Raw genomic sequence first — 52,563 nt, 5'->3', positions numbered from 1 at the left:
CGCGCGGGCCACCGCGAGTTCGGCCGAGGCGGCGCGCACGGCGTCCAGGAGCGGCCCGGAGCGGGCCCGGTGGACGGCCAGCCGCCGCGACCGGCGCGCGTGGGTGCGGCACTGGTCGCCCATGACGGCGCGGTTGCCGCAGCCGGCCGGCCAGGCGCACAGGTAGGGCACCCCGGCCGCGACGACCAGGACGGGCCGCCGGGCCAGCGCGGCGGCCAGTTCCTTGGACTTCCAGCCGGCCTCGTCGGCGGCGACCAGGCAGAGCGGCCCGTTGGCGTCGTCGAGCAGCAGTCCGGCGAAGGAGACGAGCGTGGTCGCGCGCATCCGCCCCCGATAGCGGGCCTGCGGATACCAGGCGAACCGGGTCTCCCCGGCACGGTCGAGCGCCACCAGGAGGCTGAGGTCGCCCCCGAGCCGCGCCTCGGCGACGAACCGGACGGCCGCGCCGGCGCCCGCGTGGGCGAGGTAGAGGGGCAGCGTCTCGTGCTCCCACGGGCCGGGCTCGACCGACGGGAACTCCTCGGGCCACAGTCCCTCGTCGCGCAGCACGGCGACGGCCCGGTCGGCGTCCACGGGCCGGCCGTAGGCGCGGCTCAGCAGGGCGGTGAGCGTCCGCGTGGTCAGCAGGGCGGGCGGGCCCGCCAGGACGAGCTCGCGCAAGCGGCCTCCCGCCGACAGGGGCTGCCGCCGGGCGTGTTCGCGGGCGGCGGCGATCCGGACCTGGCGGTCGGCCGTGCCGACGGGACCGCGCGGCGGGTGTTCCATCTCCAGCGAGGCTGTTCCGGCGGGCGCGGGTCCGCGTCCCTGGTGGAAGTGGCGGCGGCACAACGCCTGGACGGGGTCGCGTTCGGGGATGCGCCAGACGCGTTCGCCGCAACCGTCGGCCCACGTGCAGAAGAAGGCGTCGCCGACCGTCGTGGCGGTGGCGTCGAGATCGCGGGAGCGCCAGCCGGAGTCGTCGGTGACGACCAGGCATAGCGGTTCGGCGAGGTCCTGGCGGAGCCGCCGGGTGAAGTCGGCCAGCGTCGTGGCGCGCATGCGGCCCTGGTAGCGGGCCTCCTCGTACCAGGCGAAGCGGCGTTCCTGGTCGGGGGAGACGGCCAGCAGGAGCGTGCGCCCGCCCGGCAGCGGGACCTCCTGGACGAACCGTACCGCCGCGCCGGGCCCCGCTTCGGCCTGGAACAGCGGCAGCACGTCGTGGCACCAGCGGCCGACGGCGGGCGAGCCCGGCGGGAGCACGGGCGGCAGCGGTCCCTCGGGCCAGAGGTTCTGCGCGGAGAGCAGCACTTCGGCCTCGCCGGTACTGACCGGATGACCGAAAAGCGCGCTCAGGTGCCCGGCGAGCCGGTCCATCGTCCACAGGCCGGTGGACGGTCCGCCGAGCACGGCCGGCCGCAGATCGGGGGCCGAGGCGGTGGCGGGCGCGGGCGCGGGCCGGAGCGCGCGGGCGTCGCCGTCGCTGCGCACCCAGACGGTCAGCGGCAGCCCGGCCAGGCCGCGCGCGCACTCGTCGAGGTCGAAGACGGGATGGGGCGCCGTGATGAGGCAGGTGGCCCGGCCGGTCTCGGCCACCAGCCCGGTCGCGAAGTCGAGGAACGTGGCCGCGTTCGCGGGGCCGGAGTAGGCGCGGAACAGCAGCGGCCCGCCCGGGATCAGCGCATAGGCCAGGTGGAAGCCGAAAGGCGCGGCGGGGAGGGAGGAACGGGGGAGAAGCGCGCCGACGTCCACCAGTCCCCCGCGCATCAGAAGCGCGTCCTGTTCCCGTGCTTTCTCTTTTATGTACGCGTAACGCTGTTTCCACAATCGGGCGGAACCGTCCGGCCACGTGACGAGAGAGTGTCGCGGCCATAAACCGAGTGAACGCAGCAGACGGCCGATGCTGGTGAGCGTCAGCGAGACGCCGTGGTCACGGGAGACGAGCTCGTTCACGAGTTCCCGCGTCCACAACCGTCCTGTCAAGCCCGCTGACTCCGGGCCGGCCAGCAGCGCGGTCGCCAGATCGTGCAGTCCGTCGGGGGAAAGCGCCGACGGACGCCCCTGCAACGGGCTGGCCTGCAGTTTCTGCGGCTCGGAGCGGGCCTGGCGGAGCCATTCGTAGACCGACGACCGGGACACGCCCATGTTCCGGCTCACCTGCGCGACCCGTTCGCCCGCCTCGACACGGGTCACGGCGGTGGTGCGCAGGGACGCGAGGAACGCCCGTCCGTCCACATCCCGCATCCGATGCGGACGGCTTGTCAAATCTTTGTCAATGACAGTGTAATGATCCACGTGCGACCAAATAACACGAATTCGGCAGCTATGCAAACATTCGTCTCAATAATTCTGTCAGGAAACCTGACACAAATGGGGCCCGTCGCGGGGAGCCGCCCAGATCAGTGCCAGGGTGGGCGGGTATTCACCGTCCGGAACCGGGCTTTCGGTCCAGGCAAGACGGGCATGAGCTGAGAAACCTGCACTGATTAGTCCCGTGAACACGTTTGCTGGTGGTCAAGTTGCCCTGTCACGTCTATGCTCCGTTTGACGCACTTGATCGAGGCGTCGATTTACGCACCGTGTTAGGCGAGGAGCACAGTGCCCGAGAAGATCGCTCAACGCGTTCGAGCCGCTCGCCTGCAGAGAGGGTTGTTGCCATTCCAAGTGACGTCCGAACTGGATGCCGACTCGATCGAACGGATTGAAAGCGGAGACCTCGAACCGACCGCGGCAATGATCAGGATCATCGCGCGAGGACTCCGGTGCTCCCCTCTGTGGTTGACCGACGGACTTGACCCGCACACGATCGCGGGCCTGCGGGCCGAAGCGGCCAAGGCGGGCGGCGCGCTGGCCGAAGGCCGGTTCCCCGAGGCGAGAGACCGCTACGCGGCGCTGCTCCGGCAGCCGTCGCTGGGCATGGTCCCCGACCTCTGGCGGCAGGCCGAGCTCGGCCAGGCCCAGGCGGCCGAACGCGAGGGCGACCTGCCCCAGGTGATCAGCCGCGTGACGCGACTGCTCGACTCCCACCTCGACGAGTCCTCCGAGACGCTGGCCCGGTCGAGCGGCCACTGGACGCAGTTCGTCGACTACCGCGTCCGGCTGGCGACCGTGTTGTGCCGCTGCCACCTCGAAGCGGGTGACATTTCGGCCAGCGTGGCCGTGGGCGAGAGCGCGCTCGACCGCGAGATCGGCGCGGCCGGCTGGACCTCCAGCGTGATCGAGCTCGGATGCGCCCTCATCGCCACGTACGGAGAGCAGGTCGACCTGCACTCCCATCCGGAAGAGGCCGGACATGGTTCGCATCTGCGATTGCATCTGCTGCTGAGCGAGCTGACGAGTGCCGCGATAGAGCTCGGCGAGCCCCGCGGACGTATTTCGGTCGCTTGGCAGAACGGAATCGCGGCGGCGAGGTCGGGATTAGCGCCGACCGCACGGGGCCTTTTCGAGCAGGCCCTATCCCTGTACGGCGCGGGCTACCACGACCCGCTCGGCCTGGCCCGCCTGCGGGCGACCATGGCCGGGGAGCTCATCAGGGCCGATCCGGCGACGGTGGAGGAGCTCTTCCCGGTCCTCACCCGGGCCCAGACCGAGCTGGCCGAGGCGGCGGCGGGGATCGTCGACCGGGGGTTCTGCGCCCTCGCGCTGGCCCGTGCCGACATCGTCAGAGGAGATCCGCACCAGGCGATCGACCGCGCCAACGAGGTCGTCAAGGCCGTCGGGGAGACCGCCGCCCTGCTGCACGTCCACGCTTCGGAGGTCATCGCCGAGGCGCATCTGCGGCTCGGCGAGACCTGGGAGGCCGAACAGGCCCTTGTGGCCGCCGCCGAGCGCTGGGAGACGATGAGCTCCCGCGAACGCGCCTCGACGATGTGGATGCGGGTCGCCGACCTCAGGATGCGGGGCGACGACCCCGAGGGTGGTCGAGCGGCCCTCGACCGGGCGCTCGCAGTGATGGCGGTCTGAGCCCGCGCAGCAGGTCGTCGGGCTCGCGCCCCAGATGCCGCAGCACGCAGCACATGTGCGCGAAGACGGCCTCGGCGCGCGGATAGCGGTCGGTGGAGGCGGCACGCGCGTGCGCCTCGAAGGCGGCGATCAGGGCTTCGGGGTAGTCGGCCAGGTAGACGCCGGAGATGCGCGGCGCGAACATCGACAACTCGCGGTCGAGCTGCCAGTAGTAGGAGACCAGGTCGGTGAGCGGCTCACACGCCTTGACCAGGTCGTCGTGGTTCTCGAAGCGGGGCACCGGGTGGTCGTGGTCGCAGACGGGCACGTCGCCGAGCGGGGCCGGTTCGGGCCGTCCAGGGTCGAGCGGGACGTCGGGGAACTCGATCTCGTTCTCGCCGCCGCTCTCCAGGAGGATCCGGCGGGCCGTGGCCAGCGGGGGATAGCCGAGGGTGAGCCCGCGCACGGCCCTGGGCAGCTCGGCGAAGGCGTCCACGCCGGCGAAGGTGTGGTTGGCGGGCGATTCCTTGCGGTGCGACAGCAGGCCCCAGGCGGCCGTCTCGGCCGCCTCCGGGGGCAGCACGTCGCGGTAGTAGGCGACGAGCGCGTCGAGCTCGAACAGCTCCCCGTACGTCTCCTCGCGGCCCGCCGTGATGTGCAGGGCGTTCCCGTCGACGCGTTCGCGGTGATACTCCAGCCCCACCCGCCGGGCGCGGATGCACCACGCCTGCGCCTCGTCGAGGGGGAGGGTGAACCGGCCGAACGGCTTGCGCCCGGAGAGCAGCGCGCCGGCTATCCAGCGTTCACTCCAGGCGGCTCCGTCGTAAGGCGACGGGTCGGCGAGATCTCTTAGTAACCCCTGTGAAAGGACCTCGTTCCACGGGCTCACTAGAGAACTTCTGAATCCATTCATGGCGGGTCCGGTGAAATCCCAGATCCGGTATCCGTGCCAGACGGCGAGTATCCGGGTCCAGGAGCCGAACTCGCTTTCCGCCCGCTGTCCGGCGTAAAGGCCATGTAATGGGTTGCCGAAGTCGTCCTGGAAGGGCCCGGGTTGGACCCGTCCTGCGGGGCTCACCGGTGTTCGATCATCATTCAGGGGCGTCCAGCCGCGCACGGGGCCGGGCCTCCTTTCCGCCATAGGGATTGTCAGGCTCCCCACCGGCACCTTCAGAAGCGCGCCGAAACCGAAAAGAATTTTGCCCGATCAACGATCGGTCGCGCAATGCACCGAATTACCCAAGGTGGGCATTTTGCGCTGCACGTGCATCTTCGCGTGCGTTTGAAAGTTACTTTCCCTTATGTGCGGGCCGAATTCACCCTGCGGAGGTGGCGGCCAGGTGGTCGCGCAGCACCCGGCGCTGCGTCGGCAGCGCCTCGGAGTGGCGGATCCGGCCGGCGTCGGTCAGCGTCACGAAGACCCCGCGGCGGTCGTCGGCGCACATCGAGCGGAGCACGAGCCCGGCCTTCTCCAGGCGGGCGATCAGCCGGGACAACGCGCTCTGGCTCAGCGGGACCCCGGCCGCCAGTTCCTGCACGCGGAACTTGCCGTCGGAGCTGAGGCAGAGGCCGTCGACCAGGCGGTCGAGCACCTCGAACTCGCTGACGCCGAGCCCGTGGCGCTCGTGCAGCTCGCGTTCCAGGTCGGAGACGATCGCGGCGTGCCTGGCGGACAGCTCACGCCAGGTGGACACCACCTCGTTGTCGGTCATCGTGCACCCCTGATCTCCTTGCGCGGCACCATAGCACCTCGTACAAGCATATGCAAACGCATTAAATGCTTGTGCATTGAATGCATGTGCATGTAACGTCGCCGTCCATGATGTCTACTCGTGAGGGCCGCTGGGGGGCCTCCCTATGGGGCGTCCTCATCGTGCTCTGCACCGTCGTCTTCCTCGACGGCCTCGACGTGTCGATGGTCGGCGTCGCACTGCCGTCCATCCAGGCCGAACTCGGCATGTCGACCTCGGCGCTCCAGTGGGTGGTGAGCGGGTACGTCCTCGGTTACGGCGGCCTGCTGCTCCTCGGCGGACGGACCGCCGATCTGCTGGGCCGACGCCGGGTCCTGCTCGTCGCGCTGGCCGTGTTCGCCTTCGCCTCGCTGCTCGGCGGCATCGTCGACAACGGCGCGCTGCTGATCGCGGCCCGGTTCGTCAAGGGCATGTCGGCCGCCTTCACCGCGCCGGCCGCTCTGTCGATCATCACCACGACCTTCGCCGAAGGGCCCGCGCGCAACCGGGCCCTGAGCATCTTCACCGCCTGCGCGGCCAGCGGCTTCTCCCTCGGCCTGATCCTTTCGGGCCTGCTGACCGAACTCGGCTGGCGGTGGACCTTCCTGATGCCCGTGCCGGTCGCCATCGCGGCCCTGATCGCGGGGGCCCGCCTGCTGCCCCGCTCGGAGGAGCGCGGCGAGGGCGGCTACGACCTGTTCGGGGCGCTCACCATCACCTCGGGCATGCTGCTGCTGGTCTACACCGTCGTCGAGGCCCCCGAGGTGGCCGTCGGACGGACCGTCGCCACCGGCCTCGCCGCCGCCGTGCTGCTGGGCCTGTTCGTCTGGTGGGAGCTGCGCACCGAGCACCCGCTGGTGCGGCTCGGCATCCTGCGGTCGGCGCCGCTGCGCCGGGCCAACCTCGGGCTCGTCATCCTCTTCGGCTCGTACGTCGGCTTCCAGTTCGTGGCCATGCAGTACTTCCAGAACATGCTCGGCTGGTCGGCGCTGGCCACCTCGCTCGCCTTCCTGCCCGCCGGGCTGCTCGTCGCGCTGTTCTCGACCCGGGTCGGGTCGCTGGCCGACCGGTTCGGCACCCAGAAGATCGTGCTGGCCGGGTCGGTGTCGCTGGTGCTCGCCTACCTCGTCTTCCTGAACATCGACATGGACCCGTCACTCTGGCTGGTCATCCCGGGGATGCTGCTGCTCGGCGGCGCCTTCGCGCTGGCCTTCCCCTCACTCAACATCCAGGGCACCAATGGGGTCGCCGACGCGGAACAGGGGCTCGCGTCGGGGCTCATCAACACCTCCGGCCAGGTCGGCGGCGCGGTCGTCCTGGCCATCGTCACGGCCACGCTGACCTCGGGCGTCGGGGGCGGCGACCCGCTGGGGTCGACGCGCGCCGCAATCGTCATCTCGGCCGTGTTCGCGCTGATCGGGCTGGGGATCTCGATCGCCGGAGTGGTGGCCGGGAGGAGGCGGCGCGCGCCCGCTCCCGAGCAGGTTCTGGAGACCGTGTAGCAGATCATATTTGCGCAGGTGAAGGTAGTATGCCGCAATGAGCCTGCCCACTTTTGAGCAGATCCGCCAAGCCCCCAAGGTGCTTCTTCACGATCACCTCGACGGGGGCCTGCGCACGGAAACGATCATCGAGCTGGCCCGCGAGACCGGCTACGACAAACTGCCCTCCACCGACCCGGCCGAGCTCGACGCGTGGTTCCGCGCGTCGGCCGACTCCGGGTCGCTGGAGCGCTATCTGGAGACCTTCGCCCACACCGTGGGCGTCATGCAGACCCGTGAGGCGCTCGTCAGGGTGGCCGCGGAGTGCGCGGAGGATCTCGCGAACGACGGAGTGGTCTACGCCGAGGTCCGCTACGCCCCCGAGCAGCACACCGAGCGGGGGCTCTCCCTCGACGAGATCGTCCAGGCGGTCAACGAGGGCTTCCGGATCGGGTCACAGGGACGGGGCATCCGGGTCGGCGCGCTGCTCACGGCGATGCGGCACCAGGCCAGGTCGATGGAGATCGCCGAACTGGCGGTGCGCTACCGCGACGTCGGGGTCGTCGGCTTCGACATCGCGGGCGCCGAGGCCGGCTACCCGCCCACGCGGCACATCGACGCCTTCGAGTACCTCCAGCGCGAGAACGCCCACTTCACCATCCACGCCGGCGAGGGGTTCGGGCTGCCGTCGATCTGGCAGGCCATCCAGTGGTGCGGGGCCGACCGGCTCGGCCACGGCGTCCGGATCATCGACGACATCTCCGTCTCGGGCGACCCCAAGCACGACGGGGCCAAGCTGGGCAGGCTGGCCGCCTACGTCCGCGACAAGCGCATCCCGCTGGAGATGTGCCCGACGTCCAACATCCAGACCGGGGCGGCCGACTCGATCGCCGACCACCCGATCGGGCTGCTGCGCCGCCTCCAGTTCCGGGTCACCGTCAACACCGACAACCGGCTGATGAGCGGCACCTGCGTCACCAAGGAGTTCGCGCAGCTCGTCGACGCCTTCGGCTACGACTGGGACGACCTCCAGTGGTTCACGGTCAACGCGATGAAGTCGGCGTTCATCCCCTTCGAAGACCGCCTGGCGCTGATCAACGGGGTGATCAAGCCGGGGTTCGCACAGTTGAAGTGGCGCGCATGACCTTCCGCTCGAAGACGGCCTGGTTCTTCGGCTGGGCCTGGCTGGTGTTCGTCGCCGTCAACACGGTCGACCTGGTGGTACAGGGGACCCTGCCGTCGGCCCTGGTCGTGGGGGCCGTCCTCGGCTTCGTCACGTGGATGACCTACCTGCTCGCGCTGCGGCCGGCGACGATCACCGAGCAGGGCGGCGTACGGGTCCGCAACCCCTTCCGGACCGCCTACCTGCCCTGGTCGGCCGTCGACGACGTCACCGTGACCAGCGCGATCACGATCACCGGGGGCGGCCTGACCGTCCGCTGCTGGACCCCGATGCCGACCGCGCGCGAACGGGCCAAGAGCCTGCGGCAGCAGAACCGCCAGGTCAGGCGCGGCCGTTACCCGACGACCGAGCCGACCCTGTCGAAGGGCGAGCAGGCCGCCCGCGAGGCCATGGCCGGACGCGTCCACGCCGACTGGGTGGCCGACGAGATCAAGGAACTCGCCACGGCCCGCAAGGGCCAGTCGACCGGCGAGCCGACCGTCACGTGGGCGATCGACTCGCTGGCGGCGACGGCGGCGTTCCTGGTGCTGGTGGTCGCGGCGGTCCTCGTCGTCTAAAGGGCGAGGACCTCGCGCAGATCGGCTTTGAGCGCCTCGATCTGGTCGGCCGCGGCCGACCGGGTCTCGGCGATCTCCGTCACCGGGAGCACCAGTTCCAGGTAGCACTTCAGCTTCGGTTCGGTGCCGCTCGGCCGGACCACCACCCGGCCGCCGCCCGACAGCCGGTAACGCAGGCCGTCGGTCGGGGGCAGGTCGGCGGAGCCCGCCGCCAGGTCGTCGATCGACTCGACGGTCCGGCCGGCCAGGCTCGCCGGCGGCTTCGACCGCAGCCGCGCCATCGCGTCGGTGATCTGCGACAGGTCGTCGACGCGGAAGGAAAGCTGGCTGGTGGCGTGCAGGCCGTAGCGGACCGCCTGGTCGTCGAGCAGGTCGATCAGGGTCAGCCCGCGCTGCTTGGCCTCGGCGGCGATGGCCGCGACGGTCAGCGCCGCGCCGATGCCGTCCTTGTCGTGGACCGGCAGGCCCTCGTCGGAGCCGACGCTGTAGCCCAGGGCCTCCTCGTAGCCGAAGACCAGCCCGCTGCCCGCCTTCATGATCCACTTGAATCCGGTCAGGGTCTCGCGGTGCCGTACCCCGTGGGCCTGGGCGATCTTCCCCAGGAGCGACGACGAGACGATCGTGGTGGCCACCAGGCGGTCGGGCGCGCTCGTCGACCGCAGCACGTGCTCGGCCAGCAGGCCGCCGACCTCGTCGCCGGTCAGCATCCGGAACCTGCCGTCGGCCTGGCGCGCGCCCACGGCGCACCGGTCGGCGTCGGGATCGTTGGCGATCACCAGGTCGGCGTTGACGGCCGAGGCCGAGGCCAGTTCGAGGGCCAGGTCCATGGCCCCCGGCTCCTCCGGATTCGGGAACGCCACCGTCGGGAAGTCGGGATCGGGCCGGAACTGGGCCCCCACGATCATCGGCGAGGCGAACCCCGCTTGCAGGAACGCCTGCCCCAGCGTGCTCCCTCCGACGCCGTGGAGGGGGGTGTACGCCACTCGCAGCTCCCGCGCCGAACCCAGCGGCAGCGAGGTCACCGCCTCCAGATAGGGCGCCAGGATGTCGCGGTGCGCCAGGGTCGTCCACTCCTCGCCGAGGGGAAGCTCGTCGACCCGCCCGACCGCGTCGATCGCCGCCGAGATCTCCGTGTCGACCGGCGGGACGATCTGCGAGCCGTCGCCCCAGTAGACCTTGTAACCGTTGTCCTGAGGGGGATTGTGCGAGGCCGTCACCATCACCCCGGCGTCGGCCTTGAGGTGACGTACCCCGAAGGCGAGCACCGGGGTCGGGAAGAGGCCGCACATCAAGGAGACGCGGAGGCCCGCGCCGGTGAGGACGGCGGCGGTGTCGCGCGCGAACACGTCGGAGTTGTGCCGCGCGTCGTACCCGACGACCACGTGACGCCCCGGGCCCAGCACGGCGGCCAGCCCGGCCGCCGCGCGCATCACGGTCACCCGGTTCATCCGGTTGGGGCCCGCGCCCAGCTCGCCCCGCAGGCCGGCCGTGCCGAACTCCAGCTTCGCGCCGAACCGGTCGGCCAGCCCGTCGTGGTCGCCCGAATCCAGCAGCGACTTCAGTTCCGCCCGGGTCGCCGGGTCGGGGTCCTGGCCGAGCCACTCCCGCGCGCGTGTCGTCAGATCGTTCATCGCCGTCCCCGAACTCAGAGCTTGCCGACGACCTGGCTCAGCAGGCCGCCCATCCGCCGCGCGGTGGTCCGGCCGACCTCGAGGACCTCTTCGTGGTTCAGCGGCTCCCCGACCAGCCCGGCGCCCGGGTTGGTGACCAGCGACAGCGCCAGCACCTCGGCGCCGCACTGCCGGGCCGCGATGGCCTCCAGCACAGTCGACATGCCGATCAGATCCCCACCGAGGGTGCGGAGCATGCGAATCTCGGCCGGAGTCTCATAAGTCGGGCCGCGGAAGGCGACGTACACGCCCTCGGCCAGCGACGGGTCGGCCTCCTTCGCCAGCGTGCGCAGCCGCTTGGAGTAGACCTCGGTGAGGTCGAGGAAGGTCGCGCCGGTCAGCGGGTTGGCCCCGGTCATGTTGATGTGGTCGCTGATCAGCACCGGGTCGCCCACGTTCTGGGTCTCGGGCCGCAGCCCGCCGGCGGCGTTGGTCAGCACGACCACCCGCACCCCGGCCGCGCAGGCGGTCCGGATCCCGTGGACGACCGGCTCGACGCCCAGCCCTTCGTAGAGGTGAGTGCGGCCGAGGAAGATCAGGACGTTCTGCCCGTTGGGCGCCTTGACGGCCCGGATCCGGCCCGCGTGGCCCTCGACGGCCGGGGGCGCGAAACCGGGCAGGTCGGTCGAGGGGAACTCGGCGAACGGCTCACCGATGGCGTCGGCCGCCGGCACCCAGCCGGAGCCCATGACGAGAGCCACGTCGAACGCGTCGACTCCCGTTTTCGCGCGCAGCGCGGACGCCGCGTCGGCGGCCAGGGAAAATGCGTTACTCACGCTCCTGAGCGTACAAGTCAGTCACCGAGGGACTTACAGGGACGGGCACGCAGTTCGTGGACGTAGTCGTCGGGTGCGCCCGCCTTCTCGGCGGCGTCGGCGATGATGCCGAGATAACGCGCCGAGGGAAGCCCGCCCTCATAGGAGTCGACCACGTAGAACCAGGCCAGCACGTCGCCGTCGAGCGTGGCCACCCGCAGCCGGATCTTCGTGTAGAGGCCCAGGTCGAGGCCGGTCCAGCGGTCGAGCGACGGCTCGTCCCACTCGGGGACGTCGTAGAGGACGACGAACACCTGCGAGCCCTCGTCTTCGACCACGGTGGCCAGCGGGCCCTCCCAGCCGACGTCCTCCCCGCCGAAGGTCAGCCGCCAGCCGGTCAGCCAGCCTGTTCCCCTCATCGGCGAGTGGGGCGCCCGCTCGGCCATCTGCTTCGGGTCCATGTTGCTGCCATAGGCGGCGTATACAGGCACCGCATCAGCCTAAACCAAGATCGCCCGCTGGACCGGCCGTGGCGGTTCCACGTAGTCGTGCCGTTACACCTCTTCGGGTGCGGGAGAATGGGACATGTGACAAGGATCGTGATCATCGGTGGCGGCCCCGGCGGATACGAGGCGGCCCTGGTCGCCGCCCAACTCGGGGCCCGGGTCACCGTGGTCGAGGAAGAGGGGCCCGGCGGCGCGTGCGTGCTGACCGACTGCGTCCCGTCCAAGACCATGATCGCGACCTCGGTCCGCAAGCAGGCCCTCGTCGACGGCACCTCGCTGGGCGTCCACTTCACCGGTGGCCCCGACGGCGACGTCGGCGGCGCGGTGGCCGACATGCCGGTCGTGAACCGGCGTGTCAAGGAACTGGCCCGCGCCCAGTCGGCAGACATCGCGGCCCGCCTGGCCGCCGAGAACGTCGAGGTCGTCCGGGGCCGCGGCCGCCTGGTCGAGCCCGGCACCGTCCGGGCCGGCGACCGCACCATCCGCGCCGACGTGGTCATCGTCGCCACCGGCGCCACCCCCCGGGTGCTGCCCGGGGCTGAGCCCGACGGGGAGCGCATCCTCACCTGGCGGCAGATGTACGACATCGACGAGCTGCCCGAGAAGCTGATCGTCGTCGGGTCGGGCGTGACCGGCGCCGAGTTCGCCGGCGCCTACATGTCCCTGGGCTCCGAGGTGACCCTGGTCTCCTCCCGCGACCGCATGATGCCCAACGAAGACGCCGACGCGGCCGAGGTCCTCGAAGAGGTCTACCGGCGGCGCGGCATGAACGTGATGGGGCGCTCCCGCGCCTCCTCGGTCAAGCGCACCGCCGACGGTGTCGTGGTGACGCTGGAAGACGGCCGCACCGCCGAGGGCACCCACTGCCTGATGACGGTCGGCATGGTGCCCAACACCTCCGGGATCGGCCTGGAGGAGAACGGCGTCCGGCTCGACCGCAACGGCTTCATCGAGGTCGACAAGGTCTCCCGCACCTCCGCGCCCGGCGTCTACGCCGCCGGCGACTGCACCGGCGTCCTCATGCTCGCGTCGGTGGCCGCCATGCAGGGGCGCATCGCGGTGTGGCACGCCCTGGGCGAGGCCGTCCAGCCGATCCGGCTCGCGACGGTGGCCTCCAACATCTTCACCGACCCCGAGATCGCGGCGGTCGGGGTGACCCAGAAGCAGGTCGAGAACAAGGAAGTCGACGCCAAGGTCGTGAAGCTGCCGCTGGCGACCAACGCGCGGGCGAAGATGCAGGGCTTCCACGACGGGTTCATCAAGATGTTCTGCCGGCCCAACACCGGCATCATCCTCGGCGCGGTCGTCGTGGCCCCGCGCGCCTCGGAGCTGATCCTGGCGCTGTCGGTGGCGGTCCAGCACCGCCTGACGGTCGACCAGCTCGCCCACACGTTCGCGGTCTACCCGTCGTTGTCGGGGTCGATCACCGAGGCGGCCCGCCGGCTGATGTCGCCCCTGACGGCGAACATCTAGGCCGCCTGGTCGCGTCCTATCCTGGGGCCGTGACCGGCTCACTCACCATCCAGCAAGTCTCGCGGCACTCCGGATTCAGCGAACCGACCCTGCGCTACTACGAGAAGATCGGCCTTCTCGGCACCGTGGGCCGCGACTCCGCGAGCGGGCACCGGCGGTACGGCGAGGCCACCGTCGCCCGGGTCGAGACGCTGGCGTGTCTCCGCTCCTCCGGCATGACAGTCGAGGGCATGCGCCGCTATGTCGAACTGATCGAGGCCGGTGACGACGCGGCCGACGAGCTGCACGTGCTCTTCGCCGACCAGGCCGAGCGGCTCGCCGACGAGATCGACCGGCTCCGGGTCCGTCAGGAATACCTCGCGCTCAAGGCACGCATGTGGCGGGCCCGGGCCGACGGCGACGCCGCCACCGAGAAGGAGGCCGTGACCCGCGTGGCGGAGATCCTCCAAGGGTTCAGGGCCTGACGACGCCCAGCGCGATCAGGCTGTCGGCGGTGTCGGTGATCGTCTGCGTGAGGTCGCGGGGCGACCATCCGAGTACCTTCCGGGCCTTCTCGTTGCTGATCGTCGGGATCCGCCCGCCCAGCGTCGCCGCCTCGCGCAGTGCCGGGTCGGTCCGCGCGCCCTCGCGGGTCTGCTCGTCGGTCAGTTCGACGCCGGGCATACGATCGGCCAGGGTCGGCAGGTGCCTCGCCAGGATCCGGCCCATCTCGTAGAGGCTGGTCGCCGGGCCGCCGACGCCGATGAACCGTTCCCCGGCGGCATCGGGGTGGGTCATGGCCCGTAGGTGCAGGTCGACGACGTCGCGAACGTCCACGACACCGAAGTACATCCGGGGCACCACCGGCATGACGCCCTCCAGGAACGCCTTGACCAGCCCGGTCGACGCCGACAGCCGCCGATCCAGGAGCGGGCCGAAGACGCCGGTCGGATTGACGACGGTGAGCTCCGGGCCGCCGTGCTCACGGACGTGCTCCCAGGCCGCTCGCTCGGCGACGGTCTTCGACCTGATGTAGGCGGGGATGTCGTCGGCGGGGTCGGTCCAGTCCGACTCGTCGTAGTGCCCGCCGGGTTTGGCCGTATAGCCCACGGCCGCGTACGACGACGTCAGCACCACCCGCCGCACTCCGGCGGCACGTGCCGCGGCGAGCACTCTCAAGGCGCCGTCGCGGGCCGGCACGATCAGCTCGTCGTCGCTGCTCGGCGGGGTGAACGGGAAGGGGGAGGCGTGGTGCCACACGTATCGCGCGTCCGCCACCGCTTCGTCCCAGTTGTCGTCCGAGGTCAGCTCGGCGCGGACGAAGGTCACCCGGCCGCCGGGGTCCACGCCCGCCCGGCGGAGCCGGGCGAGCACGTCCGGCTCCTGACCGGGGTGCCGGACCGCGACGCGGACGCGGTAGCCCTCCCGGAGCAGCCGGGCCACCGAATGGCCGCCCATGTGGCCGGTCCCTCCGGTGACGAGGACGGTGGTGTTCTCCACAGGCATGTCGTTGGTCATGTCCAGGGAGTGTTCCGGCCTTCAAGCGCTTGAAGTCAAACCGGTCCGGCACGATCCGTTCAGCGGGGCAGCACCGCGCGCACCCGGTGCAGCGCCTGCCTTCCGTGGTGCACCGCCGCGGCGGCCGCGTGCAGCTCCTCGGGCGTGCGGGCCAGGTAGAGGGCCTGCTTGGCCGCCTCGTAGGCGTCGAGGGCCGCTCGCCAGTCGTGGCTGGGGCCGCTGACCGCGTTGACCTTCATGTCGAAGTCGAGCGTGTCGATCTCCTCGCCGAAGCGGGTCACGTCCTCTTCGGCCACGCGGCGGGCCATGGTGAAGTGGGCGTCGTTGCGGCGGGTGCGCTGGTGGCTCAGACCCCAGACGATCAGGGTCAGGCTCAGGCCCAGGCCGCCGGCCAGGGCGATCAGCAGGGCGGGCGACATGCCCATGATGCGCGTCGGCAGCTGGCGGCTGGTCGGCTTGGAGGTCGGTTCGTCGCCGAACTCCGGCTCCTCCGCCGGAGGGTCGAACGACACGCCCGTCGGCAGGTCGGCCGGGTTGCCCCGCGCGCCGGCGAGGTTCAGGTCGTCGGCCTGGATGAAGCTCGTCTTCTCGACCACCGCGCCGGTGAAGTCGGCGCCCTGGAGCTCGGCCTGGGTGAACTGGGCCTCGGTCAGGTCGGTCTCCTTGAAGACCGCGTGCTGGAGCTGGGCCTGGCCGAACTCGGCCTCCTTCATCTTCGCCCGGGTGAAGTCGGCCGTCCGGCCCTTGACCTGGCCGAGCTCGGCCTCGTTCAGGTCGGCGCCGACGAGCTTGGCGTTGGTCAGCGTGACCTGGGTCAGGTTGGCCCTGGTCATGACCGCGTCGGAGAGGTCGGCGTGGGGGAACTCGGCCTGGCCGGCCTCGGCGTCGACGAGGGTGGCGCCCCGCAGGTCGGCCTGCTTGGCCCGGAGCTGCCCCAGGTCGGCGGAGGTCAGGTCGGCGCCGCGGAGGTCGGCGTACTCGAGATGGGCCTGGGTGAAGTCGGCCTCCTTCATGGAGGCGTTGCGGAGGACCGCGCCCGTCAGGTCCTTCTGGGTGAAGTCGACCTCGTCGAGCTTGGCGCCGGTCAGGTCGGCGCAGCGGAGGTCGCTCGGGAGCTGGCGGCCGTTGGTGAAGTCGGCGCCGCGGAGGTTGGGGCCGGAGCCCTTCTTGCAGGGCGCCGCCGCGGCGTTCGCGGCGGTGGCCGGGACGAGGACCAGGGAGAGAGCGAAAGATAACGCGACGAGGGCACGCACGGGAAACAGCCTCCTGAGGGGATGTTCCGAGTTTCTCACGCGCCCTTTCGCCCCGCTTGCAGTCACCTTGAACACATGAAAGGGCCCCGCGGAACCTCGTGGGTTCGCGGGGCCCAGTGGGTCTACCAGTGGGTCTACCAGTCGCCGCCGCCGAAGTCGCCGCCGCCGAAATCGGAGCCGCCCCAGTCGCCGCCGCCGCCGAAGTCACCACCGCCGCCGAAGTCGCCTCCGCCGTCGGCCGCCACGCCGTCGGCGTAACCGGCGTCGTAGCCGTATCCGCCGTAGCCGAACCCGCCGAAGGCGCTGCCGAGCATCGTGCCGACCAGCATGCCGGTCAGCAGGCCGTCGAAGCCGCCGTAGTAGCCGTTGGCGTAGGGCTGGTAGGCCGGGCCGGCCGCCCAGTAGGGCGCCCGCTGGCCGTTGGGCAGGACCACTTCGCGCATCTGCGGGTCGAAGCCGCGCTCGATCGCGTTGGCGTCCATGGCGCAGGCCGGGACGTCGCGGAGCGCGCCGCCGGGCGGGGCCCAGCGCACGTTGCGGACCGAGGGGCCGTGCTGGGGGTTGAAGAAGCACGGGGGCAGCCGCTCGGGCAGCGGGAGCTGGTTGACCTTGGCCTTCACCACGGCCAGCGCGTAGCGGCCGTCTTCCAGGGTGGCGGTGACGTCGCGCAGTTCGTCGGCCCGCCGCACCTGGGTGAGCTGGACCTTCGCCTTCTCGTAGGAGTCGAGGGCGTGCTGCCAGTCGTGGTCGGTGCCGGCCGCCGGGAGCATCTTCGCGTCGAGGTCGAGCGCGGTGATCTCCTCGCCGAACTTGGTGACGTCTTCTTCGACCGTCTGCTTGACGGCCTTGAGCTCGGCGGCCTCCTTCTCCTCGCGCCGGCGCTTGTTCCGGCGGGAGATCAGCCAGATGCCACCGCCGCCGACCACGGCGATGACGCCGAGGCCGATCCAGACGCCCGCGTTGCCGCTGATCGTGTCACCGGGGCCCTGGGCTCCCCGGGGGTTGCCCGAGAGTTGCATGTCGACCCGGTTCGTGAACTCCTTCATCACGGCCACCGGGTCGCCGACGTGGGCGTAGGCCGACTCGTTGGCGATCTTGCCGGCCGCGTTCTGGGGGAACGCGCTGCTTCCGGCGAACAGGCTCGTGCCGTCGATGACCGCCACGGTCGCCGCGGAACGGCCGTTCTTGTCGAGCTCGGTGAGCAGGCCCGGGATGAACTGGGCGACGTTCGCGCGGGTCACGGTGCCCTCGGGCAGCGCGACGGCGTAGACCGGGAACTTCGAGTCGTCGAGCGTCTGGGTGATCTCCGACTGCTGCGCGTTCGTGAGGGGGGACCCGCTCACCGTGAACAGCGGGCTCTGCTTCCACGCACCGACCACGGTCGCCGCGTCGGGAGGCGCGGCGGCGGCGCCCGCCGGGGAGCCCATCAGGAAAAGGGCGGACAAGCCGATGAACAGGGCCGCGACGGCGGCCCCAAGGCGGCCTAGTGGGTGGGATTTTGTCACGATTCGGCCCTCCTTCGCCCATGAGGACGAACGGCGTTGCGCGATGGTTCCTCTGCACTCCACCGTATCCGCCCGCGGCCCACGCCACGCGCGCGGATGAGCCCTCCGCACAGGGGATCCCGCTAGGCGTCCTTGATCTCGCAGATCACCGATCCGGCCGTGACGGTCTGGCCCACCCCGGCCGCCAGGCCGGTGATCACGCCCGCCTTGTGGGCGGTGAGCGGCTGCTCCATCTTCATGGCCTCCAGGACCACGATCGTGTCGCCGGGGGCCACCGACTCGCCGTCTCCGGCCACGACCTTGACGATCGTGCCCTGCATGGGGCTGACCAGCGAGTCGCCGGACGCCGCCGCCTTCTTGGCCGCACCGCCCGAACGCTTCGGAGCCTTCTGTACGGATCTCGCCGTCCCCCCGCCGGAGAACCCCGACGGCAGGACCACCTCCAGCCGCTTGCCCCCGACCTCCACCGTGATCCGCTCGCGGGCGGCCGGTTCGGCCGTCTCCTGGGCGCCGTCGTAGGGCGCGATGTCGTTCACGAACTCGGTCTCGATCCAGCGGGTGTGCACCGAGAACGGCTCGGAGACGAACGCCGGGTCGGCCACGATCCTCCGGTGGAACGGGATGACCGTGGGCATGCCGTCGACCTCGAACTCCGCGAGGGCCCGGCGGGCCCTCTCCAGCGCCTGCGTACGCGTGGCCCCGGTCACGATCAGTTTCGCGACCAGCGAGTCGAACGACTGGGGGACCGTCATCCCGGCCTCGTAACCCGAGTCGAGCCGGACGCCCGGACCCGACGGGGTGCGCAGCGCGGTCAGCGTGCCGGGGGCGGGCAGGAAGCCGCGCCCGGCGTCCTCGGCGTTGATCCGGAACTCGAAGGAGTGCCCGCGCAGCTTCGGGTCGCCGTAGCCGAGGGTCTCCCCGTCGGCGATGCGGAACATCTCCCGCACCAGGTCGATGCCGGACACCTCCTCGGTCACCGGGTGCTCCACCTGGAGGCGGGTGTTGACCTCCAGGAAGGAGATCGTGCCGTCCTGGCCCACGAGGAACTCGCAGGTGCCGGCCCCCACGTAGCCGGCCTCGCGGAGGATGGCCTTCGAGCTGTCGTACAGGATGACCATCTGCTCCTCCGTGAGGAACGGAGCGGGGGCCTCCTCGACGAGCTTCTGGTGGCGGCGCTGGAGCGAGCAGTCGCGGGTCGAGACGACGACCACGTTGCCGTGCGTGTCGGCCAGGCACTGGGTCTCGACGTGGCGGGGACGGTCGAGGTAGCGCTCGACGAAACACTCGCCTCGGCCGAACGCGGTGACGGCCTCGCGCACGGCGGATTCGTACAGGTCGGGGATCTCCTCCGTCGTGCGGGCCACCTTGAGGCCGCGCCCGCCGCCGCCGAAGGCCGCCTTGATCGCGATCGGCAGCCCGTTCTCGGCGGCGAACGCGACGACCTCCTCCACACCGGAGACGGGGTCGGGGGTGCCCGCCACGAGAGGGGCGCCGACCCGCTGGGCGATGTGCCGGGCCTGCACCTTGTCGCCCAGCGCCATGATCGCCGACGGGGGCGGGCCGATCCAGGTCAGGCCCGCGTCGATGACGGCCTGGGCGAAGCCCGCGTTCTCGGCGAGGAACCCGTAACCGGGATGGACGGCGTCGGCCCCCGTCACGCGGGCGACGGCCAGCAGCTTCTCGATGTCGAGGTAGGTCTCGGCCGGGCTCTGGCCGCCCAGCGCGTGCGCCTCGTCGGCGACCCGGACGTGCAGGGCGTCGAGATCCTGGTCGGCGTACACGGCGACGCTCGCCAGACCCGCGTCCGCGCACGCGCGGGCGATCCGAACGGCGATCTCGCCCCGATTGGCGATCAGCACCTTCTGCACCGGGAGCTCCTATCCCTCGACCTGAGACTGGAGTGTATGGATCCTCGTCGGGCGGCCAACTGCCGACCCGGGTTTGCGGCGGTTTTTCACCGTTGACCTCCCGAAAACAGCCCCGGCTTATAGCGACTGCGCATAACCGGTGCTCAGGACCGGTCCGGCGTCTACGGTGAGGGCGCCATATCGGTGTCCGTGAAGGGAAAAAAGATGAGTCAGAGCTTGCTCGGCGGCGACCCGGCGGAGATGCAGACCATGGCCGCCCAGTTCACCCAGCAGGCCGACCAGGTCCGCGCGACGATGGCCACCCTCGACCGCGAGGCCGCCAAGGTCGGCTCGGTCTGGACCGGCCCCGGAGCCGAACGGTTCCGCGACGCCTGGCAGAACTACCGCGCGGCCTTCCAGCGCATGTCGGAGGAGCTGAACGAGGCGTCCCGGACGATCAACACCTACCGAGGCAACATCGAGTCCGCCACCCGCTGACCCGTTGGGCGTGGTTCCCCCGCGCCGGGAACCACGCCTCCCCCTCAGGGCACCGCGGTCTGGATGGGCGTGGCGGTGCCCGACATGATCAGCAGGCCCCGCCCGACCGGCCCGCCGCCCGTCGCGCCCCTCGGGAGGCGGACGTTGAACAGGTCGCCGTCGGCCGGGCTCTGGACCGACAGGAGCAGGCCCGTGCGGGCCTTGCGCGCCTCGGCCACGAAACCCCGGTAGGCCGTGGCCAGGTCGCCCGTGGTGCCCGCGATCAGCAGGCCGTGGTCGCCGTCTCTGGCCTTCCGCAGGATCTCGTCGAGGGCCGTGCCGAGCGCCGAGTCGGGGGAGATGAGCTCGGCGTCGTCCACGATCACCACGTAGTTCTCCTGGCCCTCCAGGAGCTTCATCGGGTCGTGCGCGCCGGGCAGCCCCCCGAAGCCTCCGCCGGCCGCCGCCTGGTCGTCCTCCCGCACGCTGCGCGCGTTGCCGTCGAGGACGGCCAGCACGCCCCGCAGCTCCCGCAGCGGGCTCCGGCGCGGCGCGATCACCAGCACCGGCACGTCGCGGTCGAGCAGCGACTGCGCCGCCGTCAGCAACGTCGAGGAACGGCCTGACCGCGACGGCCCGGCGATCACCGCCGCCGGGCCCTGGCCCAGCAGGTCGACGCCCATCGGGGCCAGCGCGTCGCCGCCCGCCCCCAGGAGGGCCCACAGGCGTGAGGGCGGCCGGAAGCCGCGTACGAGACCGAGCGCCTGGTCGGCGGTGATGCGGGCGGGCAGCGCGTCGACCCGCAACGGCCGGTTGACCGTCGCCGGGGCGGCCGTGCGGGCGAGCGACTGGAGGGCCGCCACCTGCGCGGGGCCCGAGGGATCGTCGGCCAGCAGGGCGATCTGGCTCTCCACGATGCCGTGCTCGCTCATCGACAGCGCCCGCCCGTTGGGCATCGACGACGGCACGTTCTTCGCCGGGAGCCCGGCCAGGCCGTAGTCGGCCGGGTCGGCCAGCCGCAGGACCAGCCGGTCGTCGAACACCGTCGAGATCTGGCCGATCAGGCCCGACCGGTCGGAGGTCACCACCGCCCGCAGGCCCACGGCGGGGCCCTCGCGGAGGATCTGCATCACCCCGTCGACCAGCCGCCCGTAGTCGTAGTTCTCGAAGGCCGCGACGAAGCCCTCCCAGCGGTCGATCATCAGCAGCAGCCACGGTTCCTTCAGGCCCGCCGCCCGCGCCTCGGCCAGCGACGCGAACCCCGCCTCCGCGAGGAGCTGCTGCCGCCGCGCGATCTCGGCGCGCAGCCGGGCCAGCAGCCGTTCGACCCGGTCGAGCTGGTCGCGGGTGACGACCGCGCCGCAGTGGGGCAGGGCCACCAGCGGCAGCAGCGCGCCCGAGCCGCAGTCGATGGCGTGCAGGTGGAGGTCGTCGGCGGTGACCTGGCCGGCCAGCGATCCGGCGATGGTCCGCAGGGCCGTCGACCGGCCGCTGCGGGCGGTGCCGGCGATCAGCAGATGGCCGGGGCCCAGCACCAGGGGACGCCGTTTCTGCGCCCAGGGCAGGTCGGTCACGCCGAACGCGATCGTCTCGCCGTCGACCTCGGGCAAGGCGACCTGGTCGGTCAGCGGGGGCAACCAGGGACTCGGCTGCTTGGGCACCCCGCGCGACACCTCGATCACCCGGTCGACCAGGCGGGCCAGGTCGGTCGTCCCGGCCAGCTCGGAGACGAGGGTGCTCGCCGGCGGACGCCCCAGGGCCTCCCAGGGCAGGTCGGTCACCCGTACCTGCCCGGGCGACCCGCCCCCGCCGGGCGCCCGCCCCCCGATGCGAGCGGCCTGGACGGCCACCGCCGGCCCCGCGCCCGACCGGACGTAACAACGCCCGGGGGTGGACTTGGGGATGTGGGCGGCCTCCGGCCCGTCGATGACGTCGGCCGACTCGCGGGCGTCGGTGACCCGAAGCGCGATCCGGAGCGACGTGTTGGCCTGGATGTCGGCGGTCACCACACCGGCGGGGCGCTGGGTGGCGAGGATCAGGTGGATGCCGAGCGAGCGGCCCCGGCGGGCGATGTCGACCAGGCCCTCGACGAACTCGGGCAACTCGGCGACCAGGGCGGCGAACTCGTCGATGATCAGGACCAGGCGCGGCATCGGCTCCCGGACGCCCGTCGTCCGGACGGCGGCCCGGCCGAAGATGCCCGGGGCGGTGGCCTGCCGGACCCCGGTGGCGCCCATGATCCAGGTCGTGCCGCGCTCGTCGAGGTAGTCGTCGATGTCCTTGGCCCCGGCGTCGAGCAGCAGCCGCTCCCGGCGGCGGATCTCGGCGGCCAGCGACGCCAGGGCACGCTGGGTGAGGTGGGCGTCGAGGTCGCTGACCATGCCGACCGTGTGGGGCAGCCGCACGCACTCCTTGAACGCCGCGCCGCCCTTGTAGTCGACCAGCACGAAGGTCATCTCGTCGGGCCGGTTCACCGCCGCCAGCGAACTGATCAGCGTTTGCAGGAGCTCCGACTTGCCCGCGCCGGTGGTGCCGGCGATCAGCGCGTGGGGGCCGTCACGGCGCAGGTCGACCGAGAACGGCCCGTCGGGGCCCACACCCAGGACCGCCCGGGTCGACCGGCCGGGGTTGTCGGGCACGTCGATCAGGTCGAGCAGCCGCGCCGAGTCGGGCAGCGCGGCCGACGGGTCGTCGCGGCTCACGTCGCGCAGGGGCGCCAGCGAGCGGGCCAGCCGGTCGGCCCAGGCGGGGGAGACCTGGTCGGGCCGGATCGTGCCCAGGGCGTCGAGACCGCCGCCGCGCAGCCGGATCGTGCCGTCGTCCTCGCAGGCCACGACCGTCGCGCACTCCTCCGGCAGGAGCGACTGGGCCTCGTCCAGCGCGATCGTGTAGACCCCGGCGGGCGGACCTTGGCGCAGCACCTGCGGCATGCCGGGCAGCGCCCGCATCGCCTGGGCGCCGTCGAGCACGACCAGCACGTCGTAGGGCCGCTCGTCGTAGGTGCCGAACGACGGCTCGGCCTGTCTGGGGGCGCCCCGGCCCAGGTCGTTCCAGCTCGACGGGCCGCCCGTCAACCGGCCGGGCTTCAGCAGCGGGCCGCCCTCGTCGCCCTGCCGCTCGGTGATCAGGGCGGCCAGTTCGGCCACCCGCCGGGCGGCCGATTCTGGGTCGCCGCCGATGGAGGCCAGGCTGCCGGTCGCGTGGGTGACGCAGTGGGGCAACCAGCGCACCCAGCCCCACTGCGACGCGCCGTCGGGGTTGGCCGACAACACGACGATCGCCAGGTCACGGGGGCTGTGCAGGGTGGCCGCCTGGGCCACCAGCCAGCGCGCGACCGCGAGGGCGCCCGTCCGGGGGCCGGTCACCCCGGCCACGCCCAGGCGGCGCATCGCCAGCGCCACCGGGACGTCACGGGCCGGCGGCACCAGCTCGGGGGCGGGCGGCTCGAAGGTGATCTCGGCGGGCAGGTCGGCCAGGCCCACCCGCAGCCGCAGCGCGTCGGCGTCGTGGGTGCGCCGCTCCCAGAGCCGCCGCCTCGGGCCCGTCGCGGTCAGCAGCAGCTCGGCCGGGTCGGGGGCGGCCGCCCGCCGGGCCGCCTCGTCGGCCGCGCGGGCCTTCTCGACCGCCCGGTCGAAGGCCTCCATGGCCGCCTTGTGGTCTTTCACGGCCTGGCGGTGCTGCTTGCGGCCGTGCCGCCGGTCGCTCGCCCACTGGCCGATCATGATCATCGGGGTCATGAACGCGATCAGCAGGAAGTACCAGTTCTGGAACGCCCACGCCATGACCAGCCCGAACGCCGCGGGCAGGAACGCCGCCAGCAGTTGCAGCCGGGCGCCCTCGGGCCGCCGGGGCTCCTGCGGCACCTCGATCTTGACCACCCGCTCGGGCGGCACCAGCCGGGGCGGCCGGTTGTACGCCAGCCCGCCGTCGGGCAGCGCGTCGAGGTGGGCGTCGGGGGGTTCGACGCGGCCGACCGTGAAGACCGAATGGCCGATCCCCAGCACGGCGTTCTCGGGCCAGTCGACCGGCCCGGTCACCGGCTCCCCGGCCAGCCGCAGCGGCACCGTGCCGACCGGCTCGACCGTGATCGCGGCCGGGCCCAGCCGGACCACCGCCGCCTCGGGCGGGAGCAGAGGGTCGGCCACCGCCACGGCGCACGCCGGATCGCGGCCGATCACGTGTGCGCCGAGCCCCAGGCGGTGGACCGACCCGGCTCCCGGGCCACCGGCGACCCTCAGTTCGGCCGTGCCGCCGGGCTCCTCGACCACGGTGGCGGCCGCCCCGGCGGGGTCGAGCGCCACCCGGTCGCCGTCGCGCAGCAGGCCGAACACGCGCGCGTCGGCGGGCAGCGGACGGCCGTCGAGCCAGAGCACGCCGTCGTGGGCGGCTGCCTCGTGGACCGCCTCCCGGTCGATGCCGTAGGGCGCCCGCGCCCGGGGGAGCCGGACGACGTTGCCCAGGGTGCGGGTGTCGAGGGCGGCGGCCAGGCCGGTGGCCGTGGTCGACTCGTCGCCGTCGACGATCACGTCACGGTGACCGGCGCCGCCGACGACGGTGAGGGTGATCCGCATCGGCGGTACTCCAAGGGGATCGGTGGCGGGGTCACCGTACAGAGACGGCGCGTCACCACGGCGGGCTATGACCGAATCGGTTGGTGTGTGGACAAGGGCGCGACCCTGTGGGTAACCCTGTGGATAACGTGGCCGTATTCCGGAAGCGCCCGTGCGGTCACCCTGCTGCCAGGTGGGCGTTTTGCCGGGTTCTTCCGCCCCGTTCACCTCGCGTTTCTGTGGAAAACGGGTGGGGTTGTCCACAGGTGTCCGGGATGTTCGGGCGACTTATACCGAAATTCCATATCCCTTGCGGTTGTGTCCGGCTCCAGTGTTATACGAAAGAGGCTGGGGTAATTGTGGCTTCTGTGACCGCTGGGACTTCTCGCCCTGTCTACCTGGGAAAACGGGCGATGATGCCGTTCTCTTTGACGGCGTGACCTATAACCGATAAGCATGGCTCGCCATTTTTCGGAACCTGCGGGTTCGGCGATGTCCATAATGGCGTGATATTTCGTCGCGAATCCTAAATTGCTTTTGATCTGGGAGTTCCCTGCCCATGAGGACCAGCGAGAAGCCCGTCCGGGACGTCCCCCGCCCCGTCAACGGCTCCCCCGTCGATCGGCCCACCCTTTCCGGACCGGCCTCGCGCAAGCTGCCGGTGCCACCACGGGAGCGCAAACCCGCGCTCGCGGCCGTCGCCGTGCTCCTCATCGTCGGCGGCGCCCTCACCAGCACCCTCCTCGTCATGCGCAGCGGCGACCGCGTCTCGGCCGTCGGCGTCGCCGAGCAGATCGGCGCGGGGCAGCAGATCCCGGCCGCCGCGTTGCGCGAGGTGCAGATCGCCGACACCGGGATCGCCTACGTGCCCTGGCGGCACCGCGACCAGGTGACCAAGACCTTCGCCGCCGTGACCCTGCTGCCCGGCACGCTGCTGACCGAGACGATGGTCACCGACGACAGCGAGGAGGTCGGCCCCAACCGGGCCAGGGTCGGGCTCTCGCTCAAGGCGGGGCAGTATCCGTCGGGCCTGACCGCCGGCGACGTCGTGCAGGTCATCTACGTCCCGGGCAACGCGCGGGCGGGGGCCGTGCCGCAGAAGGTGCTGGTGCCCTCCGCGCGGGTGCACAGCGTCGGGTCGTCGGAGCGGGGCGCCTCCGGGCTGGTCACCGTGATCGTCGACGCTTCGCTCTCGCCGCAGGTCGCGGCGTTCGCCTCGACCGGGGAGATCGCCCTGGCGGTGCTCCCGGGGGCCAGGTAGCCGATGGCGCTGATCGTGCTCGCCGCCGACAAGGGCGCGCCCGGGGTCACCACCGCGGCGACCGCCCTGGGGGCCGTGTGGCCGCGCCCGGTGCTGCTGGCCGAGTGCGACCCGTCCGGGGGAGACCTGGCCTACCGGCTGCCGGCGGCCGACGGCGGGGTGCTCAACCCGGCCCGCGGGCTGCTCAGCCTCGGCGCGGTGGCCCGTCGGGGCCTCCACCCCGATCAGGTGTACGAACACACCCAGCGGCTCGTCGGCGGCCTCGACGTGCTGGCCGGGCTGACCAACGGCGAGCAGGCGGCCGGGCTGACCTGGCTCTGGGGGCCGCTCGGGCGCTCGTTCGCCGCGCTCGACCACGCCGACGTGCTGGCCGACTGCGGGCGTCTCGGCGTACAGCCCGCACTGAACGAGCTGGTCGACGAGGCCGACCAGATCATCCTGTTCACCCGGGCCAGCCTCGACCACGTCGCCCACTTACGGGAGCGGCTGACCCTGCTGAAGCGGCGGGTGGGCGTGGTCGTGGTCGCCGACCCGCGCAACTACCGGCCCTCGCTCGACGAGGTGCGGCGCATCGTGACGGGCTGGGACGTCTCGTTCGTCGGCGGCATCGCCTACGACCCCAAGGGCGCCGAGCTGCTGCGCGGCGAATGGGGCGGCCGGCTGGAGCGCAGCCCGCTCATCCGGACCGCCCGCGAGCTCGCCGGACGGCTGGCCGGCCACCTCCAGAAGAAGGTGGCGCCGTGATCGACCACACACTCGTCAAACGGTTCCGCCAGGAGGTCGGCGACCGGCTGGCCCACCAGCGGCGGCTCGACCAGGCCGGCGGCATCCCCCCGATGAGCGGCGAGGACGAACGCCAGTTCGCCCGCGCCCTGATCGCCCAGGTCCTCGAAGAGTTCGCGCGCGGCGAGATCGGCGTGGGCCGCACCCCGCCGACGGTCGAGGAGGAGGAGGCCCTCGCGGCCGGCATCCACGCCGCCCTGTTCGGCGTCGGCCGCCTCCAGCCGCTCCTCGACGACCCCGAGGTCGAGAACATCGACATCAACGGCTGCGACCGGGTCTTCGTCAGCTACGCCGACGGCCAGGAGGTCAGCCACGAGCCGGTGGCCGAGTCCGACGAGGAGCTGATCGAGCTCATCCAGATCCTCGCGGCCTACTCGGGCCTGTCCTCGCGCCCCTTCGACACCGCCAACCCCCAGCTCGACCTGCGTCTTCCCGACGGGTCGCGGTTGTCGGCGGTCATGGACGTCGCCGTGCGGCCCGCGATCTCGATCCGCCGGGCCCGGCTGGGCAAGGTGTTCCTGACCGACCTGGTCGGCAACGGCACGCTGACGCCCGACCTGGCGCGCTTCCTGTCGGCGGCGGTGCAGGCGCGCAAGAACATCATGATCGCCGGGTCGACCAACGCCGGGAAGACGACCCTGCTGCGCGCGATCGCCAACGAGATCCCCGTCCACGAACGCCTGATCACCGTCGAACGCGCCCTTGAGCTGGGCCTCGACCAGTTCCCCGAGCTCCACCCCAACGTGGTCGCCTTCGAGCAGCGGCTGCCCAACTCCGAGGGCCAGGGCGAGATCACCATGGCCGAGCTGGTGCGCCGCTCGCTGCGCATGAACCCGTCTCGGGTGATCGTCGGCGAGGTCCTGGGCGACGAGATCGTGACCATGCTCAACGCGATGACCCAGGGCAACGACGGCTCGTTGTCGACCATCCACGCGAACTCGTCGATGGAGGTCTTCAACCGCATCGCGACCTACGCCCTGCAGGCCGAGGAGCGGCTGCCGATCGAGGCCTCCCACATGCTCATCGCCGGGGCGATCGACTTCGTGGTGTTCATCGAGAAGCGCAACGACTACCACCGGGGCGGGGCGCTGAAGCGTTTCGTCTCCTCCGTCCGCGAGGTCGCGGGCTGCGACGGCCGGGTCCTGTCGTCGGAGATCTTCACCGCTTCGGAGGCCGGGGTGGCGGTGGCGCACGCCCCCATCGCCTGCATCGACGAACTCGTCCACCACGGCTACGTGCCGTCGGCCGGGGGTGGCTGGTCATGATCCCGTTCGATCCGCTCGTGATCCTGGCCGGCGCCGCCGCCGGTGGCGGCCTCTTCCTGCTCTTCCTCTCCCTGTACGGCCTGCGCCCGCGCCCGGCCTCACCCGACACCGGCGCGGAGCGGCTCCGGTGGTTGCAGTCCCTGACCACCCGGGGGGCCGTCGCGGCCATCGCGGGCGGCCTGACCCTGGTGGTGACCGGCTGGCCGGTCGTGGCCGTCGGCGCGGTGCTCCTGGTGATCGCCTGGAAGGGCTTCACGGGCGGCGCGGCCGAGGAGCGGGCCGCGATGAAGCGCCTGGAAGGCCTCGCCGCCTGGGCCGAGTCGCTGCGCGACACCATCGCGGGCGCGGCCGGCCTCGAACAGGCCATCCCCGCCTCGATCCGGGCCGCCGCCCCCATGCTCCAGCCCCACCTGCGCGCCCTGGTCGACCGCCTGCGCGCCCGCATGCCCCTCGGAGACGCCCTCCGGATGTTCGCCGACGAACTCGACGACCCCTCGGCCGACCTCGTGGTGGCGGCGCTGATCCTCAACTCCCGCCTGCGCGGGCCGGGCCTGCGCGACGTGCTCTCGGCCCTGGCCGTGTCGGCCCGCGAGGAACTCGACATGCGCCGCCGCGTGGAGGCCGAACGCCGCTCGACGCGGCGCAGCGTGCAGATCGTGGTCGGCACGGCCCTGGCCTTCGCGGCGTTCCTGGTCATCGCCAACCGCGACTACGTGGCCGAATACGACTCCCTGCTCGGCCAGGCCGTGCTCGTGGTCGTGGCGGCGCTGTTCGGGGCGGGGTTCGCCTGGATGCGCCGCCTGGCCCGCTTCGACAAGCCAGGCCGGATCCTGGCGCCCTACCGGCGTCCGGAACCGGCGGAGGCGGTGACCTCATGAGCGGCCAGGCATGCGCGGGGCCGATCGTCCCGTGCTCTTTCATCCGGCTCCGTCGCACGGCGATAGGCCGAAATCTCGGGCGTGGACGGGCTGCCGGGTGGGCGAGGTGGGGAGCCGGAAGCTGGCTCGATATGCCGAAATTTCGGGCGCGGAAGCGCCCGGTCAGCTGCTGGTGCGATCGGACTCCTGCCAGACCGATCCGGCATGACGCGGCCCGGCGGTCCTCCCGTGTCAGACCGCGAGCGTCCTTCGTGCAGGGGCCTGGCGTGGCTCTGCGGCATCAGGGCCGCGCCGTCCCTCTGCGGTATCGGGGTGGTGCCGTTCCTCTGCGGTATCGGGGTGGTGCTGTCTCTCTGCGGTATCGGGGTGGTGCTGTCTCTCTGCGGTATCGGGGTGGTGCTGTCTCTCTGCGGTATCGGGGTGGTGCTGTCTCTCTGCGGTATCGGGGTGGTGCCGTTCCTCTGCGGTATCGGGGTGGCGCTGTCTCTCTGCGGCATCGGGGTCGCGCTGTCTCTCTGCGGTATCTGGGCCGCGCCGTTCCTCTGGAGGTGATCGCGTGATTGCCACTGCTTTCGCCGGGGGCGTGCTCGGGCTGGGGATTCTGCTGCTTCTCCGGGCTCTGTTCCCGCCACGGCCCGGCCTGGCGACGCGTCTCGCGGCGCTCGACGTCGCGCGGACCGGTGAGGACGCGCCCAAGACGCCGCTCGTCGCGCCCGACGAGGAGGTCAGCGCGTTGCGGCAGGCCCTCGGGCAGCGGCTCGCCAGGTTCTATGCCGCCCGAGGGTGGGAGGCGCGGTCGATCCGGGCCGATCTCACCCTGCTCGGCAAGTCGTTCGAGGGGTTCCTCGCTACCAAGGTCCTGCTCGCCGTCTCGGGGCTGCTCGCCTTCCCGCTGCTGGTCGGATGGCTGGCGGTCATGGGGTGGGGGGTGTCGTTCCAGATTCCGCTCTGGTCGGCGCTGCTGGTCAGCGTGATCTTCTTCTTCCTGCCCGACGTCCAGATCGGCAAGGACGCGGCCGTGCGCCGCCGCGACTTCCGGCACGCCGTCGGGGCGTTCCTCGACCTGGTCGCCATGAACCTGGCCGGCGGGCGCGGGGTGCCCGAGGCGCTCATGATGGCCGTCTCCGTCGGCACCGGCGCCGAGGTGAACGCCCCCGGCTCCAACTGGGCGATGGAGCGCATCCGCGAGGCGCTCGCCAACGCCCGGATCGTCGGCATCACCCCCTGGCAGGCACTCGGGCAACTCGGCGACGAGATCAACGTCGACGAGCTGCGCGATCTGTCGGCCGCCCTCGGGCTCGTCGCCGACGACGGGGCCAAGGTGCGGTCGTCGCTGACGGCCCGCGCGGCCACGCTCCGCAGGCGCGAGCTGGCCGAGATCGAAGGCAAGGCGGGCGAACGCTCGCAGTCGATGCTCGTGGCGCAACTCCTGCTGTGCGCGGGCTTCGTGATCTTTCTCAGTTACCCGGCCGCGATGAAAATGTTGGGATCCTGAACATGATCGATTACCTGGTGGCGATGATCAGCGTCCGCATCCACAAGGCCCGGACGGCCCCCTCACGCGGGGCGTCGGCGGTCGAGTGGGCCATCATCACGGCGATCATCGCCGGGGTGGCGCTGGGCCTGGCCGCGCTCATCCAAGGCCTCGTCGAGTCCCGCTCGGCCGAGATCACCACCAACTTCGGCGGCGGCGAATCCGGTGGCGGCGGCGGTGGTGAGTGAGACGTCCTGACCGACGGGACGACGACCGGGGCGCGACCGTCATCGAGCTCGCGCTGCTCATGCCGGTCGTCCTGGTCGTGGTGCTGCTGATCGTCCAGATGGCCCTCTGGTTCCACGGGCGGCAGGTCGCCGACGCGGCCGCGCGCGAGGGGGCCAGGATCGCACGGGCCGGCGACGACGACTGGCAGGGCGCCGCCGAGGCCAAGGCCCAGCAGATCATCCAGGCCATCGGCCCGGAGATCCTCCAGTCGGCCACGGCGACCGCGTGGGAGGAGGGCGACTCGCGCGGTGTGGAGGTCACGGGGAGCGCGGTGCAGGTCGTGCCGCTGCTGCCCGAGATCTCCTTCACGATCACGGCCCGCTTCGGCGGCCCGGTGGAGTGTTTCCGGCCCGACGACGGCAGCGGGGGGTGTGCGCCGGATGAGTGAGCAGGCAGTGGATCGAGGGTCCATGTCGGTCGAGACGGTCATGCTGGCGCCCGTCCTGCTGCTCTTCCTGCTGTTCCTGGTCGGCGCCGGACGTGTCGTCGAGGCCCAGGGCGAGGTCAACGGCGCCGCCCGCGACGCCGCCCGGGCCGCCTCGGTGCAGCGTGACAGGGGCGCGGCCGAGGAGGCCGCCACGTCGGCGGCCACCGGCGCGCTCGCCGACTGCCCGCCGGAGGTGTCGATGGCGGGCACCGACTGGCGCTCGGGCGGCGCGGTCGAGGTGACCGTGACGTGCACGCTCGACCTCGACTTCCTCGGCTTCGGCGCCGGCGTGACGATCACCGGGGACTCCGTCGTCCCCTTGGAGCAGTTCCGGAGGGTGGAGTGAGACGGGCCGACCGGGGATCGATGTCCACCTTCGTGGTGCTCTTCTCGGTCGCCGTGTTCCTGCTCGCGGGCCTGCTCGTCGACGGGGGCGCGGCGATCAACGCCAAGTTGCGCGCGGCCGACATCGCCGAGCAGGGCGCGCGGGCGGCGGCCGACCGGATCGACGTCGAGACGCTCCGGGCGACCGGCCGGCTGCGGCTGCTCGGCGACGCGGAGGTGTGCGGGCGGGCCGGCGAGATCGTCTCCGCGCACGACGCCGACGGCGTCGCGATGGGCCGGTGCACGGTCGGGGCGGGCCAGACCGAGGTGACGGTGGAGGTGAGCGTTACATGGGAAGCGTTCTTCCTGGCCGCGATCGGGTTTCCGGGATCGGAGATGACCGCGTCGGCGACGGCCGTCCCCGACCAGGGAGACGGCGCGTGAAACGGACCGCCGGTGACGTCTTCGCCGGTCTGGCGGCCCTGGTGGCGCTGGTCGCGCTGCTGGGCGGCGTCCCGTATGCCCTGATCCGGTTCGCCGGGCCGCCGATCCCCGACGAGCTGCTCGACCTCGACGCGCTGATGAGCCAGGTCGGCACCGAGACGATCATCGCGGTGCTGGTGCTGCTGGTGTGGGTCGCCTGGGTCCAGCTCGTGCTCTGCGTCCTGGTCGAGGTGTACGCCGGGATCCGCCGCATCGGCATGCCCGCGCGGGTCCCGCTGTCGGGCGGCACCCAGGTGCTGGCCAACCGGCTGGTCTCGGCCGTGCTGGTCCTCTTCACGGTCTCGGCCGTCGCCGTCCCGCTGACCAGGTTCGCGTCCACGCCCGTGGTGCCCGTCAAGCCGACGCTGGTGAGCGCCGAGTCGACGATCCCCGAGCGCGCCGCCCTGGTTCCGCGCGGCGAGGTCAAGAAGGTGTACGTCGTCCAGCCGCCCCACGGCCGGCACCACGAGAGCCTGTGGGAGATCGCCGAGAAGTGCCTCGGCGACGGCCGCCGCTACGGCGAGATCTACGAACTCAACAAGCACAAGGAACAACCCGACGGGGCCCGCCTCCACATGGCCGACCTGATCCGGCCGGGCTGGGTGCTGGACATGCCGGGCGACGCCCGCAACACCCATGTGGTCCCCGCCGACGACAGCCGCCCCGAGATCCTCAAGGACCACCCGGGCCCACCCGGCAAGGACAAGGCCGACCGCACCACCCCCCAGCCCGACCGGGCCGCCCAGCCCGACCGCGACACCACGCGACCGGACGACGACACCCGCTTCGAGAACCGCGACAACACCCACGTCCAACCCCCGGCGAACGGTCAGCGGCCCGGGGCCACCCCCACACAGGAGCCGACGCGGCCACCCGCTGAGAACCGCCGGCCGACCGTCACCCCGACCCCGCCGCCCGCAGCGGGGGAGGACAACACCGCCCGCCCGCCGGTCACGATCGAGCCGACCCGCCCACCGGTCGACGGCGACTTGACCGTGCCAGGAGGCCTGGACAACACAGCCCGCCCCCCTGCCACGGGAAGCCAGGGCGACAACCCCACGCGCCCCCCGGCCGCCGAGCCGACCCGCCCCGGCCAGTCAGAGACCCGCAGGCCAGAGACCGGGAGGCCCGAGGCGACCGCAGGCCCGGAACGTACAGAACCCAGGAAACCGATCCCCACCGTCACCGCCACCACCCCCGCAGAGGAGGCCGGCATCGGGGACACCACGATCCCCAGGTCAGGCGTGGTCGCCGCGCCCGAGGGCGGCACCATCCTCACCACCCCGGCCGCCGCCCAGGGCTGGACCGAGCAGGTCGACCTGGTCGACTACCTCGCCGGGGCCTCGCTGCTCTCGGCGGGGCTGCTCCTGCTGCTGGGCAGGCGGCGCAGGCGGCAGCTCTGGACACGGGCGTTCGGGCACCGGATCCAGCGGCCCAGGGGAGAGGCCGCCTCGGCGGAGGTCGCGATGCGGCTCGGCGCGGACGCACCGGGCAGCCGCGTCCTCGACGCCGGGCTCCGGCTGCTCGGCAGGCTGCTGGCCGAGGCCGACCGGCGGCCGCCCGCCATCTACGCCCTGCACCTGTCGGCGCGCGGCATGGACCTGTGGGTGCATCCGCCGAGCCAGGACGCCCCGGCCCCGTTCGAGGCCGCCGACGGCGGACAGATCTGGCGGCTGGCCGCCCACGAGGCGAGACGGCTCGACGACCAGGCCCTGGCCGACGTGCCGGCGCCCTATCCGGGCCTGTTCTCCCTCGGCACCGCCGAGACCGGCCGGGTGCTCGTCGACCTGGAGGCCGCCCACGGCGTCATCAGCGTCGTCGGGCCGCAGGCGGTCGCCGCCCTGTCGGCGCTCGCCGTCGAGCTGGTCACCAACCGCTGGTCGGACACGATGAAGGTCACCCTGGTCGGCTTCGGCCACGAGCTCCGCGCCATCGCCCCGGAAAGGGTCGACGTCGCGGCCTCGCTCGCCGAGGTCCTGCCGGAGTTCGAGAACGCCGCCCAGCCGCCCGACGTCCTCACCGGGCGCATCCACGGCCGGGCGAACAACCCCGTCCACCCGCCGCACTACCTGCTGAGCGCCGTCCAGCCGACCGCCGACGAGGCGCGCCGGCTCGCGGTCCTGGCGAAGAACACCAGGGCGGCGGCCGGATACGTGATCGCCGCGCCGCTCCAGCACGCCACCTGGACGTGGGAGGTCACCGAAGACGGCCGTTCGGTCATCGACGCGCTGGGCTTCGACGTGAAGGCGCAACTGCTGCCGCGCCGCCACTACAAGGCCATCGTCGACCTCTTCCGCACCGCCGAGGACCGGCAGGGCGAACCGCTGCCGCTGCCGGAGATCCGCCGCCACGACGAGCCCCCGGCCATCGAGGTCCGCATCCTCGGCCCGATCGAGATCTCCCCGGTCAACGCCCTGGAGGAGGGCCGCGCCGCACTCGCCCACGAGCTGGTCGTCTACCTGGCCACCCATCCGGGGGGTGTGCACCCGGTCGTGCTGGGCGGGGTGCTCTGGCCGCGCGGCGTGCAGCCGATGGTGCGCGACGCCACCCTGGCCCGCGTCGCCGAGTGGCTCGGCAAGGACCACGAGGGCCGCCCCTACCTGTACGCCGACGCCTCCGGCCGCCTCCACCTCAGCGAGGAGGTCAGAACCGACTGGTCGATGTTCCAGGACCTGGTCAGGAGAGGTGACCCGATGTCATTGGAGAAGGCGCTGCGCCTGGTCAGGGGCCCGCTGCTGAACCCCAGACCGGCCGGCCGCTACGCGTGGCTGGCCGCCGACCCGCTGGAGTTCGACGTCACCGCCTCGGTGGCCGACGCCGCCCACCGGCTGTGCGAGTCGCGCCTCTACCGGGGCGAGGCCGAGGGCGCGACCGCCGCCGCCAGGGCGGGGCTGCTGCTGGCCCCCGACGACGAGGGCCTCTGGCGCGACCTGCTCAGAGCCGCCCACGCCACCGGAGACCCGGCCCGGCTCCGCGCCGTGGTCGACGGCCTGCACCGCCGGGCCGCCTCTCATCCATACGGAGGCGGCATGGCTCCCGAGACCGAAGCCCTCATCGACGAACTGCTCCCCGTGTGGCGAGCGACGACCACCGCGTGAGAACCATGCCGAAACCCGCACATCACTGGATCACGGTCCGGCCCGCTCGTTACGGTCACCCCGTGCACTGGGTAGCCGTCATCGGGCTCGTCACCACCCTGACCGCCTGCGGAGCCCCGGCGGACCGGGGTTTCACGCCGCAGGGCGCGGCCCCGTCGAAGGCCGCCGTCGCGACCGCGCCGGCGACCGCCGAGACCGTCACGATCGGCGACGGCCTGTCCGTCTCCATCGAGTGGCCCGACCGGCGCGACGAGATGATCACCGCCTTCACCGACTCCTACGTGAACCAGTGGAAGGCGGTGGCCTCCGGCGGCGCGGACGAGACATACCTGAGCAACGTCGAAGACGCCGCCAGCCGGGTCGCCTACGCCTGGGTGTCCGGCTTCACCCGGACGAAGACCTCGGCGAAGGGCACCGCGAAGCTCTATTCGATCAGGGTCGCCGCGGTCGACGGCCGGGGCGCCGAGATCGACGCCTGCGTCGACACGTCGGGGATGCAGGTGGTCGACGCCGCCGACGCCCCGCTGGCACAACAGCCCAACTGGACCAAGCCCCCCAAATCCATCTATCTCCAGGTCGCCGCCGTACGGCGAGGGGACGACGGAACCTGGCGCGTCAAGTTCTTCCAGCACGCCGCCTTTCCCGACCAAGCCGCGAAGGAGTGCCAACGGTGAAAGCCGCGCTCGCGTTGACACTGGCCCTGAACCTGGTCGCCGCCGACCCGACCCCCGGCGGCGCCCACGGCAAGGGATTCCAGACGGGCCGGACCGTCGGAGTCCAGCTGACCAACTCCACCATCGTCATCAGCGGCAACGGGACCGGCGGCCGCGCCGACGGCTACCGGATCAAGCGCCCGTGCTGGTACGAGCCCGGCAAGTCGGCCGAGGACATGCTGCAGAGCCAGGAGCAGCTCCGGAGCTGGTGGTTCCACACCAACCCCGGCGGCACCGAAGAGGACTTCCAGAAGTTCCTGGAGCAGTACAAGGACAAGGTCGGCCAGGACGGCCGCTGGTGGTCGCCGGCCTACAACGCCGCCGACCCCGGCGGCATGGCCTGCTGGTCGAACCTCGAAGGGGCGTTGTGGGTGCCCGACGGCGAGACCCCGGCCGGGGGCATCACCATGGAGGAACTCCTCCAGATCGCCCGCGCCGCGCTGACCGTGCCCGAACCGACGATCCAGCTCAACCCCGACGCGAAGAGTTACGTCAACCTGCCGACGTGGGTCTGGCTCGGCGACCAGGGCGCGACGACGCGGTCGGTCACCGCGACCCTGCCCGGCGTCATGTCGGCCACGGTCACCGCGAGGCTCGACACCATCGAGATAAAACCCGGCACCACCCGCGCCGAGGTGGCGAAGGACTGCGGCACGACCGGTCATCCCTACGTGAAGGACGGAAAGTTCCGGTGCGGCGTCACCTATCTGCGCGCGTCGGCCGACCAGCCGCGCAAGGTCTACACGCTGACGGTGACGACGGTCTGGCCGGTCACGAGCAACGTCGACCAGTCTGTCGTGCCCTTCGTTTACGATCCGGTTGAGGCGACGGTAACCCGAGACGTGCCCGTGGGTGAGGTGCAAACCTCTGTCGAGGGGTAGTCGTCTCAGCCCGTGATCGTGCGTCCGTCACATCTCCTTCGGCGCACGATCACGGCCCCGACTGAAGCGATGCGCCTTCGTGGGCGAGCAGCCACTCCTTGACCGGCGTGCCGTAGTAGTAGCCGCCGTAGCCGCCCGACGACGGCAACACCCGGTGGCAGGGCACGAACGGCGCGACCAGGTTCTGCGCGCACGCGCCGCCCGCCGCGCGGGCCGCCGTCCGCGGCATTCCGGCCCGTTCGGCCAGTTCCGCGTAGCTCACCGTCGTCCCGGCCCTGACCCCGCGCAGCGCGGTCAGGAGCCGCTGCCGCCGGTCGCTGCCGGGCTGGACGGCCGCGATGCCGTCGAGGGCGTCGAGGCGTCCGTCCAGATATTCCTTTACGGCTCCCGCCGCCCCCGGCACCTCCCCGACGGTCAGGCCCAGCTTCCGCAGTTCCGGGGAGAGCCGGGCGAACATGGCCTCGGGGTCGCCGGTGAAACCGGCCGCCACCAGGACCTCGTCGTGCGCGAGCATGGCCAGGGGGCCCACGGGCGTCGGCACGGTCTGGGCGATGATCATGATTTCTCCTCGGCGTTCCACAGATGCAGCGCGGCGTAGGCCCGCCAGGGCCGCCAGCGCTCGGTCTCACTCATGGGGATGGCCAGCGCGGCCATCGTGCGGCGCAGCCCGAGATCGTCGTCGGGCCACGCGTCGGGATCGCGCAGCGCCCGCAGGGCGACGTATCCGGCCGTCCACGGCCCGATTCCGGGCAGTTCGACCAGCGCCGCGACCGTCTCGGCCAGATCGCCGGCCTCCAGGTCGATCTCCCCGGACGCCACGGCCTTCGCGGCGGCCCGCAGCGTGGCCACCCGGCGGGTCGTCATGCCCAGCCCGTCGAGGTCGAGGCCGGCCATCTCCTCCGCCGACGGGAAGATCTCCGCCGACCGGGCGGCGATGCGCCCCAGGATCGTGCGGGCCCCGGCGACGGAGATCTGCTGGCCGACGATCGCCCGTACGAGCAGCTCGAAGGAGTCCCACGCCCCAGGCACCCGCAACCCCGGCCGGGCCGCGACGAGCGGCCCGAGCGTGGTCGGTTCGAGGGCGGCGGCGATGGCGTGGGGGTCGGCGTCGAGGTCGAGCAGCCGGCGGCACCGGGCCACGATCCTGGCGAGATGCCGGGTGTCGCCGCCGGTCACGGTCAGTCTGACGTGGTCGGTGACCGGGGTCAGCGTGACCTCGCCGCCGGGGATGCGCCGTTTGTAGACGGCGTTGTCGACGACCTCCTCCACGCCCGGCACGGCCCGCGCGGCGAGGAAGCCCAGCAGGGCCCGCGCCTCGAACGGCTGCCGGACCCCCAGCCGCAGCGTCAGCCCTCCGGCCGCCATCGGCCCGTCGGATCTGCGCAGGTCGCCGGGCGCGAACCGGTAGGACTCCTTCATGGCGGCGTTGAACTGGCGCACCGAACCGAACCCCGCGGCGAAGGCCACGTCGGCCATCGGCAACGAGGTCTCGGTCAGCAGCTGCTTGGCCAGCAGCAGCCGCCGGGTCCGCGCCACCGCGAGCGGCCCGGTGCCGAGCTCGGCCGCGAACAGCCGGTGCAGGTGGCGCTCGCTGACGTGCAGGCGGCGGGCCAGCTCGGCCACCCCGCCGTCGTCGGCGACCCCGTCGTCGATCAGCCGCAGCGCCCGCCCGACCAGGTCGGCCCGGACGTCCCATCCGGGCGCGCCGGGCGACAACTCCGGCCGGCACCGGCGGCACGGCCGGAACCCGGCCGCCTCGGCCGAGGCGGCGTGGTCGTAGAAGCGCACGTTCTTCCTGGCCGGTGTCCGCGCCGGGCAGATCGGCCGGCAGTAGATGCCGGTCGAGGTCACCGCCGTGTAGAACCGCCCGTCGAACCTGCGATCCCTGGCCGAGATCACCAGATAGCGCTCTTCGAAGTCGAGTGTGTTCACGCCGAACACGCTACGCCCAGCTCAGCAGCCCAAGCTGGCGGATTTCGGACTCCAGCATGGCCACCCCTCTGACCAGCCGAAACCTACTTCGAGGAGATGCCGACGCCCAGGTCGAACTCGCGGTAGACGCGCGCCCAGAAGCCGTCGCGCAACCAGACGCGGGCCTCCGGGTAGGGGCGCAGGGAGTGTCCGAGCTCCTTCTCGGCCTCGATGAGCAACTCGGTGTCGATGACCGTCGGCAGGAGCGGTCCCGGGAGCAGGTCGCGGATGTTGTCGCGGCCCCGCGTCAGGATCCACTTCTGCGCGACGTGCTCGCCGACCTCCTCCACCCGAGGGCGGCTCGGCCCGAGCTTGGGCTGGCCCGCCTGCTTCTGCGGGGGTGCGGCGGGCTTCGCCGTGCGGCCCGCGAAGACCTGGGCCGGTGAGGGCGGCGGGGTCACCGCCACCGGGATCGGCGCACGCGTGAAATAGGCCCTCAGGAAGTCGGCGGTGATGATCTCAACGGTGTCGGACTCCCAGACCAGCCGTTCGGCCTGGTTCGTGCCAAAGGGGGGCTCCACCCCCCAGAGGTGCACCCTGACCCCGTAGGCCTGGGCGGCCTCCACCGCCGGCACCATGTCCTCGTCACCCGCGATCAAGACGGTGTCGCTGACGGCGTGGTGCCGGGCCAGCGCCTCCAGGTCGCTCCGTATCTGCGCGTCGACGCCCTTCTGCTGGCCACGCGCGTTGAGGTTGCCAAGCCGCACCTTCACCCACGGGAGCTGGGCGATCACCCGCTGGTCGACCGTGGGAACCCGGTCGCGGGCGGCGTCGTACCAATAGACACGCAGGAGCTCGCCGGGAAGGCGCTCCATGGCATGCTTCTGCAGGGACTGGATCAGTTCGTCGGCCGCGACGCGATATTCCTTGCGTTCCTTCGCGCCCAGCAGAACCTCGCCGGCGGCGGCGTAGAGATAACCGACATCGACGAGAACCGCGTATTTCGCTGCCATGCTGTGCACTGCGAGGTCCGGGATGGCCATCGCGTCCTCCAGGCCTCGTCTCCGTGTGTTGTTGGTCTAGCTGCTATTGCCCTTTTGGAGATACTCCCAACTCTTGGGCCACTTGACACCCGGTTCGGCCGATCTAATCCCTGTCTATTCGGGTAGTCCGCTGGCCCTCCAGGTTCCCTTGCCGGGCCTGGGGGGGACGTTTCCCCGCATCCTTCGCGAAGGGGCCCGCCACCTGGGCGGACTCGGCTCACGTTCTGGCTCCGTCAGTGAAATATGACGTAGCGCTACGACGAGCGCGGCCACCTCCTCGGGCGTCGCGTCGCCGCGCACGATCCTCAGGTGGGTCATAGGGGGATGTTCCCATGCTTCTTCGGCGGGAGGGAGGCCCGCTTGTTCCGCAGCGTCCGCAGCGAGCGGATGATCTTCACGCGGGTGTGGGAGGGGCGGATCACCGCGTCGACGTAGCCCCGCTCGGCGGCGAGATAGGGGTTGGCGAGGGTGTCCTCATACTCGGTGATGTAGCGGGCCCGCGCCGCGTCGGGGTCCTTCGCGTCGGCCAGCTCGCGGCGGTAGAGGATGTTGACCGCGCCCTGCGCGCCCATCACGGCGATCTGCGCGGTCGGCCAGGCCAGGTTGATGTCGGCGCCGAGGTGCTTGGAGCCCATGACGTCGTAGGCGCCGCCGTAGGCCTTGCGGGTGATCACGGTGACCAGGGGGACGGTGGCCTCGGCGTAGGCGTACAGGAGCTTGGCCCCGCGCCGGATGATGCCGTTCCACTCCTGGTCGGTGCCGGGCAGGAAGCCGGGCACGTCGACGAAGGTCAGCACCGGCAGGTTGAACGCGTCGCAGGTGCGCACGAACCGGGCCGCCTTCTCGGAGGCCGCGATGTCGAGCGTACCGGCCAGCGACATCGGCTGGTTGGCCACGATCCCGACCGGGTGCCCCTCGACCCGCCCGAACCCGACCAGGATGTTCGGCGCGAACCCGGCGTGCACCTCCAGGAACTCGCCGTCGTCGAGCACGTGCGAGAGCACGGTGTGCATGTCGTAGGGCTGGTTGGCCGAGTCGGGGATCAGCGTGTCGAGCTCGCGGTCCTCATCGGTGACCGTGAGGTCGGCCTCGGCGTCGAAGACCGGCGGCTCGTCGAGGTTGTTCGACGGCAGGTACGACAGCAGCGCCCGCGCGAAGTCGAGGCAGTCCTGCTCGTCGGAGGCCTCGTAGTGGGCCACGCCCGACCGCGAGTTGTGCGTGTGCGCGCCGCCGAGCTCCTCGAACGTCACCTCCTCGCCGGTGACCGTCTTGATCACGTCGGGCCCGGTGATGAACATGTGGGACTTCTCCGACACCATCAGCACGAAGTCGGTGAGGGCCGGCGAGTAGACCGCGCCTCCGGCGCACGGGCCCATGATCAGCGAGATCTGCGGGATCACGCCCGAGGCGTGCACGTTGCGGCGGAAGATCTCGGCGTACAGGCCGAGGGAGACCACCCCCTCCTGGATGCGCGCGCCCCCGGAGTCGTTGATGCCGACGACCGGGCAGCCGGTCTTCAGGGCGTGGTCCATGACCTTGACGATCTTCTCGCCGAAGACCTCGCCCAGCGACCCGCCGAACACGGTGAAGTCCTGCGCGAACACCGCGACCGGACGCCCGTCGACCGTGCCGTAGCCCGTCACGACGCCGTCGCCATAGGGCCGTTCGCGGTCCATCCCGAAGCTGGTCGACCGGTGCCGCGCCAGTTCGTCGAACTCGACGAAGGAGTCTTCGTCGAGGAACGCCGTCAGGCGCTCGCGGGCGGTCATCTTGCCCTTCTCGTGCTGCTTGGCGACCGCGCGCGCCGACCCCGCGTGAGCCGCCTCGTCGAGCCGTCGCTCCAGGTCGGCGATCTTTCCCGCCGTCGTGTGCACGTCGATCTCTGGCACCGGTTGAGCAGTCATGGCGCAAGGGTAATCCGCACACCGCCGCCGACTTCCAGGGGGTGTTCGAGCGTGACCCGCGTGACGCTGGGTAGTCGCGTCGCATGAGTACGCAGGCCCCGAGTCTGAAGCGCGTCATCGGACGACGCGTGCTGCTGCTGTTCGTCGTCGGCGACATCCTCGGCGCCGGCATCTACGCGCTCGCCGGCAAGGTGGCGGGCGAGGTCGGCGGGGCGCTGTGGCTGCCGTTCCTGGTCGCCTTCGTCCTGGCGGCCCTGACCGCGACCGCCTACGCCGAGCTGGTCGGCAAGTATCCCCAGGCGGCCGGCGCGGCCCTCTACACCAACCGTGCCTTCGGCGTCCCCTTCCTCACCTTCATCGTGGCCTTCGCCGTGCTGATGAGCGGGGTGACCTCCGCGAGCGCGGCGGCCAGGGCCTTCGGCGGCACCTACCTGGCCGAGTTCGTCACCCTCCCCACCGTGGTGGGCGCGCTGATCTTCCTGGCCGTCGTGACCCTGGTGAACTTCGCCGGCATCTCCGAATCGGTCAAGGTCAACGTGGTGCTGACCCTGATCGAGGCGTTCGGCCTCCTGGTCATCATCGCGATCGGCGTGTACGCCCTCCTCACCGGCGACGGCGACCCCTCCCGCGCCCTGGAGTTCCACCCCGAGAACGGCGCCTTCCTCGGCATTCTGGGCGGCACCGCCCTGGCCTTCTACGCCCTCCTCGGCTTCGAGGACTCGGTCAACCTCGCCGAGGAGGCCAAGGACCCGCAACGTTCCTTCCCCCGCGCCCTGTTCGGCGGCCTGGCCGTCGCCGGCCTCATCTACCTGGCGGTGGCGTTCACCGCGACGATGCTGGTCGACACCGAGACGCTGAAGAACTCCAGCGGCCCGCTCCTGGAAGTCGTCAAGGTCGCCGGCCTGGAGTTCCCCCCGAAGCTGTTCGCCCTGATCGCCCTGCTGGCCGTCGGCAACACCGCCCTGATCAACATGCTGATGGCCTCGCGCCTGGTCTACGGCATGGCCCGCGAGGGCATCGTGCCCAAGGTCTTCGGCGCCGTCCACGCGGGCCGTGCCACCCCGTGGGTCGCCATCGTCTTCACCGTCGCCATCGCCGTGGTCCTCGTCTGCACGGGCGACGTGGGCGGCCTGGCCGACACGACCGTCCTCCTTCTGCTCTGCGTCTTCACCATCGTCAACATCGCCGTCCTGGTCCTGCGCAGGGAGACCGTCGACCACGACCACTTCCACGCCCCGTCGTGGGCCCCGGTCCTGGGCGCGGTCGCCTGCGTGATCCTCATCCTCCCGATCACGGGCCGCGAGGGCTCGGTCTACCTCCGCGCCCTCATCCTGCTGGCCATCGGCGTGGTGTTGTGGGCGGTGAACCACCTGGCGGGCCGCCGGTCGAAATTGTGACCTCCCGGCGTTGATCGGCAGGGCCGGATCCGGGGGAGCCGGGGCAGAGTGGAGGGCATGACAGAGGCGGTTCGGACGCGGGGCCTGGTGAAGGCCTTCGGGCAGCAGGTCGCGGTTGCCGGGGTGGATCTGGTCGTACCGGCCGGGAGTTTCGCGGGGCTCGTGGGGCCCAACGGGGCGGGGAAGACGACCACGCTGAGCATGATCACGGGGCTGCTCAGGCCCGACGGCGGGCTGGTGGAGATCCACGGCGCCGACGCGTGGGCCGAGCCCGTGAAGGTCAAGAGCTCGATCGGGGTGCTGCCCGAGGGGCTGCGGCTCTTCGAGCGGCTCAGCGGGCGGGAGCTGCTGCTCTACAACGCCGAGTTGCGCGGCATCTCCCGGGATGAGGGCGCGAAGCGGGCGGCCGAGCTGCTGAGGGTCATGGACCTCGTGGAGTCGCAGGACAAGCTCGTGGTCGACTACTCGACCGGCATGCGGAAGAAGATCGGGCTGGCCGCCGCGCTGCTGCACAACCCGGCCGTGTTGTTCCTCGACGAGCCGTTCGAGGGCGTCGACCCGGTCAGCGCCAACACGCTCACCGAGGTGCTGCGCCGTTACACCGCCTCCGGCTCGACCGTGATCTTCTCCAGCCACGTCATGGACCTCGTCGAGCGGTTGTGCGACTGGGTCTCGGTCATGTCCCGCGGTCACATCGTCGCGCAGGGGCCGACCGACGAGGTGCGGCGCGGGCGGTCGCTCAACGAGGCGTTCCTCGACCTCGTCGGGGCCGGCGGGTCGGGAGAGGAGGGGCTGTCGTGGTTGGGCTCTTCGTCCGGCTGAAGCTCCGGCTGATCGCCGGCAGCCTCAAGGGCACCGGGCAGCAGCGGGCCGGGTTCGTCTTCTCGCTGATCGCGGGGCTGCTGGTCGCTCTCGCCGGGTTCTACCTGATGGCGGGGCTGCGGGCGCTCGACCCGTCCATGGCGGCCGACGTCGGGGTGGTCTTCTTCACGGCCATCCTGATCATGTGGATCGTCGGGCCGCTGCTGATGTTCGGGCTCGACGACACCCTCGACCCCGCCCGGCTGGCCCTGTTCCCGCTGACCACCGGGCAGCTCACCCGCGGGCTGCTGGCCTCCTCCGCCGTCGGCATCTGGCCGGTCGCGTCGTTGTTCGCGATGACGGGCGTGATCTTCGGAGTGGCCCGGTCGGTGACCGGCGCCGTCATCGGGATCGTCGCGGTGCCGGTGGCGTTCGCCTGCTGTCTGGTGGTGTCGCGGCTGGTCACCACCGCCCTGTCCGGCGCGCTCCGGACGCGGCGCGGGCGCGACCTGATGGCGGTCGCGGTCATCCTCCTCGTCGTGGGGTCGCAGCTCCCGGGCATGCTGCTCAACCAGGGGCTCGGCAACGGCCTGGAGATCATCACCCGGACCGCAGGGGTGCTGCGGTGGTCGCCCACAGGGCTGGCCGCCCACGCGATCGCCGACGGCGGGCTCGTGGGGGTCGCCGAGGTGGTGGCGGTCGCCCTGTTCACCGCGGTCTGCGCGTGGTTGTGGATCGTCGCGCTCAAGGCCGCGCTCACCAGGGCCGACTCCTCCAGCCAGGGCGGCGGGAGCGTGCGGCGGTCGCGGTTCGGCGGGCTGCTGCCCGAGGGCGTGCTCGGGGCGGTCGTCGCCAAGGAGCTCAAGTACGCCCGCCGCGACCCCCGGGGCCGTGTCACCTGGGTCAGCGCGCTGGCCGTCATCATCATCATGATCTTCTCGACCCGGAGCAACACCGGCGGCGAGCCGATCGTCTGGATGGGCGTCTTCCCGGTCTGGCTGGGCGGCCTGGTGGTGTCGCTGCAGGCCACCAACTCCTTCGGCATCGACGGCAGGGCCCTGTGGATCAACGCCGTCGTGTACGCCAGACCCGAGGCCCTCCGCGCCGACCTGGCCGGCCGCCACCTGACCATCACCCTGATCGGCGCCCCGCTGATCTGCCTGACGGCGGTGGTCACCGGCCTGCTGACCAGGCCCGAGTGGATCGTCCCTGCGGCCCTGACCGGCGTCGGCGTGATGGGGCTGGTCTTCGCCGTGGGGTCGTTCACCAGCGTCTACATCGCCTACACCCAGCCCGAGCGGGTCAACGCCTTCACCGGCGCGGCCCCCGGTCAGGGCGGGCAGGCGTTCCTGTCGTCGATCGGGTCGCTGGTCGGCGGGGCGGTGTTGTCGTTGCCGGTGCTCATCCCGGTCATGGCGGGCCACCTCTGGGTGTCGGTGCTGATGCCGGTCCTCGGATTCGCCCTCTCCTGGCTGGCCCGCGCCAAGGCGTCGGCGATCGGCTTCCGGCGCATGCCCGAGCTCATGGCGGACGTTTCCCGTCCCACCTGACCATTGGTCTAGTCCAATGGGTGAGACCGGTCTGAGGTCGTTTGAGGGCACTCGCTAGTCTTCCAACCATGGCCGCCCTGTCTCACCACGACCGCCACAGCGCCGTCACCGAGATGCCCGACGACCTCCGCGCCGACGTCCGCCTCCTGGGAGAGATCCTGGGTCAGGCAATTGCCGAAGACGGCGGCCCCGACCTCCTTGCCGATGTCGAACGTCTCCGCAAAGCGGTCATCGCCGCCCGCCGGCGGGAGACCACGGTCGACGACGTGGCGGCTCTGGTCGCCGAATGGCCCCTCGACCGGGCCGTGCTGATCGCCCGTGCCTTCACCTGTTACTTCCACCTCGCCAACCTGGCCGAGGAGCACTACCGCATCCGTATCCTGCGGCAGCGCGACCGCGACGACGTGCCGGTGCCCGAGTCGCTGCCGCAGGCCGTGCGGGCGCTGCGCAGCGACGTGGGGACCGAGGAGCTCGACCGGCTCATCGGGCAGCTGGAGTTCCGGCCGGTGCTGACGGCCCACCCGACCGAGGCCCGGCGGCGCGCGGTGGTGACGGCGATCCAGCGGATCAGCGGCCACCTCGACCTCTACAACACGCCCGGCCGGGGCGCGGGGGAGCAGCAGGAGGCCAAGCGGCGGCTGCGCGAGGAGGTCGACCTGCTGTGGCGGACCGCCCAGCTCCGGTCGACCAAGCTCGACCCGCTCGACGAGGTGCGCACCGCGATGGCGGCCTTCGACGAGACGCTCTTCCGGGCCGTGCCGCTGATCTACCGGTCGCTCGACGGCGCTCTGGAGCCGGGCACCGGCACCCGCCCGCCGCTCGCCCGCCCCTACATCCGCTACGGCTCCTGGATCGGCGGCGACCGCGACGGCAACCCCAACGTGACCTCGAAGGTCACGCGCGAGGCCATGCTGATCCAGAACGAGCACGTGCTGATCGCGCTGGAGAACGCGGCGACCCGCATCGGCCGCACGATGACGCTGGCCGCCGAGCGCACCCCGATCTCCCCCGCTCTGCGCGCCGCCCTGTCCCGCGCCGAGGGCGACTTCCCCGACCTGGTCTCCGAGATGGCGACCCGCTCGCCGAGCGAACCGCACCGGCAGTGGCTGCTGTTCGTGGCCGGGCGCATCGCCGCGACCCGCCGCCGCGACCTCGACCTGGCCTACCGGTCGCCCGCCGACCTGCTCACCGACCTGCGGCTGGCGCAGGAGTCGCTCGTCGAGGCCGGCGCGGTGCGGCAGGCGTACGGGGAACTGCAGCACCTGATCTGGCAGGTGGAGACCTTCGGCTTCCACCTGGCCGAGCTGGAGGTGCGGCAGCACTCCCAGGTCCACGCCGCCGCGCTGGCCGAGATCGAGGCCGGCGGGGCCCGCTCCGAGCGCACCGAAGAGGTGCTGGCCACGATCCGGAGCATCGCCTGGATCCAGGAGCGGTTCGGCGTCACCGCCTGCTCCCGCTACGTCGTCTCGTTCACCCGCTCGGCCGACGACATCCTGGCCGTCTACGCCCTGGCCCGGCACGCCCTCGGCGACCGCGCGCCGGTGCTCGACGTGGTGCCGCTGTTCGAGTCGGGGGAGGACCTCGACAACTCGGTGCGCGTGCTGAGCGGGATGATCGCCTCCGAGCCCGTCCAGAAGCGGCTGGCGGCCAACGGCCGCCGGGTCGAGGTCATGCTCGGCTACTCCGACTCCGCCAAGGAGCTCGGCCCGGCCGCCGCGACCATGCGCCTCTACGACGCGCAGGCCGCGCTCACGAAGTGGGCCGCCGAGAACGAGATCGTGCTCACCCTCTTCCACGGCCGGGGCGGCGCCCTGGGCCGGGGCGGCGGGCCGGCCAACCGGGCGGTCCTGGCGCAGGCGCCGGGCTCGGTCAACGGCCGGTTCAAGGTCACCGAGCAGGGCGAGGTCATCTTCGCCCGCTACGGCCACATGGCCATCGCCCGCCGCCACATCGAGCAGGTCACCAACGCGGTGCTGCTCGCCTCGACCAGCCCGGTCGAGCAGCGCACCGCCGACGCCGCCGCGAAGTTCCGCGAGCTGGCCGACCAGGTCGCCACCGCCTCCGAGCGGGCCTACCGGGGCCTGACCGAGGCGCCCGGCTTCCCCGAGTGGTTCGCGCTGGTCAGCCCGCTGGAGGAGATCGGCTCGCTGCGCCTCGGCTCCCGCCCGGCCCGCCGCGGCCTGGGGGCGCCCAAGTCGCTCGACGACCTGCGCGCCATCCCGTGGGTCTTCGCCTGGGCCCAGACCCGGGTCAACCTGCCCGGCTGGTACGGCCTCGGCTCCGGTCTGGCCGCCGTCCTCGACGCCGGAGGCCAGGCGGAGCTGCGGGAGGCCTACAAGGAGTGGCCGCTGTTCGCCTCGCTGCTCGACAACGTGGAGATGTCGCTGGCCAAGACCGACCGCGCCATCGCCAGCCGCTACCTGGCGCTGGGCGGCCGCGACGACTTCTTCAAGCAGGTCATGGACGAATACGACCTGACCCGGCGGCTGGTCCTGGAGATCACCGGCCACTCCCGGCTGCTGGAGTCGCGAAGGGTGCTGTCCAGGGCCGTGCAGCTCCGTGACCCCTACGTCGACGCGCTGTCGCACCTGCAGCTGCGGGCGCTGACCGCGCTGCGCACCGCCGACGACCTGGGCGACGACGAGCGCGAGAGCCTGTCGACGCTGCTACTGCTCAGCGTCAACGGCGTCGCCGCGGGTCTGCAGAACACGGGCTGAGCCCGCGTACACGTTGAAGCGCTCCTCGCGGAGGAAGCCCACGAGGGTCATGCCGAACTCCCGCGCCACGTCGACGGCCAGCGACGAGGGCGCGGAGACGGCGGCCACGATGGAGATCCCGGCCGCGAGGGCCTTCTGCATGATCTCGTACGACGCCCGGCCGGACACCAGCAACACCGGCCGGGGCCCGTCGTTGAGCAGCGACCAGCCGATCACCTTGTCGACCGCGTTGTGCCGGCCGACGTCCTCTCTGATCCTGATCAGCTCACCCTCGGGGGTGAACAGACCGGCGGCGTGCAGGCCGCCGGTCCGCCCGAACACGCCCTGGGCGGCGCGGAGTTTCGCGGGCAGCCCGTAGAGGGTGTCCGCCGAGATCTCCAGATCGTCGGCCGCCAGCGGCGTGCACTTGCCGTGCAGCGCGTCGAGGCTCGCCGAGCCGCACACCCCACAGGCGCTCGACGTCACGAAGTAGCGGTCGAGCCCGGGCAGATCGGGCAGGGGACCGCGAAGTCTCACCGTCACCGTGTTGAACCGCGCCTCCGGCGGCACGTCCTCGTCGGTGCAGTAGGCGATGGCCTCGATGCCGGTGATGCCCTCGCCGTTGAGGAACCCGGCGGCCAGCTCGAAGTCGGAGCCGGGGGTCCGCATCGTGATCGCCAGGGTCCGCCGCTCGGTCCCGGACGTGATGCGGATCTCCAGCGGCTCCTCGGTGGCCACCTCGTCGGGCCGGTCGCGAGAAATGGTCCCGGCGACCGACCTGACGCGGTAACGCGTGACCGGACGGTCACCCATGGCGGGTCAGCGTCGCGGCCGCGTTGTAGTCGGGGATCTTGGCGTCGGGCGACCGGCGGGCCTTGTCGAGCAGCACGTTGCCCTCCGGCCAGTGCACCTGGATGTTCCCCGGCGTCAGCGGCGCCCGCAGCACCTTCCCGACCAGCGACCCGCTGGCCGTGGTCAGCTCGACCTCGGTCCCGTCGGGCAGGCCGAGCCGGTCGGCGTCGTACGGGCTCATCAGGACGGCCTCGCGGGTGGCGCCGTTGAAGCCGTCGACCCGCTCGTGGACCATGCTGTTGAACTGCTTGCCGCGCCGGGTCGCGACCAGGAACGTCCCGTCGGGCCGGTGCAGCCTCGGCAGCCCGACCGCCGCGAACGTCGCCGTGCCGAAGGGGAGGTGGCGGCCGCCGTACTGGACGTTGTCGCCGAACTTCGCCAGCTTCGCGATGCCCTCGTAGAACGGCACGGCCCTCTCGATGTCCCGCCGGATGTCGGCGGTGCCGCCGTAGCGCAGTTTGGCCGCCAGTTCGGGTCGGGCGCGGGCGGCCAGCTCGGTGAAGATCTTCCATTCGGGCCAGGCCTCGCCGACACGCGGCCCCTTGACCTCGGGGGAGAAGATGATCCGCCGCTCGGTCGAGGTCTCGGTGACCCCGCCCTCCATCTCGTAGCGCGTCTGCGCCGGGAGCAGGATCACGGTCTCGCCCGGGACGAGCATCTGCGAGGACACCACGATGTCGACGTGCACCCGCAGCCCGACACGTTCGAGCGCCTCCCGGCAGTAGGCCGGGTCGGGCAGCACCTCCAGGAAGTTGCCGCCGCTCGACACCAGGACGTCGAGCTCGCCCGCGTGGGCGGCGTCGATCATGTCGGTGGCGGTCAGGCCCGGCGTGAGCGGCAGGTCGAAGCCCCACAACTCGGCGAACCTGCGGGTGTGCTCCTCGGTGATCGGCAGGCCGCCCGGCAGGCCGGTCGCGTACGCGCCCATCTCGGCCCCGCCCTGCACGCCGCTGTGGCCCCGGATCGGCATCAGGCCGCAGTGGTCGCGGCCGAGGAAGCCGCGGGCCAGCGCCAGGTTGACGATCGCGCGGACGTTGTCCTCGCCGTAGGTGTGCTGGGTGACGCCCATCGACCAGACGAGCACGGCCGACTTCGCCTCGCCGAGGAGGCGCGCCAGCTCGTACATCTCGGCCTTCGTGGCGCCCGACAGGGCCTCCAGCTCCTCCCACGACTGCGACTCGACGGCGGCGCGGGCCTCCTCGAAGTCCTTGGTGCGGTCGGCGATGAAGGCCTCGTCGAGCCAGTCGTTCTCGATCAGGTGCTTCAGCACGCCGTTCAGGAACCCGATGTCCCCGCCGATGTTGACCGGGAAGAAGTGGTCGGTGATCTTCGTGCCGAAGACGGCCGACTCGACGTTGGAGGGCACCCAGTACTTCTGCATGCCCGGCTCGCGGTAGGCGTTGACCATCGCGACCTTCGTCCCGGCCTTCTTCGCGTGGTAGAGGTACTTCATCGCGACCGGCTGGTTGTTGCTCGGGTTGCTGCCGATGAAGACGATCAGGTCGGAACCGATCCAGTCGGTGTACGAACAGGTCGTCGCCGCCGCCCCGATCGCCTGCTTCAGCGCGACCGTCGAGGGCGAGTGGCAGATCCGGGCGGCGTTGTCGACCGAGTTGCTGCCGAGGGCGCGCACGGCCTTCTGGGCGGCGAAGTAGTTCTCGTTCGGCACGCCACGGCTGGTCAGGTAGACGCCGAGCTTCCCGTTCAGGCGGGGCGCGATCGTGTCGAGCGCCTCGTCCCACGAGATCCGGGTGAAGCCCGGGTCGCCCGCGCGCCTGATCATCGGGTGGGGCAGCCGCCCCAGCTCCCGCAACTGCGCGCTTTTGGCCGGGAGCGCCGACACGTCGGCCAGCAGGGCCGGGTCGAGCGCGGGGGCGGTGTTCAGCGGCAGCAGCCGCAGGCGGATGTTGCACAGATGGACCTCGTCCATCGTCCAGTCGCGCATGCCCTTCGTGCCGAGCGCGCAACCGTCACAGGTGCCCTGGGTGAGCAGGCGCCAGGCGTAGCGGCGATTGCCTTTCACCGCTCGGAAGGCCTTCCACAACTCTAGGTAGTTGTTCGGTTTACGTTCGCCGATGCCGAAGGGCTTCCAGCTGGCCCAAGTTCTCATAAGGGCAGATTATGCCCACCGTAACCCTCTCAAGGGTAGCGGCGACTACATGGGGTAGTAATCCCAGGTCATCGACTGTTCGTCGAACGGAACGGTGTTCGGAAGGGAGAATGGCAGTCATGCCCGAACCTTCGTATCCCGATCTCGACCGACCCCAGTTGTCCCAGGCCGCCCTCCGGGCCGAGCTGGTCAGGCCCGGATCGTTGTGGTCGTCCCTCACCGTGGTCGAGCGCACCGGCTCCACCAACGCGGACCTCGGGCAGGCCGTCCGCGACGGCGTCCGCGAGGGGGCGGTCCTGGCGGCCGAGTCCCAGTATGCCGGGCGGGGCCGCCTCGGCCGCGTCTGGATCGCCCCGCCGCGCTCCGGGCTCACCTTCTCCGTCCTGCTCCGGCCCGAGGTCAGGACCTCCCTGCAGGGCTGGTTGCCGCTGCTGTTCGGGCTGGCCGCCGCCACCGCGATCCGCCAGGTCGCCGAGGTCGACGTACGGCTGAAATGGCCCAACGACCTGCTCCACGACGAACGCAAGCTGGCCGGCATCCTGGCCGAGCGCATCGACTCGGCCGTCGTCATCGGCATGGGCCTCAACGTCAGCCTCCGCGACTCGGAGCTGCCCGTCCCCCACGCCACCTCCCTCGCGCTGGCCGGGGCGACCTGCCTCGACCGCGACCGGCTGCTGGCCGGGGTGCTGCGGGAGCTCGAACGGCTCTACCGCGACTGGTGTCTGGCCGGCGGCGACGCCGACGCGTCCGGCCTGCGGGCGGCCTACCTGGCGGCGAGCGCGACGGTCGGGCAGGAGGTGAGGGTCGAACTGCCCGGCGAACGGCTGCTCGCCGGCCGGGCGACCGGGATCAGCGAGTCGGGTCAGCTGATCGTCACGAGCGGCGGCGCCGACCATCCCCTGAGCGCGGGCGACGTCGTCCACGTTCGACGGTAGAACCACGCCCGGAACGGACTGGTACGTGCCACGATGTGGCCCATGGGTCTCCCTGATCACCACCTGACCGACGGTGAACGAGTCGTCCATTCGTTCCACCCGCACTGGAAGCGGCTCGTCGGTCCGTTCCTCGCGCTGGTCCTCGTCGTGGCCGCCTCGTCGGCCGCGATCTACTTCATACCGAACGACTACGAATACTCCGGCATCGCCCGCATCGCGGTCGCGGTGGTCTCGGTGGTCGCGCTCGTCCTGCTCACCTTCGTGCCCTACCTGCGGTGGAAGACGACCGGCTACACCCTGACCACCCACCGGTTCACGATCAGCACCGGCGTCCTCAGCAAGTCCCAGGACGACATCCCGCTCGCCAAGGTCAACTCGGTCAGCTCCGACCAGACCCTGATGGAGCGCGTCCTGGGCAGCGGGACCCTGAAGGTAGAGTCGGCGTCCGAACGCGGGGTCATCGACTACCGCGACATTCCCAAGATCCAGGCCATCCGCGCCGATCTGTTCCGGCTGGTGGAGGACGCCTCCGACGGGGTCGTCGACGGTCACTGATCTGTGGCGGTCCTCACATAGGCAAGCCTAACCAAAGTCGGCTACCTTAGGAGAGCCTTACCTATGCATCTCCGAAGGGTCCCTGGATGTACGCCTGTGTGTGCCGCGCCGTCACCGAGAACGAGGTGCACGACTGCATCGCCAACGGCGCCCGGACCGTGCGGCAGATCCGCGACACCACCGGCGCCGGGGGCGACTGCGCCTCTTGTGTCCGGAAGATCTGTGCCATTCTGAAGCGGTCAGAGAGTTTGATCACGACCGCGTAGGCAAGGGACCGGGCATGCAGGGCGACAAGGACATCATTGCGCTGCTCAACGAGCAGCTTACGTCTGAGCTGACGGCCATCAATCAGTACTTCCTCCACGCCAAGATGCAGGAGAACTGGGGGTTCACCAAGCTCGCCAGCTTCACCCGCGCGGAGTCGATCGACGAGATGCGCCACGCCGAGGCGCTGACCGACCGCATCCTCTTCCTCGAAGGCCTGCCCAACTACCAGAAGCTCTTCACCCTCCACGTCGGCCAGACCGTCAAG

Annotated in this window: 46 protein-coding genes (1 of these 46 running past the window's edge); 28 read left to right on the top strand and 18 right to left on the bottom strand. The window is 71.5% G+C overall.

What is annotated here, in order from left to right:
• Positions 1-2,211 (bottom strand): transposase (locus GT755_RS23160; protein ID WP_161481704.1); only part of this gene is annotated, 2,211 nt, incomplete at its 3' end.
• Positions 2,212-2,754: 543 nt separating this feature from the next.
• Between GT755_RS23160 and GT755_RS23155 the strand changes: the two genes are divergently transcribed.
• Positions 2,755-3,939 carry a hypothetical protein gene (locus GT755_RS23155; protein ID WP_161481703.1) on the top strand — a complete coding sequence of 395 codons (1,185 nt, stop codon included), beginning with the start codon at positions 2,755-2,757 and terminating at the stop codon, positions 3,937-3,939.
• Here the strand turns inward: GT755_RS23155 and GT755_RS23150 are convergent.
• Positions 3,866-4,807, bottom strand: coding sequence for a hypothetical protein (locus GT755_RS23150; RefSeq protein ID WP_161481702.1), 942 nt, complete (start codon positions 4,805-4,807; stop codon positions 3,866-3,868). The genes GT755_RS23155 and GT755_RS23150 overlap by 74 nt on opposite strands.
• A gap of 427 nt (positions 4,808-5,234) precedes the next feature.
• The gene (locus GT755_RS23145) at positions 5,235-5,630 is read right to left on the bottom strand and encodes a MarR family winged helix-turn-helix transcriptional regulator (protein ID WP_161481701.1); all 396 of its coding nucleotides are present in this window, start codon (positions 5,628-5,630) and stop codon (positions 5,235-5,237) included.
• Positions 5,631-5,737: 107 nt separating this feature from the next.
• Here GT755_RS23145 and GT755_RS23140 point away from each other — a divergent pair, with 107 nt between their 5' ends.
• The 3 genes from GT755_RS23140 to GT755_RS23130 are packed head-to-tail and all read left to right on the top strand — an operon-like array spanning position 5,738 to position 8,869.
• Positions 5,738-7,150: an MFS transporter gene (locus GT755_RS23140; RefSeq protein WP_235967026.1), complete on the top strand. Its 1,413-nt coding sequence runs from the start codon at positions 5,738-5,740 to the stop codon at positions 7,148-7,150.
• Positions 7,151-7,187: 37 nt separating this feature from the next.
• On the top strand, positions 7,188-8,273 hold the full coding sequence (locus GT755_RS23135; RefSeq protein WP_161481699.1) for an adenosine deaminase: 1,086 nt from the start codon (positions 7,188-7,190) through the stop codon (positions 8,271-8,273).
• A complete protein-coding gene (locus tag GT755_RS23130) occupies positions 8,270-8,869 on the top strand; it encodes a PH domain-containing protein (protein ID WP_161481698.1) in 600 nt (199 codons plus the stop codon). Before GT755_RS23135 ends, GT755_RS23130 begins: the two co-directional genes overlap by 4 nt.
• Here GT755_RS23130 and GT755_RS23125 read toward each other — a convergent pair.
• Genes GT755_RS23125 through GT755_RS23115 form a run of 3 tightly spaced genes read right to left on the bottom strand, consistent with a single transcriptional unit; the run spans position 8,866 to position 11,785 of the window.
• Complete coding sequence (locus GT755_RS23125; RefSeq protein WP_161481697.1) at positions 8,866-10,500, bottom strand: phospho-sugar mutase; 1,635 nt, start codon at positions 10,498-10,500, stop codon at positions 8,866-8,868. The two genes, GT755_RS23130 and GT755_RS23125, sit on opposite strands and share 4 nt — an antisense overlap.
• 14 nt (positions 10,501-10,514) lie before the next feature.
• Complete coding sequence (locus GT755_RS23120) at positions 10,515-11,315, bottom strand: purine-nucleoside phosphorylase (RefSeq protein ID WP_161481696.1); 801 nt, start codon at positions 11,313-11,315, stop codon at positions 10,515-10,517.
• 17 nt (positions 11,316-11,332) lie between these two features.
• Complete coding sequence (locus GT755_RS23115) at positions 11,333-11,785, bottom strand: gamma-glutamylcyclotransferase (protein WP_083949454.1); 453 nt, start codon at positions 11,783-11,785, stop codon at positions 11,333-11,335.
• Positions 11,786-11,881: 96 nt separating this feature from the next.
• On the opposite strand from GT755_RS23115, the gene GT755_RS23110 reads away from it, so the two are divergent.
• Both GT755_RS23110 and GT755_RS23105 read left to right on the top strand, forming a co-directional pair.
• The gene (locus GT755_RS23110; RefSeq protein WP_161481695.1) at positions 11,882-13,273 is read left to right on the top strand and encodes an NAD(P)H-quinone dehydrogenase; all 1,392 of its coding nucleotides are present in this window, start codon (positions 11,882-11,884) and stop codon (positions 13,271-13,273) included.
• Between the two features lie 29 nt (positions 13,274-13,302).
• Positions 13,303-13,737, top strand: coding sequence for a MerR family transcriptional regulator (locus tag GT755_RS23105; RefSeq protein ID WP_161481694.1), 435 nt, complete (start codon positions 13,303-13,305; stop codon positions 13,735-13,737).
• Here GT755_RS23105 and GT755_RS23100 read toward each other — a convergent pair.
• The 4 genes from GT755_RS23100 to GT755_RS23085 form a co-directional block, all read right to left on the bottom strand.
• Positions 13,727-14,770, bottom strand: a complete 1,044-nt coding sequence (locus tag GT755_RS23100; protein ID WP_161481693.1) for an NAD-dependent epimerase/dehydratase family protein — start codon at positions 14,768-14,770, stop codon at positions 13,727-13,729. The two genes, GT755_RS23105 and GT755_RS23100, sit on opposite strands and share 11 nt — an antisense overlap.
• 59 nt (positions 14,771-14,829) lie before the next feature.
• Complete coding sequence (locus tag GT755_RS23095; protein WP_161481692.1) at positions 14,830-16,023, bottom strand: pentapeptide repeat-containing protein; 1,194 nt, start codon at positions 16,021-16,023, stop codon at positions 14,830-14,832.
• Between the two features lie 134 nt (positions 16,024-16,157).
• Positions 16,158-17,528, bottom strand: a complete 1,371-nt coding sequence (locus tag GT755_RS23090; protein ID WP_161481691.1) for a hypothetical protein — start codon at positions 17,526-17,528, stop codon at positions 16,158-16,160.
• 122 nt (positions 17,529-17,650) lie between these two features.
• A complete protein-coding gene (locus GT755_RS23085; RefSeq protein ID WP_161481690.1) occupies positions 17,651-19,396 on the bottom strand; it encodes an acetyl/propionyl/methylcrotonyl-CoA carboxylase subunit alpha in 1,746 nt (581 codons plus the stop codon).
• 204 nt (positions 19,397-19,600) lie between these two features.
• Between GT755_RS23085 and GT755_RS23080 the strand changes: the two genes are divergently transcribed.
• The gene (locus GT755_RS23080; protein ID WP_030451352.1) at positions 19,601-19,873 is read left to right on the top strand and encodes a WXG100 family type VII secretion target; all 273 of its coding nucleotides are present in this window, start codon (positions 19,601-19,603) and stop codon (positions 19,871-19,873) included.
• A 44-nt stretch (positions 19,874-19,917) separates the two neighbouring features.
• Here the strand turns inward: GT755_RS23080 and GT755_RS23075 are convergent, their stop codons facing one another.
• Entirely contained in the window at positions 19,918-24,423 is a 4,506-nt protein-coding gene (locus GT755_RS23075; protein ID WP_161481689.1) for an FtsK/SpoIIIE domain-containing protein, read from the bottom strand.
• A gap of 538 nt (positions 24,424-24,961) precedes the next feature.
• Between GT755_RS23075 and GT755_RS23070 the strand changes: the two genes are divergently transcribed.
• The 13 genes from GT755_RS23070 to GT755_RS23010 all read left to right on the top strand — a co-directional run bounded on the left by GT755_RS23070 (position 24,962) and on the right by GT755_RS23010 (position 36,277).
• Positions 24,962-25,663 (top strand): hypothetical protein, encoded by a 702-nt coding sequence (locus tag GT755_RS23070; protein WP_202610353.1) that lies wholly within the window; start codon positions 24,962-24,964, stop codon positions 25,661-25,663.
• A 3-nt stretch (positions 25,664-25,666) separates the two neighbouring features.
• On the top strand, positions 25,667-26,407 hold the full coding sequence (locus GT755_RS23065) for a hypothetical protein (protein ID WP_161481688.1): 741 nt from the start codon (positions 25,667-25,669) through the stop codon (positions 26,405-26,407).
• On the top strand, positions 26,404-27,711 hold the full coding sequence (locus tag GT755_RS23060) for a CpaF family protein (protein WP_285585363.1): 1,308 nt from the start codon (positions 26,404-26,406) through the stop codon (positions 27,709-27,711). The genes GT755_RS23065 and GT755_RS23060 overlap by 4 nt, the downstream gene beginning before the upstream one ends.
• Entirely contained in the window at positions 27,708-28,589 is an 882-nt protein-coding gene (locus GT755_RS23055) for a type II secretion system F family protein (RefSeq protein ID WP_161481686.1), read from the top strand. Before GT755_RS23060 ends, GT755_RS23055 begins: the two co-directional genes overlap by 4 nt.
• A gap of 228 nt (positions 28,590-28,817) precedes the next feature.
• The gene (locus GT755_RS23050; protein WP_161481685.1) at positions 28,818-29,141 is read left to right on the top strand and encodes a hypothetical protein; all 324 of its coding nucleotides are present in this window, start codon (positions 28,818-28,820) and stop codon (positions 29,139-29,141) included.
• A gap of 4 nt (positions 29,142-29,145) precedes the next feature.
• The gene (locus GT755_RS23045; RefSeq protein WP_161481684.1) at positions 29,146-30,084 is read left to right on the top strand and encodes a type II secretion system F family protein; all 939 of its coding nucleotides are present in this window, start codon (positions 29,146-29,148) and stop codon (positions 30,082-30,084) included.
• Between the two features lie 2 nt (positions 30,085-30,086).
• Positions 30,087-30,311 carry a hypothetical protein gene (locus tag GT755_RS23040; RefSeq protein WP_030451345.1) on the top strand — a complete coding sequence of 75 codons (225 nt, stop codon included), beginning with the start codon at positions 30,087-30,089 and terminating at the stop codon, positions 30,309-30,311.
• Positions 30,308-30,739 carry a TadE/TadG family type IV pilus assembly protein gene (locus GT755_RS23035; RefSeq protein WP_246059847.1) on the top strand — a complete coding sequence of 144 codons (432 nt, stop codon included), beginning with the start codon at positions 30,308-30,310 and terminating at the stop codon, positions 30,737-30,739. The genes GT755_RS23040 and GT755_RS23035 overlap by 4 nt, the downstream gene beginning before the upstream one ends.
• A gap of 22 nt (positions 30,740-30,761) precedes the next feature.
• Entirely contained in the window at positions 30,762-31,124 is a 363-nt protein-coding gene (locus GT755_RS23030) for a TadE/TadG family type IV pilus assembly protein (RefSeq protein WP_161481683.1), read from the top strand.
• A 20-nt stretch (positions 31,125-31,144) separates the two neighbouring features.
• Positions 31,145-31,546, top strand: a complete 402-nt coding sequence (locus GT755_RS23025; RefSeq protein ID WP_161481682.1) for a pilus assembly protein TadG-related protein — start codon at positions 31,145-31,147, stop codon at positions 31,544-31,546.
• Positions 31,543-34,683 (top strand): hypothetical protein, encoded by a 3,141-nt coding sequence (locus GT755_RS23020; protein WP_328794468.1) that lies wholly within the window; start codon positions 31,543-31,545, stop codon positions 34,681-34,683. Before GT755_RS23025 ends, GT755_RS23020 begins: the two co-directional genes overlap by 4 nt.
• 62 nt (positions 34,684-34,745) lie before the next feature.
• Positions 34,746-35,357, top strand: coding sequence for a hypothetical protein (locus GT755_RS23015; RefSeq protein WP_161481681.1), 612 nt, complete (start codon positions 34,746-34,748; stop codon positions 35,355-35,357).
• Entirely contained in the window at positions 35,354-36,277 is a 924-nt protein-coding gene (locus GT755_RS23010) for a hypothetical protein (RefSeq protein WP_161481680.1), read from the top strand. The genes GT755_RS23015 and GT755_RS23010 overlap by 4 nt, the downstream gene beginning before the upstream one ends.
• Before the next feature lie 49 nt (positions 36,278-36,326).
• On the opposite strand, the gene GT755_RS23005 is transcribed toward GT755_RS23010, so the two are convergent.
• From GT755_RS23005 to GT755_RS22985, 5 genes are all read right to left on the bottom strand, one after another.
• A complete protein-coding gene (locus GT755_RS23005) occupies positions 36,327-36,836 on the bottom strand; it encodes a methylated-DNA--[protein]-cysteine S-methyltransferase (protein WP_161481679.1) in 510 nt (169 codons plus the stop codon).
• A complete protein-coding gene (locus tag GT755_RS23000) occupies positions 36,833-38,209 on the bottom strand; it encodes a DNA-3-methyladenine glycosylase 2 family protein (protein ID WP_161481678.1) in 1,377 nt (458 codons plus the stop codon). The genes GT755_RS23005 and GT755_RS23000 overlap by 4 nt, the downstream gene beginning before the upstream one ends.
• An 83-nt stretch (positions 38,210-38,292) precedes the next feature.
• Positions 38,293-39,231, bottom strand: a complete 939-nt coding sequence (locus tag GT755_RS22995; protein WP_030451336.1) for an NYN domain-containing protein — start codon at positions 39,229-39,231, stop codon at positions 38,293-38,295.
• Between the two features lie 114 nt (positions 39,232-39,345).
• Positions 39,346-39,549 (bottom strand): acyl-CoA carboxylase subunit epsilon, encoded by a 204-nt coding sequence (locus GT755_RS22990; RefSeq protein ID WP_081898295.1) that lies wholly within the window; start codon positions 39,547-39,549, stop codon positions 39,346-39,348.
• Positions 39,546-41,135: an acyl-CoA carboxylase subunit beta gene (locus GT755_RS22985; protein ID WP_161481677.1), complete on the bottom strand. Its 1,590-nt coding sequence runs from the start codon at positions 41,133-41,135 to the stop codon at positions 39,546-39,548. Before GT755_RS22985 ends, GT755_RS22990 begins: the two co-directional genes overlap by 4 nt.
• Positions 41,136-41,218: 83 nt before the next feature.
• Between GT755_RS22985 and GT755_RS22980 the strand changes: the two genes are divergently transcribed.
• The 4 genes from GT755_RS22980 (at position 41,219) to GT755_RS22965 (ending at position 47,600) form a co-directional block, all read left to right on the top strand.
• Positions 41,219-42,532, top strand: a complete 1,314-nt coding sequence (locus GT755_RS22980) for an APC family permease (protein ID WP_161481676.1) — start codon at positions 41,219-41,221, stop codon at positions 42,530-42,532.
• A gap of 57 nt (positions 42,533-42,589) precedes the next feature.
• Positions 42,590-43,354, top strand: coding sequence for an ABC transporter ATP-binding protein (locus GT755_RS22975; RefSeq protein ID WP_161481675.1), 765 nt, complete (start codon positions 42,590-42,592; stop codon positions 43,352-43,354).
• Positions 43,330-44,883, top strand: coding sequence for a hypothetical protein (locus GT755_RS22970; RefSeq protein WP_161481674.1), 1,554 nt, complete (start codon positions 43,330-43,332; stop codon positions 44,881-44,883). The genes GT755_RS22975 and GT755_RS22970 overlap by 25 nt, the downstream gene beginning before the upstream one ends.
• A gap of 68 nt (positions 44,884-44,951) precedes the next feature.
• The gene (locus GT755_RS22965; protein WP_161481673.1) at positions 44,952-47,600 is read left to right on the top strand and encodes a phosphoenolpyruvate carboxylase; all 2,649 of its coding nucleotides are present in this window, start codon (positions 44,952-44,954) and stop codon (positions 47,598-47,600) included.
• On the opposite strand, the gene fdhD is transcribed toward GT755_RS22965, so the two are convergent.
• Positions 47,550-48,392 (bottom strand): formate dehydrogenase accessory sulfurtransferase FdhD, encoded by an 843-nt coding sequence (gene fdhD / locus GT755_RS22960; protein ID WP_161481672.1) that lies wholly within the window; start codon positions 48,390-48,392, stop codon positions 47,550-47,552. The genes GT755_RS22965 and fdhD overlap by 51 nt on opposite strands.
• A complete protein-coding gene (locus tag GT755_RS22955) occupies positions 48,385-50,541 on the bottom strand; it encodes an FdhF/YdeP family oxidoreductase (RefSeq protein WP_161481671.1) in 2,157 nt (718 codons plus the stop codon). Before GT755_RS22955 ends, fdhD begins: the two co-directional genes overlap by 8 nt.
• 119 nt (positions 50,542-50,660) lie before the next feature.
• On the opposite strand from GT755_RS22955, the gene GT755_RS22950 reads away from it, so the two are divergent.
• The 4 genes from GT755_RS22950 to bfr all read left to right on the top strand — a co-directional run.
• A complete protein-coding gene (locus GT755_RS22950) occupies positions 50,661-51,476 on the top strand; it encodes a biotin--[acetyl-CoA-carboxylase] ligase (RefSeq protein ID WP_161481670.1) in 816 nt (271 codons plus the stop codon).
• 42 nt (positions 51,477-51,518) lie between these two features.
• Positions 51,519-52,031 (top strand): PH domain-containing protein, encoded by a 513-nt coding sequence (locus GT755_RS22945; RefSeq protein ID WP_161481669.1) that lies wholly within the window; start codon positions 51,519-51,521, stop codon positions 52,029-52,031.
• An 86-nt stretch (positions 52,032-52,117) separates the two neighbouring features.
• A complete protein-coding gene (locus tag GT755_RS22940; protein ID WP_062342920.1) occupies positions 52,118-52,297 on the top strand; it encodes a (2Fe-2S)-binding protein in 180 nt (59 codons plus the stop codon).
• Between the two features lie 14 nt (positions 52,298-52,311).
• Positions 52,312-52,563, top strand: partial view of a bacterioferritin gene (gene bfr, locus GT755_RS22935; RefSeq protein ID WP_161481668.1) — the 5' portion only. It continues 231 nt past the right edge of the window; the window shows 252 of its 483 coding nt (coding positions 1-252); the start codon lies at positions 52,312-52,314; the stop codon falls past the right edge of the window.

Source organism: Herbidospora solisilvae (assembly GCF_009901565.1).
Lineage (GTDB): Bacteria > Actinomycetota > Actinomycetes > Streptosporangiales > Streptosporangiaceae > Herbidospora > Herbidospora solisilvae.
Note: the sequence above shows the minus strand (reverse complement) of the source record. Positions and strands in the feature narration are given on the sequence as shown.

Coding starts and splice junctions, on each gene's coding strand:
- GT755_RS23145 (WP_161481701.1), bottom strand. CDS start 5,630: ATGACCGACAACGAGGTGGTGTCCACCTGGCGTGAGCTGTCCGCCAGG.
- GT755_RS23140 (WP_235967026.1), top strand. CDS start 5,738: ATGATGTCTACTCGTGAGGGCCGCTGGGGGGCCTCCCTATGGGGCGTC.
- GT755_RS23135 (WP_161481699.1), top strand. CDS start 7,188: ATGAGCCTGCCCACTTTTGAGCAGATCCGCCAAGCCCCCAAGGTGCTT.
- GT755_RS23130 (WP_161481698.1), top strand. CDS start 8,270: ATGACCTTCCGCTCGAAGACGGCCTGGTTCTTCGGCTGGGCCTGGCTG.
- GT755_RS23125 (WP_161481697.1), bottom strand. CDS start 10,500: ATGAACGATCTGACGACACGCGCGCGGGAGTGGCTCGGCCAGGACCCC.
- GT755_RS23100 (WP_161481693.1), bottom strand. CDS start 14,770: ATGACCAACGACATGCCTGTGGAGAACACCACCGTCCTCGTCACCGGA.
- GT755_RS23080 (WP_030451352.1), top strand. CDS start 19,601: ATGAGTCAGAGCTTGCTCGGCGGCGACCCGGCGGAGATGCAGACCATG.
- GT755_RS23075 (WP_161481689.1), bottom strand. CDS start 24,423: ATGCGGATCACCCTCACCGTCGTCGGCGGCGCCGGTCACCGTGACGTG.
- GT755_RS23070 (WP_202610353.1), top strand. CDS start 24,962: ATGAGGACCAGCGAGAAGCCCGTCCGGGACGTCCCCCGCCCCGTCAAC.
- GT755_RS23065 (WP_161481688.1), top strand. CDS start 25,667: ATGGCGCTGATCGTGCTCGCCGCCGACAAGGGCGCGCCCGGGGTCACC.
- GT755_RS23055 (WP_161481686.1), top strand. CDS start 27,708: ATGATCCCGTTCGATCCGCTCGTGATCCTGGCCGGCGCCGCCGCCGGT.
- GT755_RS23040 (WP_030451345.1), top strand. CDS start 30,087: ATGATCGATTACCTGGTGGCGATGATCAGCGTCCGCATCCACAAGGCC.
- GT755_RS23030 (WP_161481683.1), top strand. CDS start 30,762: ATGTCGGTCGAGACGGTCATGCTGGCGCCCGTCCTGCTGCTCTTCCTG.
- GT755_RS23025 (WP_161481682.1), top strand. CDS start 31,145: ATGTCCACCTTCGTGGTGCTCTTCTCGGTCGCCGTGTTCCTGCTCGCG.
- GT755_RS23005 (WP_161481679.1), bottom strand. CDS start 36,836: ATGATCATCGCCCAGACCGTGCCGACGCCCGTGGGCCCCCTGGCCATG.
- GT755_RS22995 (WP_030451336.1), bottom strand. CDS start 39,231: ATGGCCATCCCGGACCTCGCAGTGCACAGCATGGCAGCGAAATACGCG.
- GT755_RS22990 (WP_081898295.1), bottom strand. CDS start 39,549: ATGACCCACCTGAGGATCGTGCGCGGCGACGCGACGCCCGAGGAGGTG.
- GT755_RS22985 (WP_161481677.1), bottom strand. CDS start 41,135: ATGACTGCTCAACCGGTGCCAGAGATCGACGTGCACACGACGGCGGGA.
- GT755_RS22980 (WP_161481676.1), top strand. CDS start 41,219: ATGAGTACGCAGGCCCCGAGTCTGAAGCGCGTCATCGGACGACGCGTG.
- GT755_RS22975 (WP_161481675.1), top strand. CDS start 42,590: ATGACAGAGGCGGTTCGGACGCGGGGCCTGGTGAAGGCCTTCGGGCAG.
- GT755_RS22965 (WP_161481673.1), top strand. CDS start 44,952: ATGGCCGCCCTGTCTCACCACGACCGCCACAGCGCCGTCACCGAGATG.
- fdhD (WP_161481672.1), bottom strand. CDS start 48,392: ATGGGTGACCGTCCGGTCACGCGTTACCGCGTCAGGTCGGTCGCCGGG.
- GT755_RS22955 (WP_161481671.1), bottom strand. CDS start 50,541: ATGAGAACTTGGGCCAGCTGGAAGCCCTTCGGCATCGGCGAACGTAAA.
- GT755_RS22950 (WP_161481670.1), top strand. CDS start 50,661: ATGCCCGAACCTTCGTATCCCGATCTCGACCGACCCCAGTTGTCCCAG.
- GT755_RS22945 (WP_161481669.1), top strand. CDS start 51,519: ATGGGTCTCCCTGATCACCACCTGACCGACGGTGAACGAGTCGTCCAT.
- GT755_RS22940 (WP_062342920.1), top strand. CDS start 52,118: ATGTACGCCTGTGTGTGCCGCGCCGTCACCGAGAACGAGGTGCACGAC.